We start from the raw sequence: 56,302 nt of genomic DNA, 5'->3' as shown, positions 1-56,302 counted from the left end.
ATGAAACCGGCCGATGCTGCTGCGTTATTCCAAGAAATGGACGCTGAATTTGCATCCGGTTTTGTGGGTCGTATGAACCCAGAAGCAGCCGCTAACATCATGGCCGATCTCGAACCACAGACTGCTTATTTGATCAGTATTATTTTGGCCGGGCGCAACGCCTTAGCTCCGACAGAATAAATCGAAACGTCGGCAGTTTATTAACTCTCTTCTGCAATTGTGAGTCACAAGAAACTTACTTTATGGAGCAGCACCAATGATTGGAATCGTCGGAATCGTCATTATCTTTGTGATGGTATTTGGTGGCTATCTAGCTGCGGGCGGCAAAATGGGAATCATTCTCAAGGCCCTCCCCTTCGAAGCAACCATGATCTGCGGCGCTGCCGTTGGCGCATTTATCGTTTCTAACGATATGGCCGCAATCAAACACACCGTCAAAGATCTGGGGAAGATATTTAAAGGCCGCAAATGGATGGCTGAAGACTACAAAGATCTTCTTTGTCTATTATTTGAGTTAGTACGATTGGCCAAACAAAACCCCGTCGCTCTTGAAGAACATATTGAAGCCCCAGAAGAATCTTCGATCTTCAGTAAGTATGAAAAAATTCTTACCGATAAAGAAGCCATAAATCTGATCTGCGACACCCTACGATCCGCATCTATGAATTATGATGACCCACATCAGGTCGAAGAGGTCCTTGAAAAGCGTATGGACGCCAACCTGCATCATGCTCTTCATTCAAGTCACGCGTTACAAACCATTGCAGACGGCCTACCGGCGCTTGGAATTGTTGCGGCTGTTTTGGGTATTATTAAAACTATGGGATCTATTGATCAGCCACCAGAGGTGCTTGGTAAATTGATTGGTGGTGCGCTTGTGGGTACTTTCCTTGGGGTGTTCTTGGCTTACGGTCTCGTTGGTCCATTCTCTGTTAAGGTTAAATCAGTGATTGAGGAAGACGCACATTTTTACCAGCTAATTCGCGAAGTCCTCGTCGCAAACCTACATAATCACGCCACAAATATCTGCATAGAGGTGGGACGCCAAAACACACCTGGCCACAATCGTCCCAGCTATACCGAACTCGAAGAAGCCCTAAAAGAACTCAAACAGAGCGCAGCATGAAATATCTTCGTATCCTTCTTTTTTGCACAGTTCCACTTTCTGCTCAGGCGGAGGATCTCGTTGTACAAGCAGGAGAGCATGCCTCGTTTACGAGGCTCGCGCTCAATTTCAACTCTGTTCCTACGTGGGAAATGGGCCGTTCAAACGGTGGGTACGAATTCCGATTAACCAGTGGCGCGCACGACCTCGACCTCACCAACGTATTTGAACGCGTGCCCCGGGAACGGATTTCGGGCCTCGACTTTGATCCAGAGACCAATACTCTCAATATAGCGAGTAGCTGCGATTGCTTTGCGAATGCCTTTGAAATGAGCGGCGGCCTGATCGTCATTGATATTCGAGATGGCACCCCACCTCAAACGGCTCTTTTTGAACAATCGTTACCCCCCTTGCCTGCGCCACGCCCTGCGAGAGCCCCTATGCAGGCAACTTTAAACTCTATTCTACCACTCTTTCCCGATGACGCTGACCTCATTCCACAGTATCAGCACATACAATCAGAACTGAGCGCCGAGCCTGCAGAACTTCTAGCTAACTCTATAGACTTGTCAGAAACGCGCACAGCTTTACTTCATGAACTGTCCGAAGCCGCAGCAAGTAACCTGTTAACGCCAAATATTGACTTGCCCGAGCTTCCCGCCAGCCAGCCCGAGCTTCTAACGCCCACTCCCGAAATTGAGGAAGTTCTAATTACTGAACCTCCTGTTGCAATGGCGCACATCAATTTTCAGGCATTAAATAGCATCGAGCGTGAAGTATTATCTTCAATGCCTGGGGTGCCTGCTGAAATGGAAGGTGTTGTCAGCTGCATCAGTGATAACTTCCTCAGTTACGAAACCTGGGGGGATCCGGGTGCGCTAATGGACAATATCACCTTAGCGCGTACGTCGTTAACAAATGAAATTGATGAAACGAATGAAAGCTCCGTGCAAAATTTGGCCAAAGCATATCTTTTGGCCGGTTTTGGCGCCGAAGCTCGTGCGGTTTTAGATAGTTTTGAAAACACCTCATGGGAGGCCAACCTGTTGCGAACGTTGGCTGATATCATGGAAACCGGATATGCCGAAGATCACTCTATTTTTGAAGCGCAGCACAATTGCCCAGGCGCTGTTTCCATGTGGTCCGTTTTGGCGCAGCCCACGTTGGACTCATCTCAAGCTGTTGATGTTTCCGCTTTAACAAATACGTTTTCGGGGCTTCCGTTGCATTTACGTCGCCTACTAGGGCCACCATTGTCCCTTCGGTTTATCGGCGCTGGCGACACCGACACGGCCTATGCCATTCAAACGGCAGTCTCACGTGCCGATGGCGAACATGGAGATCTTTTCCGTTTGGCCGAAGCTGAGTTAGATCTCACGGAAGATTTATCCGACGCTTCAATGGTCGAAGCTGAGCAAGAATTATCAGACATTGCAAGCAACGGCAGCGATTATGCGCCAGAAGCACTCATCTCATTAATGAACCTCAAGAACAGTCAGGGCCTCGCGGTTGAAGAAGATGTCTTAGAGATTGCCCAAGCTTTCGCATTTGAACTGCAGGGTGATGAACTTGGCCATGCAATGAATCAGGCACTCGTTGAAACGCTTACCAATTCTCTGCGATTTGAGGATGCTTTCGAACTTCTATCAGCGATAGAACCCGAAATATCTGACGACACGCAAACAGCTTTGCTCTGGGCCCACGTCTTTGACAAACTGACCGCTTCCGCTGTTGATATTGCCTTCTTGGATTTTGTATTCCAACGCTCTTCGGACATTGACAATCTCGACCTAGCGCAAGAAACTCGCAGAGCTATGTCTAGCCGTTTAGTACATTTGGGATTCCCACAAAAGGCCCGTGATGTATTAAAACCAAGCTCTCCTCCTACAGAGGTAGAATTGCTCATCCTAGCGCGAGCGGCTTTATCCGAACATAATCCGACTCAAGCCTTGGCCGAAATAGCCTCACTGGTTTCAGCTGAAGCCACCGTTTTACGCGCCGAAGCGTACCTTCGGTTGGGAGAATTCGACAGAGCCAGCGCATTAAATCAGGACGCACTACCAGATACGGTACAAAATCACATTGCTTGGATATCAAACGATCTAGAGCAAATTACAAATGTCGGGACACCCCAACAAATATGGGCAGCAACACAGCTGTCAGAAGCACCTTCGACACCTCTTCCGGTAACCCAGAGCCCAACTGAAGATGGCCTAAGACAGGCCCAAACTTTAATAGCAGGAAGCCAAGAGGTTCGTTCGGGGATACAAGCCCTTTTGCAAGAAAATACAATCGACTAATGGCAATCGGTCACACTTTGTAAACCTTAACTTTATAGGGTTTCTAAGAACACTATTGCTAGAAGAGCGATCAATGACGAGAATCGTCCCCAAATTCATGACCCGCTATGGCAAACAGCTAATATTTGTTTGCTGTGTTTTCATCCATACGACCGTCAGCGCCGCAGTCATAAACCCATCAGTTTCAGCCATATGCAATCAAGCAGCCATACAAGTCTCTCGAGAATCTGGTGTGCCCCTATCGGTCTTGCGCGCCATATCGCTGACGGAAACAGGCCGCCGTTCCCAAGGAGAAATGCACCCATGGCCCTGGACGGTGAACATGGAAGGCACCGGACGATGGTTCCAATCACCCGATGAGGCGCTATCATATGTCATGGAAAACTACGGGCGGGGCGCGCGCAGTTTTGATGTCGGGTGTTTTCAGATCAACTACCGCTGGCATGGCGAAAATTTTGCCTCAATAGAAGAAATGTTCGACCCCATTGCGAACACGCGCTACGCCGCACAGTTTCTAACCAGCCTATACAATGAAATGGGTGATTGGAGTATTGCTGCTGGTGCCTACCACTCGCGAACACCTCAATATGCGCAACGGTATCGTGCACGCTTTGATCAGCTTCGGGCCCAGCTAACCGAAGATGCTCCCGAAATTCCGGACATAGTTACATCAAGTTATAACGCAACCACACCCCAAACGCCGCCCCCAAACATCCCACAACCAGTTAGGCAAAACGGGTTTCGTCTATTGCAGGGCGAAGCAAATTCCGGGCGCGGCTCTCTTGTCCCAACAACAGCGATGCGTACCGTGACCCCATTTATTGGAAATTGACCCATGAAATTTTCCCTCTCCGTTTCTGATCTTTTCCAACCAACCATCCTGCTTGCGTTAGCGCTGATGGCTGTGATCGTAATGATGATTTTGCCTGTTCCCGCTTGGATGTTGGATATTGGCCTCGCAACATCCTTTGCTCTGGCAATTTTGATGTTCACCGTAACCCTGTTTATCCAAAGACCTTTGGATTTCTCTGCTTTTCCAACAGTGTTGCTGGCATCACTCATGCTGCGCCTGTCGTTAAACGTTTCCTCGACTAAACTTATCATAGGCGAGGGTCATACCGGCACGTCTGCCGCAGGTAACGTGATTGAAGGTTTTGCCAATTTCATCATGGGCGGCAGCGTGTTCATGGGTCTTGTCGTATTTGGCGTGCTGATGATCGTGAATTTTATTGTGATCACCAAGGGCGCAGGCCGCATGGCAGAGGTTGGTGCGCGATTTGCACTTGATGCAATGCCCGGCAAACAGCTCGCCATTGATGCAGATATGTCAGCCGGAGCGATTGATCATGACGAGGCCAAAAAGCGACGCGAAACAGAGCAAGCCGAAACAACCTTTTTCGGTTCTTTAGACGGTGCCTCCAAGTTTGTAAAAGGGGACGCCACCGCGGGTCTTTTGATCACACTGCTCAATCTAGTGATGGGTCTGATAATGGGCGTCGTCATTCACGACATGCCGATATCCCAGGCATTTGAAACCTACGCCATTTTGACAATCGGCGACGGGCTAGTCACACAAATTCCAGCAGTTATCATTTCTATCGCTGCTGCTCTATTGCTTGCTCGTGGTGGCTCAACTGGGGCCACAGATACGGCCATTTTAGAACAAATTGGCCGTTACCCGAGCGCCATTGCTACGGTCGCCGTCCTCATGGCACTCTTTGCATTGGTGCCCGGGCTTCCCTTCCTCCCATTCATGCTAGGGGCCCTGACCCTAGGGGCCGCCGCTTGGTATTTAGGAGAAAAGAAAATCGCAGCTGAGGCGTTAGCCCAAAATGCGTTACATGAAACTCCGGTTGAGACCAAAGAACCCTCAATTGGTGATATGTTAGATTTGGATGATATTCACGTCGAATTCGCGCCAGACTTAGTAAGCATGATTTTAGATCCAGCAACCGGGCTAGATTCTCGTATCTCCAATATGCGTAATCATGTTGCGACTTCGTTCGGGTTGATCCTCCCTGAAATCCGCCTGACGGACGATGCCTCGCTGCGGCCCGGTAGCTACGTAATTCGTATCCAAGGCGTTGAACAGGTGCGCGATGTTCTATTCCCTGAAAAAGTGCTCGCGCTTGTTGCTGAATCAGCTGATTTGCTACCTCCGGGCCAAGACGTCAGAGAGCCCGTATATGGTGCACCTGCCCGTTGGATCGACCAACATCGTCAAGAAGACGCGGCACTAACCGGCACAACAATCGTCTCTTCGGCTGAGGTCATGGCGACCCATCTGCTAGAGGTAATAAAACGCAACTTTCCACGCTTACTTACGCTCAAAGCACTGCGTAGATTGCTCGATGAATTTACCAATCTCAGCGACCCAGTTCGTGCCGATGCAAATCAAAAAATGCTTGATGAATTGGTTCCGGATAAAGTTCCAGTTGATTTATTGCTCAGCGTCATGCGCCTATTGCTGGAGGAACGTGTTTCAATTCGAAACCTTTCTCTCATTTTAGAAGCAACGGCCGAGGCCCGCATCGGCGGAGCCCCCCCAGAGGCCATCTGTGAACATGTTCGCCAACGCCTCGGCTTTCAATTGGTTGCGGAAATGAAACGCGATGACGGGACAATCCCGCTCGTCCAGTTGGCCCAAGAATGGGAAGACACATTCGCAGCCTATCAAGTCGAAGGCCCGCTGGGGCAATCTGACGTTGCTTTGCCACCGGATGACTTTAATAAACTTGCCAACGGTGTCGCAGAACGTGTCGCGAAATCAGGTGAAATGGGGGTGTATCCTGCCATTATCACGTCGCGCCGACGTCGACGTTTTCTAAAAACGCTTTTGGCCGCAAAAGGCATCCACAATCCTGTTTTATCCTACGAAGAAATCGGAACCGAAGCGCGTCCCTCTCTCGTTGGTCTGGTCCCCGCATGATGGACGCGGCGGCAGAAATGCTCTCGCTGACCCATGCCTCTATGTTGGCTGGGTTTGCAGTGTTTCTACGTGTCAGCGCTGCGATGGCTTTCCTGCCTGTATTTGGGGAACAAAGCATCCCAAATCGCGTAAAACTGGGGCTTTCCCTGTGCTTTACCATCATCGTAGCCCCAGCGATCATTCCTGTATTACCCGCTGGTTTTGACCAATCGGACGTGATTTCAATAGCCCTGGCAACCGAAGTTCTGGCAGGGCTAGCCCTTGGTTTTGGCCTGCGATTGTTTGTCATGGCACTGCAAGTTGCGGGGGCTATTGCGGCTCAGGTCACCTCACTTTCGCAAATCTTTGGCGGTGGATCGATCGAAGCTGCGCCGGCTATGGGACATATCCTATTGTTTAGTGGCTTAGCGCTTGCAACCTTGCTCGGGTTACATGTGCGTATTGCTGAGGCCATCATTTATTCTTATTCTGTCCTGCCCTATGGAGTTTTTCCACATCCCGGTGTCATTTCTGAATGGGGTATTCAGCAAGTATCCAAAAGCTTTGCCATGGCTTTTAGCTTGGCCGCGCCCTTTGTTGTTGCTTCCGTTATTTACAATATTGCTTTGGGCGTCATCAATAAAGCCATGCCCCAGCTCATGGTCGCGATGGTTGGTGCGCCCGCAATTACCGCCGGAGGATTGTTGCTTCTGTTCATGATCTCCCCAATTTTACTTACAATCTGGGTCGAAGCGTTTTCTGAGTATTTGGCCAATCCGTTCGGAGTACGTTAATGTCAGAAAACTCCGAAGACGAAGACAAGCAATACGAACCCACCCAAAAAAAACTGGATGACGCCCGTAAAAAAGGCGAATTCGCCAAGTCGGCCGATTTAAATACTGCCGCGGTCTACGCTGGTTTTTTGCTCGCCCTGTCTGTCGTTGGTTTTTATGTTTTACAAAGCGTTGGAACAGCCATGGCGATTTTGATCGGCCAACCTGATCAACTTGCACCTATGTTTTTTGAAGGAAATGCAACCCCTGTCACCGCACGATTGCTTGGCACGCTAGCCCCTTCGCTATCCGCACTGTTTGGCATCCCGATCGCGGCCCTAGTTCTCATGCTAATTTTGCAGAAGAACTATGTCTTTGCACCAGATAAGCTAATACCCAAGCTGTCCCGTATCTCTCTGATCTCAAATGCAAAAAACAAGTTCGGGCGCAGTGGGTTATTCGAATTTGCGAAAAGCGCTTCAAAGCTCATTATTTATGCGATCGTTTTGTGGGTGTTTTTATTTGGGAAAATCGATCTTTTGATGGGGGTCGTCCACCTTCCGCCGACTTTAATTGGCGCTGCCATTGGCGATCTGATCATTCAATTTTTGTCCATCGTACTCTTCATTGCCCTGGGCATCGGGGGCATTGATTATCTCTTTCAACAAAATGAACATGAGCGAAAAAATAGAATGTCGCGAAAGGAAATAACGGACGAAACCAAACAGCAAGATGGCGATCCCCACATGAAACAGCAACGCAGGCAGCGTGGGTACGATATCGCAATGAACCAGATGTTGGCTGATGTTCCAAATGCGGATGTCATCATAGTTAACCCCACTCATTACGCCGTTGCACTAAAGTGGAATCGCGCTGAAGGCCGCGCTCCAACTTGCGTCGCCAAAGGCGTTGACGAAGTGGCTGCCCGCATCCGCGAAACGGCTCACGAAGCGGGCGTACCAATTCACAGTGACCCCCCTACGGCGCGCGCGATTTACGCGACTGTGGACATTGGGAATGACATTCCACCAGACAACTACGCCGCAGTCGCCGCAGCTATTCGCTTTGCAGAAGCGATGCGTGAAAAAGCCAAATCGATCCGGAGCAAAGCCAATGCCAAATAAACTGAATGCGCTGGAAGAGTTAACACAACTCGCGTTAGATACGGACCTACAGGCCGTCAAAGCACTAAACAGCAAAGAGAGCGCCCTCAACGCGGATATCGCAGCTCTGCGTGAAAAATCCCGCACCGGCCTAAAATTTCCTACGGAACACACTATGGAGGATTTAGGGTTTGCAGCCACACAAGGGGACGCAGTCGCCCGTTGGTGCAACATGCGTATTCGAGAGAAGCTTGCAGAGCTCGCCAAGATTCGAGTCGAAAAAGAAACCTTAACCGCAAAGGCTAAGATTTCTTTTGGTCGAAATATGGCTATTCAAAAACTAGCGGAAGCCGCGCAATTAGAAATGCTGCGCAAAGACCGAAACAAAACGCTCTGAGTTAAGCATCTTGCCGGTTAATATCATGGATCAAAACACTCAACGCCATTGGCCCTAATTCTCTGCGTGCGACTTCGGATAGCGCATTTCTAAGCAACAACATCTTTGATGCGCCTGTAAATGCACCTTCGAAACCGCCTGCATTTGCGTGGTCAAACAAAACCTGTAAAAACGCGTCTCTCAATTTTGGTTCGTGAGAAAACACCGTTTCGCTGTTGCCCGGCTCAATTTCCAAGCTAAGAGCCATAACGACCAACGCCGCAACATGCCCTTCTTCGATAACCGGCACAACAAACTGATTGCTCAAGCGAATATATTCGACTGTTGCGTTGTCCACATTTTCGGATTCGGGTTCTTCGTGAGCCACCACGTGACCTTCGTCGCCTGGACCACATGGATTGATTTGCACAACCTCTTCAGATTCAGGTTTCAAAAAAATACCGGCACCGACACCTGCCCCAGTTCCGATAAGGGCCAATAGTATTGGAAATATTTTACCCAAAACAGCTTCCTTTCTTAGAACGGCACCACAATGTCCAGAATTTGCTGGCCATAGCGTGGTTGCTGAACATCTGTAATTTGTCCGCGCCCACCATAAGAAATGCGTGCAGATGCGATCTTGTCGTACGTGATTTCATTTTGCCGCGAGATATCTTCTGGCCGCACAAAACCTGTTACCAAGAGTTCCCGCAGCTCAAAATTCACCCGGACTTCTTGACTGCCCTGAAGCGACAAAACACCATTCGGTAAAACATCGACGATGGTAGCTGCAACGCGAAGCTCCAGCTTTTCATTCCGTCTAACGTTACCTGTTCCAGCCGACGCACTGGTAGACGTGGTATTAATAGCATCGGCCATACTGGCCCCCGCAGGCAGACGTTCATCCAATCGCTGTGGGATTCCAAACAACCCATTTATGCCTAGATTTTCCGACCCGCTTCTATTGCGCGCCGTCGAGTTTGAAATTTCAGCGCTATCATCAATTTCGATAACAACCGTTAGAATATCCCCACGCTGCATTGCACGACGATCCCCCAACAAAGAACCACGAGATCCGGTCCAAAGGGACGCCTGATCCGCAGGGCGCGTAGGAGTAATTTCCGCAGGTAATCCGGGAACCAGCATCGCGTGTTGTTCCTGATTTCCTTCCAAAGGTGTAAAGCTCGGCGCGCGTCCGACCTCTTCTAGTCGTCCGCAAGCCGTTGCAGCGATCAATAATGTCAAAGTTGCTACTTTTTTCATCCGATATTCCATCATTGGCCTACGTAAACCGTTCCGTCCTCTGCGACTTGCCCAGTAACAGTGCTGCGTGAAGACAAGTTCATGACGCGCAACCGTTCGCCTGGTGCCGCACGTCCCATCGCACGACCTTCGGTAGCGATCATCAGGCCACCGCCATTATAGACAAGCGTAATAATTTGATTTCTTTCGATAATTGCTGCCGGCCCAACTTCACCTGATCGTATAGGTCGCCCCGCATACAAAACCACACGGGATTCTTGCCCAATCAATTGTTCTATCGCAGTGTAAGTACCGGGAACCTCACCAACGTTAAGCAGCAAATCCTGCTCTGTTAACATCGTATGGCTGCGTATGGTTCGCGATGCTACGACCACTTCGGCACACACACTGGTTGCCATCATAGCAAAACATATACTGGCAAGAACTCGTTTCATCAGCGCACCTGTGCCGCAGCTGCCATCATTTGATCTGCCGCAGTAATAACTTTGGCATTCAATTCATATCCGCGCTGTGCTTCAATCAGCTCTGTAATTTCTCGCACGGCATCTACGGATGAGTTTTCCAAGTAACCTTGGCGCAACGTCCCCAACCCATCTTCGCCTGGAGCACCGGAAATTGCAGGACCGGACGCCGAGGTTTCAACGAATAGATTTCCACCAATAGCCTCAAGCCCTTTGGCGTTGGTAAAGTTAGACAATGTAAATTGCCCCAATAATTGCGGTGCGACTTGATCGGTAAAGTGAGCGTAAACTTCGCCATTTCCGTTGATCGAAACGCTTCGTGTATCGGACGGAATCGTAATATCTGGGGCTACGGGATACCCATCAGAGTTCACCAACTGCCCGTCAGCAGAACGTTTCAATCCGCCATCACGGGTGTAGGCTGCACTTCCAGATGGAAGCGTAATTTCAATAAAACCGCTGCCTTCAATAGCAACATCCAAATCACCGCCAGTTTGGCTCAGCGATCCTTGAGCAAGTTCCATCGTAACCGAAGCCGGGCGCACCCCCAAACCAAGCTGAACGCCCGTGGGCATCACTGTGCCATCAGCAGAACTGATGGAACCAGCTCTTGAATGTTGTTGATAGTGCAAATCCGCAAATTCAGCCCGTCGCGCATTATACCCAGTGGTGTTCATATTCGCGAGATTGTTGGAAATGGTTTCCACCCGCATCTGTTGGGCGCTCATACCCGTGGCTGCAATTGTTAAAGCACGCATTGTGAAATCCTTTCTCTAACGACCTAAAGTTTGGAGGACGCCACGAATACGTTCATCCTCTTTGTCCATAAGGCCCTTCCCTTGTTCATAGGCGCGTTGCACTTCGATCATCCGTGCGATTTCCATCACCGGGTTCACATTTGAATCTTCTAAAAAGCCCTGAAGTATCGGTGAGCCTTCAATTGGCTCCACGCCATTTTCGACAGCAAACCGTACGCCGTTTCGTCGGCTGAGTTCAGACATATCAATCGGGTTGAATAGGCCGATTTGCGCTAATGGCTGACCGCCAGCAGACAATGTTCCATCAGATGCACTCGCAATTGGGCCAGCATCTGGTGGGATAAAAATCGGCGCACCACCAAGATCTAAAACACGGTACCCGTCATGCGTGACAAGTTCACCATTAGCATCCGGGGTAAAAGACCCGTTGCGGGTCAATTGCTCCCCTTCTGGGGTTTCAATCAGGAAAAACCCTTCGCCTTCGACTGCGAAATCAAATGTACCACCGGTATGTGACAGCGGTCCCTGCGCATGTTCATTGAATTGAACATTTGCAGTCGCCATCGAGATAGATCGGCTTTGGCCTTCAATTTCGCTGATGTATTCAGAAAACACCAATCCTTCGCGCCGAAAACCGGTGGTCGAAATATTGGCTATGTTATTTGCCACGACTTGCATCTCACGGCGTAAACCGGATTGACGGGTGAGCGTGGTATAGGTTGCTGCTTCCATGAATTAAGTTCCTGCAATGAGAGGTATAAGCCGTTCAGTAAAGAAGCTTACGAGAGTCTGTGTCATAAACCCCATTGAGGCCCAAAACACAGCCACGATCGCAATCAACTTTGGCACGAAGGTCAGGGTCATCTCTTGGATTGAGGTCAACGCCTGAAAAAGGCCAATCGCCAAACCGGCAAGCAAAGCGACCACCAAAATTGGCACCGAGATTGTTACCGCGATCCAGAGCGCCTGACGCATCGTGTCAAAGAAAATTGCCTCGTCCATGGATCACACAGGCATCCGCAGGATTTCTTGATAGGCTTCGACAACTTTGTCGCGAACCGTCACTGCGACCTCAACGGCGAGTTCGGTTTGCGCCAAAGCCTGAACCAAAGCGGCAGGGTCAGCCTGCCCGGCCATAGTCGCCATTGCCGTTTCTTCGCCCTGTTGCAAAACTTGGGCAAATTCGGAAGCGGCCTGACCCAGTACATTACTGCCTTCGGCCTCGGGGTCAGGTGCTGTTAGGGGTCGTGTTGCCGCGTAATTCTGCGCGGCCATTGAGGAACGGATGTCCATTCTGTACTCCATTATTTTCTAAGTAGTTCGAGCAACCCTTGCGACATTTGCCGCGCTTGATCGAACATTTTGAGGTTCGCCTCATAGCTGCGTTGCGCTTCGCGCGAGTCAGCAATTTCGACCACCAGATCGACATTCGATCCATCAAAGTAGCCGTTCTCATTCGCAAGCGGATGACCCGGTTCGTAAATTTGGGTTAATTCGCTGCGATCCAGTTGCACAGGTCCAGCCTGCACCTCGCCGTTGCGGTTCCCACCTTCCATAACCTGTTCAAAGGCTATGGTTTTTCTGTGGTAACCCGGCGTGTCCACGTTTGCGATATTTTCAGACAAATGACGCAAACGAATGGCCTGAGCGCGCATTCCGCTCGCGGAAAGTGCAAGTGTGTCAGAAAGAACTGTCATAAATTTATCCTCCGCTTAGCGACGCCCAAGGCTGCTGCGTAAAATTCCCAGTGATGTTTTGTAGATCGACAACGCCATGTCGTGTTGAAACCGGTTTTCAGTGCTGCGCATCATTTCGGTTTCAAGAGAAACGGTATTGCCGTTCGGGTTTGAATCCTCATGGGTCAAATAGGTGCCATATTCAGCACCAACGCCGCCGCCAACGAAATCCATATGCCCTGACCGCGTAGAACGTAATGCCGCCCCGCCCGTATCACTGCGTTCATAGGTGTCAGAAAAAGAAACAAGATCGCGCGCCTGATACCCTGGGGTATCAGCATTTGCGATATTACGAGCGATCATCTGATGACGTTCGCTCGAATGTTCGGTCATGGCTCCAGCCATGCGGAAGAGTTCTATCTTATTAAGCATCGGGGCTTCTCCCTCGATTGGTTTCAACCAATGCTTAACTGTGATTCCTTTAGAAAAGGTTGTCAGCTCACGCAGGAGAATCCCGATGACACATTTAAAGCTAGAATCCTTACTTGCAGAAATTTCGACAATCGACACTGTACAATCCATAGGCCGTGTCGCCGAAATTTCTCATGGTACGCTAGTCGTTAAAGGGCTTTCAGATATTGCCAGCATTGGTGATCGCATTTCTATACATGCAAAATCAGGCGCGCTCATCGGTGGCGAAATTCTTCAGATTACCGAAGACAGGGCCATTGCACTGCTTGATGGGCAAGTCAGCGGAATCGTTATCGGTGACCGTGTTTTTCACGAAGGGCCAATGACCATATCCCCTGACCCGAGTTGGATCGGTCGTGTCATAGATGCCGCTGGCCAACCGATGGATGGTCGTCCACTGCGCCGTGGCCCCGATGCCCGTTCACTCCACAATGCGCCCCCCAAGGCAACAATTCGCAAAACACTAGGAGCACGTTTAGAAACCGGGCTTTCTGCCTTCAACACACTGCTTCCTTTGGTTCGAGGTCAACGTATCGGGCTTTTCGCGGGTTCAGGTGTTGGAAAATCTACCCTTCTGTCAAAGTTTGCCCAAGGCGTCGAAGCTGACGTTGTGGTCATTGCGCTTGTCGGCGAACGAGGGCGCGAAGTACGCGAATTTATCGAGAATACTTTGGGCCCTGAAGGCATGGCCCGCGCGATTGTTGTCGCTGCCACCTCGGACCAATCCCCCATTCAGCGCCGACAATGTCCTTTAACAGCCATGACCATTGCCGAGTATTTCCGTGATCTCGGCGCGCACGTATTGTTGTTGACGGATTCTGTCACCCGTCTTGCCGAAGCACACCGTGAAATCGCATTGGTTACCGGTGAACCACCGTCGCTTCGCGGGTTCCCCCCGTCAACCACACATTTAATCACCTCCCTTTGTGAACGATCCGGCCCTGGATTGGATGATAGCGGTGACATTACGGCTGTGTTTAGCGTTCTTGTTGCAGGCTCAGATATGGATGAACCCGTAGCCGACATTTTGCGGGGTGTTTTAGACGGGCATATTGTTATGGATCGCAAAATCGCAGAACGAGGCCGTTTCCCCGCAATCGATTTGTTGCGCTCTGTTTCCAGAAGCCTGCCCCACGCGGCGAGTGACGATGAAAACATATTGATCAAAGAAGCCCGCCGACTGTTAGGGGCCTATGATCAGGCAGAGTTGATGATCCAGGCGGGCCTTTATACCACCGGGTCAGATCGCGCGGTTGATGATGCCGTAAAGGTTTGGCCACGACTGGATGCCTTTTTGGCTGAAGAAGTCCAAGACGGCACAAGCGAAAGTTTCGAAAACCTACGGCGCATTTTATCCGTTGTCCCCAACCCACATGCGAAAACAACTTCTGTCACGAGCAATGCTTTGGTCAAATAGGGCTGTGTTCAGCGTTGGCGCATTTAAGGTTCTATTGGTTCAAAAACGGATAGCAGATATAATGAACCCGAATGAACGTAGGTGATAGTTTCATGAACAGGCGGCGATTGATAAAAGGCGGGGCAGCATTGGCTGCGGTTGGATTTCATAGCAAACTCAGTGCGCAAGAGGCCGGTTCTTATCGTGTTCCCGCTGAGGAAGCGCCGCATCAGTTTACATTCATGCAATGGCCTGCCAGCCGTCAGGTTTATTCTGATTCAGAATTTCTGGATCTGACGCAACAAACAATAGCAGACATCGCCAATACCATTTCGGAATTTGAGCCCGTGAAAATGCTTGCTGATGCAAGCCTTCATAGGTCGGCGCGGCAGAAACTTTCTGCGTCGGTTGAACTATGGGACATACCAACCGAGGATTTGTGGTGCCGAGATGCAGGTCCAATTTTCGCGATCAACAATGATCGACAACTGGCCATCAAACATATCCAATTTAATGGATGGGGTGAAAAGCAAACACATCAACACGATTCACAAATTGCCCGCAGAGTTGCCGATCATCTAGAATTACCCCTCATCCCAACCGAGCTATTCGGAGAAGCGGGCGGTGTGGAACAAGATGGTCATGGCCTCCTCATCGCGCATGAAAGTTCTTGGGTGAATAGAAACCGTAATCCGGGAATGTCGCGCGCAGACATCGAACGTCACTTACTGCAAGCCTACGGAGCTGAGCGCCTCATTTGGTCAAATGGTGTTTGGGGGGAAGATATAACCGATTACCATATTGATAGCCTTGCGCGCTTTACCGGGCCCGGTCGCGTATTAGTCAATCTTCCAGAACAGATCGACGATGAGGACCCATTTCACCGAGCGGCGCTTGAAACGCACGAACGGCTTATCACCGCAGGTTTGGATGTTGAAACAATTCCAGAACCCAATATCCGCCGTATCACGGGTCCCGAATTTGTCGCCTCTTACGCCAATTATTATGCCTGCAACAGCGCAATAATAGCTGCACAATTCGGAGATGCTGAGACAGATCAAATCGCAGAAACCAAACTTAAACAGCATTACCCAGACAGAGAGATCGTGATGCTAAACGTAGATCCACTTGGTGAACTTGGAGGTGGCATTCACTGCGCGACACAGCAAATGCCAGCTGTTTAACGAAGAGCGCCGTTCCTTACATCAGCAACCCGTCGGAAAGCGTATCGAGGAATGTATCCCCTAGATTGAGGTGATCATTCAAAATGATAGCGCCATTCCCGATATCGATTGTAAAAGTTCCATCATTATTATTGGTGATATTTTCTGCAATCCACTCGCTCTGAGATAGACCACCATCTAGCAAATCAAGCCCCCGCAGATCAATCCGGTCCGATTGACCACCTCCACGGGTAAAGTCTGTGATTTGATCTGTACTGCCGTCTAAATCACCACTGCGAAATACGAAAGTATCGCTATCGTCACCGCCTGTAATAACATCAGCTCCACTACCACCGTAAATTTTGTCTTTGCCTGCGCCACCGTCGATGACGTCATCGCCTGTATGCCCGTTGATGTAATCATTGCCGTCTCCTCCTGAAACTGTATCGTTGCCGCTGCCTGACTTAATACGATCATTGCCATATCCACCTTGCACGTCGTCATCGCCAGCGCCGGAATCGATTACATCGTTGCCTTTACCTCCGAGAACGTCGTCGTCACCTGACCCTCCGTAGAGTGAGTCATTCCCATTCCCCCCATCCAGAGAGTCAGCACCCGATCCACCTTTTAAGACATCATTTCCTTCGCCGCCCAATATGACATCATCACCAGATCCCGAGGACATACTATCGTCGCCGCTGCCGCCGCTCAGATTGTCTGAACCTGACCCCCCGGTTAGTGTATCGTCGCCGCTGCCGCCGTTCAGCGTATCATGCCCGGCTGAGCCGCTCATAAGATCATTTCCCGCGCCGCCATATAAAACGTCATCGTCTTCGGGCAAGGGATTCCCAAACTGATCAAACCGATTGCCGTCATCGTCATAAACTGAGATCAATCCGTTGGGCGGGCTGTCTGGGCCTGCACCTCCGTAAATCGCATCGTCATCGTCATCACCAGACAGTGTGTCCCCCAAAGATGCCCCAATCACAATGTCTTCGCCCAGACCGCCAGCAATGGTATCTTGGCCTCCATTCCCATTTACGGTGTCGTCATAGGTCTGATCTGCTCCCGTCGTTGGAACCATTTCAGGTGATCGGATCAAAACACCTGCAGATACGTCAACTTCGGTAAATGGATCCATTGAACGCGGATCAATAGCACCGTCATTAGAATAAGCTTTGGGCGCATCTGCGACCAATGTTAAAAAATACGCACCTGTATTTGGGTCTAAATCGATACGATAAATGCCGCCAGAGGTACCTGTGCTATCGTCCATATCATGGTCGCCACCATTGCCGCCGGCATATAGGTTGCCATCCCCATCAATAATCAATGCCCCAAATGTGATTGCGGGCATTCCAGAATGCATCACGCCATCAATCATCGTCCCGTCAATTGTAATAGAGGAAAAAATCGGCTCCCCCCCATTGGCGACCTCAGAAATATCGATGGAGTATAGTTTGCCCGGCCCCCCCTCAGAATTGGGCCGGACTAGCCCGTAAAAAGTTTGTGTTGCCGCATCAAAAGCCACATCCCACATTTTGTCGGTAATCATGTCCTTTGGAAATTTAAAGGTGGTCGCAACCGGGTTGCCATCTGCATCAAACTGGTCAACGTCAATCATCGTGACGCGGTCCATGCTCGATTGGAAAGCCCATAGATTGCCAGAATCATCAAAATCCGCAGTCCACGACGCATATGGCGAAGGTCCTATGCGATAGGCATCTCCTGTCGCATCGATCATGACTAAGTCACTGCGCGACACCGCATTGCCAAGCGCATCTACCCCGTTGCCCACAGCAATACCATAAATCAAATCATCCTCTTGGTTAAACCCAATGGCATTTATACCGACAGTCGCGCTTGCGCCCGCTGGTGAATAGGTTTCGGTTTCAACATCAAAGACATTTAGCTGACCATTCATCACCTGATAAATATTGGTTTGTCCCTCGGCAAAAGCCTGAACGGTCACCGCTTCGCCATCTATCATGATAGATTTTTCGTAGTAGAATACTGGCCCGTCCGTATTGATCACAGGGGCTGAGCTGTCATCATCGCTTTCGACCGAACGAAATGTCAGCTCACCTGCGCCGCCAGTACCGGAAAAGTTAATTTCATGCGCCTCAAAGACCGCACTATTGGTATCGAAACTATCAATAACAACGCCGTTCCATAACACTTCGACAGCACCGCTGACTGTCCCCGCACCATAGTTTGCCGCCAAATCAAAGCTCACTGAATAAGTGGCATCTTGAATGGTTTCGACAGTTTGGGACATAGAACTATGCCCATCAGCGTCGGTTGTAACGGTCCACGCAGCATCCTCACTGTATTGCGCAAAGCTCGTTGCACCTTCCGTGCCATTTAGCAAATTTTCAGAAACAAAATCCCCGTAAATTGTATCAGCACCTGAAGAACCCGTAATCTGATCATCGCCCGCCAAACCTACAATTTGATCTTCGTCCGTCGTCCCCATCAGGGTTTCTGTTTGGTTGGTTCCAATGACAGCTGGCATTTTGTAGACCCCTTGTAAAAGCATTCTATCCTGAGATAGCGACGCCGAATCTGGCGACTCTCGAGGAAATTGAGATATCTATTCAGGGACTCACAGTAGGAAATTCGTTTAGAATAATCCTGTGCCAAAGGGGATAGAACAACGTGCAATAGGTTCTGGAGATCTATCTTTTGGATAGTATTCTTGCTTGGGAAAATAACGCCCAAGCAAGGAAGTTTATTCAAAGCAATGCGCCTATTATGCTATCGCTCTATCAAGGTAATCTTGAATGAGATCGCCAAAACTTTGCTCAACAGCAAATTCAAAGCCGCCCTCCTGTCGCAATACCAGTGCCTTTAGACCGAACACCTCAGTGTACGTCACAGCGTCTGCCCCAAAGACAGACGAATGCAAATCCAAAGGGCAGGCAATTGACATCACTTGTGCAGCATCGGCCCCTACAACCGAAAAGAACGTAAGGGTATCGGATACCTGCACAATACTCACATCTGACGGCGCTTGATCAGGTTTTAGTGTCGAAATCAGGGTGTCTTCAGCGGAAATATCCCCGCGCAAGATCCAATGGTTCCGACCGATGTGAAACAGGGTGCTTCCGGCAGACTGCGTGTAGGTATTATGCTGGTCAGGAAATACAGGCAGTATGCCACCTGCATGGTCGCTCATTGCGCCCTTTTTCCCCTTAAGGTCAAAAAGCGCTGACAGGCCTTGGCGATTTATTGTTACATTATACCCCATGATTAAGACCTCAACAGTTCGCCAGCCGGGTCATGAAACACCGGGGCAGTAATTTTTGCAGGAATTGTCCCGTCTTTTAATCGCACATGTGCAATTTCGCCGTGTCGTGCATGACCATTTTCCAATAACGCAAGACCAACCCACCGGTTTTGAACAACACTCCAAACACAAGCCGTTGTTAGACCTTCAGTGGCTTCTTTGCGTCCTCCTGGGGTAAGTGGCGCCCCCTCTGGAATTGCACGGTTTGGATCCTCTGGCAGCAACCCAACCAATTCACGGCGGGTTTTTCCTGAAGAACGACGCAAAGCCACAGACCGTTTCCCAAGGTAGTCTGGTTTCTTCTTAGACATGACCCAACCCATATTCAGATCATAAGCGTCTGCTGTTCCGTCAACTTCGTGCCCTAACGAAAGGAATCCTTTTTCGACACGCAGAACATGGTTGGCCTCTGATCCAATCGCTTCAATTCCAAACTGCGCCCCGGCTTCCATCACCTTTTGCCACAGTTCGCGCATGTGCCGCGGCGCGACATTCACCTCAAATGACAATTCTCCAGTAAAGCTAACCCGCACGACGCGTGCAGGAATTCCACCAACCGTACCGTCACGCAACGACATGAATTTGAAATTCTCTGGTGACAGATCAATATCCGTACCAAGTGCTTCCATCACATCCCGGGCTTTGGGTCCACAAATCGTGGCGTTGTTCCATTGCGATGTCACCGTAGTGATCATGACTTCCCAATCTGGAAACTCAGTCTGAAGCAATTCTTCCATATGCATATTCATCGCATCCGCATGGCCGGTAGACGTCGAAACCATCCACCGATTTTCATCCAAACGGAACGTCACCCCATCATCCAGAATAAGCCCATCTTCCGAAAGCATCAGCCCGTACCGGCCGTTCCCCGGTTTTAAGTTGGACATTACATTCGTATAAATGAAATCAAGAAACTTCCCGACGTCACGCCCCTTAAGCTCAAATGTGCCCAAAGGTGATCCGTCATAAACCCCCACTTTTTCACGAACAGTGCTGGCTTCGCGATTTACCGTTTCTTGAAAGCTTTCACCTTTGCGGGGGAAATAACCTGGACGACGCCACCGCGCACCCGCTTCGTACATGAATGCGCCATTGGCATGGTTCCATTCAGTGATAGGTGTATGGCGATAGGGAAATAGAACGCTTTCTTCGCGCAGACCGCCTATCGCACCAAATGACACAGGCGTATATGGGGACCTAAAAGTAGTGGTTCCAACATCCTGAAGATCGACACCTTTTTGTAATGCCACCGTGCCAATAATATTGATATTGCCAGTTTTCCCCTGATCAATTCCCATGCCACCCGTTGTATAGCGTTTCACATGTTCAACGTTTGTATATCCTTCGCGCAGGGCAAGGTGTACGTCGTCAACAGATACATCGTTTTGAATATCTAGAAACGCTTTGCCCTTGGGGCCTTTGGCTTCTACGCGCCACAACGGTTCAATCGCATAGGGTGCATCATTGGTTTTTGGCGTTTCAGTCGACGCCCCCCCAGAAACCTGCGCCCCGGCTTCAGCACCTGATGACAACGCTTGCGCTAATGTCATCTCGCCATTTGCAGCCCCAACACTTAGAGTAGGCTGCGCCGGAACATCCGGAACAAAACTCGCAATGTCTTCATCAAATTTCAACGTACCACGCGACTGAGAAAACAAGTGCACCGCTGGGTTCCAGCCGCCAGATTGCGCAATAAGATCGCATTTTATCGTCTGTGATCCGTTGCCCGAGATCGAAGAAACAACCACGGATTTGACCCGTTTATGCCCCTTGGCCGCAGTAACAACGTGGCCTTTCAGAACTTTCATGCCCGTAACCAAGCCTGTAACATCGCTGGGAACATTTTTTCGACTGTCAACGATTGCTTCAATGCTGATGCCAGCCGCTGCCATATCTGCCGCAACCGCATATGCGCTATTGTTGTTGGTAAAAATCACAGCCTTTTTGCCCGGCAAAGCGGCGTAACGATTTACATAGGATTGCACCGCAGATGCCATCATCGAACCCGGGCGATCATTGTTGGTAAACACCATAGCGCGCTCAATAGCACCTGTTGCGCAGATGACCTGATCAGCACGAACACGCCAACTACGTTCAAGCACAGATTTACCGTTAGGTTGACGTTCATTGACGATCATCAGGTTATGTTCGCGATAGGCCCAAACTGTGGCATTCTGAATGTGCGTGACATTTTCCATAGCCGTCAACTCTGCAACAGTGTCAGCGACCCACCTCATCGCAGGCAACCCATCTATCGTCAGATTACGACTGAGCAGACTACCACCTGCTTCAGTTCCCTCATCCGCAAGAAACACGCGTTTTCCAGACCGACCAGCGATCAACGCAGCCATCAGACCCGCCGGGCCTGCCCCCGCAATAAGAACCTCCGCGTGAGCATGCCGCGCCTCGAAATGGCCTTCTGCCGGAGGCATGGCAGGTGCGCCAGCCAATCCAGCCGCCCGCCGAATTGAAGGCTCAAACATATGCCAGTTCGGCCATTTGAATGTTTTGTAGTAAAATCCAGCCGGCAGAAACTTGGTAAACAGTTGATTTATACCACCCAGATCAAACTCTGGAGACGGCCAGCAATTGACCGATTTGGCCCCTAAACCCTCATGAATTTTAACGGTTGTTATAGGGCAGTTTCCTGAAGCATCGGAACCTTCCAACTCAACAAGTGACGCAGGCTCTTCGACCCCCTGACCAACAATCCCCCGCGGACGGTGGTATTTGAAACTGCGCGCAGTCACACTAACACCGTTGGCAATCAAGGCAGAGGCCAGCGTATCGCCCTCAAAACCTTTGTAAGGTTTACCATTGAAGCGAAAATTAACTGTTCGATTACGGTTGATGCGCCCACCGGATGTGAGGCGATTATTCTGTGTCATTTGGAGCCTCTACAATATCGTGTGTCCGTGTATCCCGCCAGATTGTCAGCCATTCGCCGCACCCGCGTGCGTGCCACCAACGTTCCTGAACCGGTCCCAACGGATTTGGTTTCACGGTGAGGTATTCAATCCAATCTGCATCGGATGTTGTATTGGGGTCTGGGCGCTCTGTGCCAACAGGACCACCAAATAAAAATTCGCTTTCGTTACGGCTGCCGCAATATGGGCAGGTTATTCTAAGCATGTTTCCTGTCCTTTTATCGGGCTGTCGTAGTGCCGGCTTCCATAATGAAATCCAGATGTTTGAAACGATCGAGCGTAAATGATGACATTAAGGGATGCGGTGTTCCCTTCGCTACGAGATGCGCAAGCGCAAGCCCGCCAGCAGGAATAGCCTTATAGCCCCCCCACCAACCTGCCGTTACAAACAAGCCGCCCACTTCCGTTTTCGACATGATTGGAGACGCATCATGGGCAATGTCCAAATGCCCGCCCCACTGACGCATGAGCTTTAGCTTTTTGAACGCCGGGAACAGTGACAACATTGATGTCACTGTATCCTCAAATACATTTTGCTTAATATCACGCCTGAAACTTTGCCCCATGTCAGGGGCGCCGCCAATGACCATTTCGCCTTTGTCAGATTGACTGAAGTAGAACCCGCTATCTGGGCAATTCACAATCACATCCACCAGTGGCTTTACTGGTTCGGATACAAATGCAGTGAGGTTCATCGTGCGCAACGGCAATTTCAACCCGGCCGTTTCCGTGATGGTTGTGGTATGGCCAGAAACAGCAACAACAACTTTTTTGGCGCGAACCGTTCCCCGGTTGGTTTCCACACCTGTAATGGCTCCATCGGAACCTCTGATCAGGGATTGAACTGCGGTTTGTTGGTGGATTTCAACCCCAAGCTCATCAGCCCCCCGGGCATATCCCCAAGCCACAGCATCATGGCGATTTACGCCTGCGTCGGTATGAACCATTCCACCGATAATTGGCAGTCTCGCGTCAGGACCACCACCTGTCAGCGCCGGTATCCTGCGGCGCACTTCATCAGTGCTAATCTGCTCATAGGTTGAACCATAAATGTCCATCGTCAATTGACGGCGGCGCAGTTCGCGCATTTTTGGGTAGGTTTGAACCACATCAACCATGGTGCGCTTTGAATGCATCATGTTGAAGTTCAGCTCCTTGGTCAGCCCCTCGTACATGGCAACTGACTTTACATAAAATGGGATAGATTCATCCCGCATGTAATTTGAGCGTATAGTGATGGTGTTCCGGGCGATATTTCCGCCCCCCAACCATCCACGTTCCAACACCGCCACATTGGCGGTGCCGAATTCTTTGGCCAAGTAATAAGCAGTGGCCAATCCATGACCACCTGCCCCAATGACAATGACATCGTACTGATCCCGTAGCGGCGGGCTGCGCCAGGCTTGCTGCCAATTACGGTGACCAGAAAGTGCGTTTTTCGCGAGTGAGAATAAAGAATATTTTTGCATGACAAGGTCAAGTTTCATCAAACAAGATGATAAGTCAAGATAAATAAGTTGCACAGCAGTAAACAAAATTAAATCACGCACATTGCCGACACACACGGTATCAGCGAACACATCACAGGCTCTATGTTACGCTAAGCTACTAAAATCATGTGAAAAATCTGGAAATTTTAAATTCGCACTAAACAGGCTGGCGCGCCTTTGTATCGTAGGCTAGCCTGTGCTAACTCTTTTCTTCACGCCACAAACACGACGGATATAAACCTTGGACGATTCCATCTCATCAGACTCGACGGGCGACCAATCAGATTTATCAACCGTTGTTGGGCGCGCTGTGAAACGTCAAAGGCAAATCGCGGATATCACAGTGCGCAAGCTCGCAGATATGTCTGGTATTTCCTCAGCCATGGTTTCGCGTATTGAAAACGGTCAGGTGTCGCCATCCCTCACAACGCTGGAAGCCTTAGCCGATGCACTTTCGCTTTCGGTCATTGCTTTTTTTGCGGACAGCGTACGTACGGCTGACGTGAATTACGTCAAAGCCGGGCAAGGCATACCTGCAACCCGAACCTTTGCCGATCACCAACACGAATTTCGCATACTAAGCCGCCACCGAAAAAACCCTTTGGAATTTGAGGCCTCGTCAGTCACCATCGGCCAACATCGCGATGTCGCCCACCCCAAATACATCAATCGTGGATATGTTTTCATCACGATCACAGAGGGGGAATGTACCTATCAGTGTGGTGATAAAATATACCAAATGAAGCTCGGAGATTCCTTAAGCTTCGATGCTGAATTGCTGCATGGAGTGAATGAGGTGGTTTCAAAATCCGTTACATTTACCACCATCGAAGCAAAGATCACATAACCTGCCCTGCGCATGCGAACACGCCGGGCGACCTTTTAAGCGCGCTGATTGATCGCCATTTGATCTAACTGCTTTTCGAAGGCTCGTTGATCCATTCCTTCATTCAAGGCCCGAATGAACAAAGCTTGTTGCGTTTCGGGGGCAAGCCCACCTTTTGGTGGATCGCGATCAAGGTTCGTTGGGAAAGAATAGCCTTCTGCAGCTGCTGCAATTGATGACAGTAACTCCGATTGTGTCAGTTTCGTTTGGCTCAGGGCCTTCGTTGCCGCGGGATACAAAAGCTTACACATTTTGACTCGGTCTATCGTTTCCATCGCTCGACCAAATGCCGACGAAACCTGCAACAAATTTGCCATGCGGTGAATATCTTCACTCGTGTTGGCACCGGCAGCGTGAAACAATGCAGGGTTAAAGAATACGGCGTCTCCTTTGGCCAATGGCAATTGAATATAGCGATCTTCAAAAAGACCACGAAAATCATCACGACGCCAGGCAGCATATCCCGGACGATAAGCTTGTGAAAATGGCAGGAGTTTTGTTGGCCCGCTTTCAACAGGCATATCACAATGGGCCACCGCGCCCTGCAACGTCAGCGCAGGTGAAAGGTCGTGCACATGCGCCGGATAGGACCCGCTGATTTCGGCTGTTTGAAACCCTAAATGATAGTCGCGATGCGCCTGTTGCGCGGCCCCACCCGGATGCACCAAATTGATCTGGGCCGTCATTTGGTAATTAGGACCGAGCCAAGCCTCGCATACAGCCGCAATTGAGGTATTCGCAAAGTAATTCAGAAACACCTCAGGAGAGGCCTCACATAGCTTTTGCAATGAATTCCAGATACGGTCATTTGCGCCGGATGCTGCAAAATGGTCTTCACTGGCACCATTTTCAGCCTTCTCTGATGTGATTATATCCTCATATAGCGCTGTTGCACGATCAAGCACCTCAGTGTTCGCATACGCCCCCTTTAATACAACAACGCCAGCCCCCGCCATCAACACCTGCGCCCATTCCTGCAGTAGGCTTCGACGGGTTTCGGCCTCTTCTAATGTACCACGCAACCGGGCCATGTCATAAATTGGGACATTTAATTGAACATCGTCAGCCAAAGGAACCGTAGCCCCGTCAGTGGTTTGGTTTATCAGTGTAGTGAATTCTTCCAAGTCACATGCCGTAGCCTCAAAATATCCGAGTTTTCTTTGCATCTTTGCCTCCTGTTGTCGCGCCCTTAGTTTGGCCAATTCCTGCCTTGCCGGCGACCAAAAACACATCAATAATACATCAAATGACACATCGTTTTCCTCTAAAAGAAATTGCACGGCAATCGGGCCTCAGTACCGCAACCATTGATCGCGCCCTGAACAACCGGCTTCATGTGAGTCCACAGACCAAATCACGTGTTGCTGCAGCCATTAAAGAACTCGAAAATCAAGAGGTACATTTCGCCGCCAAAGGCCGCAGGTTGTTCTTTGACTTCGTCATAGAAGCACCAAAGCGTTTCAGTCGCGAAGTGCAACGCGCCGCTGAGGATACAATCGGTCAGCTCGCAGGCGCTGTCTGTCGACCACGATTTACCTGCCAAGACATTATGAGTGAAGAAGATGTAATTCAGATTTTGGAAAGAATTGCCAAACGTGGAAGTCACGGAGTTTGCCTGAAAGTCCGAGATGTTTCATCTATTCGAAATGCCGTCGAAAAACTGGCCGCTACCGGCATTCCGGTCGTAACCTTGGTAACAGATATTCAATCCCCAAGCCGCCTCGCCTATGTTGGGCTAGACAATTTCAGTGCAGGACGCACAGCCGCCTATCTGATCGCTAAAAGCCTAGGTGACACTGGTGGAACCATTTTGGCCACACGCAGCAGTGACCTATTCTTAGGGGAAGAAGAACGCGAAGCGGCATTCGTGCAATCGATGCAGCACCTGTGCCCAAACCTAAACATTGTCCCCATGAGCGGCGGCGCAGGTGTCCATTATGAAACCACATATGTCATGGAACGCGTTGTCCCACAGCTTTCGAAATTGCGCGCAGTCTATTCAATGGGCGGCGGGAACAGAACGATATTAGACATATTGCAGCACAACAGATTGCAACCTGATTTGTTCATTGCTCACGACCTAGACCAAGACAATCGGGCATTGATACAATCCGGAAAAATCGATTTTGTTTTACACCATGATCTTAGTGTAGATTTGAAAAACATCTTTCAGGTCTTTCTGCACCACCACAAATTAGCCCAACAGATCCCGCCTAACTGTATTTCTAACATTCAAATTATCTCACCTGAAAACATTCCGCATTTAATTTAGGTTGTCGAACGGCATTCAGGCCCGCACTGATGTCGTAAGTTGCAACGATCCTTCGGATGCGTGCATGTGCACCACACACCACGTTGCCATCATATTTGAAACTGATGGAGATACGTAGATGACTGATACAGACACACCTGCTCGCTCTCGTACTGGTGGTCGGTCCGCCCGTCGCGCTTTGCGCTCGGCCCCAAATTTTGAAATGTTGCCCGGTCTGAAGCGCAACATCCCTGAATGCGAAGTTATGAACGGCTCGCAAGTCGAACGGATCGACGCGGCCTCAATGGATATTCTCGAAAACGTCGGCGTAGTTTTTAGAGATGACATCGCCCTTGCAGATTGGAAAAAAGCCGGGGCGAAAGTCGTAGGAGACACAGTTTTTCTGGACCGAGGATTGGTCCGTGGCTTGATAGCAACAATACCTTCAGATTTCACCTATCACGCGCGAAACCCAAAAAACAACGTGCGTTTAGGCGGGAAAAACTCTGTTTTTGTTCCTATGACAGGTGCGCCATTTTTACGGGACCTCAACGATGTGCGTCGCAACCCGTTGCTCGAAGATTTGGCAATGTTTCACAAACTCAGCCATATGATGCCAGCATTGCATAGCTCTGCACACCACATCGTTGAACCCTATGATCACCCCATCAGCCAACGCCATTTACGCATCACATATTCTTCGATGAAGTATTCCGACAAAATGTTCATGGGGATGACCACCAGCCCAAAAAATGCCGAAGACGTAATGGATATGTGCGCCATTCTTTTCGGGGATGAGTTCATCGACAACAACCCAGTGACCACAGGAAATTGTAACGGCAATTCGCCTTTGGTCTGGGATGAAACCATGCTTGGGGCAATGCGGTCATTTTGCAAACGTAATCAACCGGTGCTGTGTTCGCCGTTTGTATTGGGCGGAGCAAATACACCAGCATCGGTCGCAGCCTCTGTCGCGCAACTAAATGCCGAAGCGCTGTCAGCGCTTGCGTATACTCAAGTCATTCGCAAAGGCGCGCCCGCGATTTACGGTCACTATCTGTCAACCGTTTCCATGAAATCAGGCGCACCGATGGCAGGCACACCCGAAATTAGCTTGATGAACTTCATGATTGGTCAGATGGCCCGATTTTATGACATCCCTTGGCGCACATCCAATACATTAGGTGGCGCAAAAACCTTCGATGCGCAGGCCGGATACGAAAGCGCCACGACTTTATCCAGTGTGGTGCACGCCGGGGCAAATTACATTTGGCATTCTGCTGGTTGGAACGAAGCAGGCATGCACTGTTCGGTGGCGAAATTTGTTGTTGATGCAGAGCAATGCGCGATGGCCTACCGCATGGCCCAAGGGCCAAATTGGGACGGCTTTGATGATGCTGTTTCGGCGGTTAGTGATATTGGCCCCGGTGGTCACTACCTAGGGCATCCACACACTTTGGAAAACTTCCAAACCGCGTTCTTCATGCCAGAGCTTTTTGACAACAACTCAATCGAGCAATGGGTTGCTGAAGGCAGCGTAGAAGTTACAGAGCGCGCCCTGAGCTACGCCAAAAAACTCCTGAGTGAGTACCAGGAGCCACATCTGGACCCAGCCAAAAACGAAGAACTTCTTGACTACATCGCTCGCCGCGAACGCGAAATCCCCGCATCAGATGAACTGAACCAATCATACTAATACCTCCCCCGACCTGCCCCGCCGTTCTTTGGCGGGGCTTTTTTACGACAGAAAACTTCGCTACGCGTCGCAGATAAACTTTCACATGTACAACGATCGTTCTACCATTAGAAAAATGGATGACACAAAAACACGCATCGCCCGAAACCTAGACACGCAGTTTGCCTCTATGGGGTTTGCTGCGCCTGGCGTGGATTCATTACGTGACGGTGCCGATGTATCCTTGCGAACGTTATACAAATACTACCCGTCCAGAGACGCGATGGTCGTTGGGGCGCTGGAACACAGAAACACCGCGTACCTCGACTGGATTTCAGGTGGGCCGGAAACCGGAATTGAACATGTATTGCACATTTTCAATCAGCTTGGTGCATGGCTCGAAAATGTGGCAAACACCGGATGTCTATTCATCAATGCTCTTGCGGCTTATCCAAACGATCCAGAAATCCGTGCAGTAGCTGAACGCCATAAAGACGCGGTGCGTCAAGTTTTTGCTGATCGAGTGGAAAAAATTTCTCCCGCATCTGACATCACTATGCTCGCCGAGGCCCTTTTGTCCATTCACGAAGGCCAAACCAACATGGCTATGATCCGTGGCGCAGAAGCCGCCCAAATAACCGCGCTACATTTAGCCCAGACATTACTACAAAATGAGGGAATTCAATGAATACACCCAAAACAATGCACGCCGTATTGCTCACCGGACACGGGGGAATAGACAAACTTACCTATAGTAGCGAAGTCACCGTTCCCTCCCCCAAAGCAGGTGAAGTTCTCATTCAGGTAAGGGCGGCGGGTGTAAATAACACCGATATCAATACGCGTATTGGCTGGTATTCCAAAGCTGTCGAAGCCGACACCGACACGGGCGGTGCGAAGGGTTTTGAAACGGTAGACGACGACGATGCCAGCTGGTCTGGCACACCTCTAACCTTTCCGCGCATTCAGGGTGCCGACGTGTGCGGACACATCGTTGCAATTGGGGCTGGCGTTTCGAAGGAGCGGATTGGCGAACGCGCACTCGTTCGGAATATGTTGCGAACATATGTCGATTACCGCCCCTATGAATGCTGGACAATAGGCAGTGAATGCGACGGTGGCTTTGCGCAATTTACGGTGGCGCCAGCGGCTGAAACACATGCCGTTTCTTGCGATTGGTCAGATGCAGAGCTGGCTTCAATTCCATGTGCGTATTCCACCGCTGAAAACATGCTACATCGCGCGGGTGTTGGCGCAGAGCGCGTTTTGATTTCTGGTGCCTCAGGTGGAGTTGGTTCAGCGGCGGTCCAACTGGCAAAACGGCGCGGTGCCTATGTCATCGCACTGTCTTCACCGTCCAAATTTGACGAAGTCCGCGCAGTCGGAGCCGATCAAGTTATTGATCGCAATGCTGACCTCGTCAAAGAGTTGGGCGAAGGCAGTATAGATGTCCTGATTGATCTGGTCGCAGGCGATCAATGGCCTGACTTTCTAAATGTTCTACGTCGGGGTGGTCGTTACGCCGTAGCAGGGGCAATCGCAGGTCCAATGTCAGAAATCGACGTACGAACGTTGTACCTCAAAGACCTCACCCTATTTGGATGCACCTTCCAAGAAGATATCGTTTTCGAAAATCTGATTGCATATATCGAGGCCGGTGAAATTCGCCCTCTTGTGGCAAAGACCTACCCGCTAAGCGACATTCATTCCGCCCAAGAAGATTTCTTGGCGAAAAAACACACTGGTAAACTGGTTCTTGTTCCACCGCAGGCTGCATCATGAAAATCGCAAAAATCGACCTTTACCAAGTTGATCTCCCCTATTCTGGTGGCACGTATCTGTTGTCAGGTGGTCGAGAGTTCACCTCTTTTGACGCTTCCATCGTCTGCATAACCACAGATGATGGAACAGAGGGATGGGGCGAAAGCACGCCATTCGGTTCTACCTATATTGCATCCCACGCCACAGGCGCCCGAGCTGGCATTGCAGAAATTGCACCGCATTTGTTGGGACGCGATCCTCGCCAATTGGACCGGATTAACGATGCGATGGATCAGGTACTCTTGGGGCACAATCACGCAAAATCGGCAATTGACCTAGCGTGTTGGGACGTATTTGGAAAATCTGTTGGTTTACCAGTTTGTGAATTACTTGGCGGAAGCACAAATATCCCAATGCCAACAATTTCCTCTATCTATGCTGGCGATCCAGATGACATGCGCAAACGTGTAGCGGACCATCGGGCTATGGGATACCGGGGGCATTCTGTCAAAATTGGCGCACTCGATAGCGAAGGCGGCCCCGCCCTTGACGCAGAACGTATCACCGCAGCGTTAGCCGATCGCAAACCTGGAGAATACTTCATCGTCGACGCAAACGGTGGCATGTTGCCAGAAACAGCTTTGAGAATGCTCAACATGCTTCCGCCCAGACTTGACTTTGTACTGGAGGCCCCCTGTGCAACCTGGCGTGAAACCTTATCCCTCAGGCAGCATTGCAGCGTTCCTATCATTATGGATGAATTGGCACAGCAAGACAGCGACATCGCACAAATTTTGGCTCAAGATATCGCAGACGGCATCGGCTTAAAAATATCCAAGGCAGGTGGCCTGACCCATGGCCGCCGTCATCGCGACATAAGCCGCGCGGCTGGGTTAACCATGTCTGTTCAGGATACTGTTGGATCGACAATTGCCTTCGCGGCCATCGCGCATTTAGGTGCGACAGTGCCAGAACAATATCTGCGCTGCATTCTCGATTGCCGCGACATGGTGACTTTGCAAACAGCCGAATTTGACGCACCCGTGCGTGATGGTGGGGTACTGGTCCCCAATGCACCCGGCTTGGGCATAAACGTAAATCGCGAAACACTTGGGAACCCTGTAGGGCACTGGAGCCTGTGATGAAAATCAAAGAAATCCATATTTACCAGCACGATCTGCCCGTAAAGAATGGCCCCTACACCATGGCAAATTCCAAGGTCTGGGCATTAGATACGACTTTGGTAAAAATTGTAACGGATACCGGCGTTGTTGGATGGGGCGAAACGTGCCCACTTGGCCCAACGTATGCTGAAGCTCACGCTGCTGGTGCACGTGCTGCGTTATTCGAAATGGCGCCGGGTCTAATTGGAACTGACGTTCTACCGCTCACAGTACAGCGTACCATGTCCACCCTTCTAAATGGGCACAATTACGCCAAAGCTGCGATCGACATTGCAGTTCATGATGCGCTTGGCAAAGCCATCGGCCTTAGCGTCAGCACTCTACTGGGCGGCGCTGTTACCGATCGGGTGCCGTCGTACTATGCCACGGGGGTTGGTGCGCCGGATGACATTGCCCGGCTCGCCGCAACCAAACAGGCCGAAGGCTATCCAAGATTGCAGATCAAAGTCGGCGGGCGCCCCGTCGAAATCGACATCGAAACCATACGCAAGGTATGGGAACAAATCGGCCATACCGGCATGCGACTGGCAATTGATTGCAACAGAGGTTGGACCACACGCGACGCCCTTAGGGTAAGCCGCGAATTGCCAGATATCCCTTTCATTATGGAACAGCCCTGCAACACTCTTGATGATCTTCGTAAAATTCGCCCGCTGCTTCAGCACGCACTTTACATGGATGAAAACTCTGTTGATCTACCCACAGTCATAAACGCAGTTGGTACGGAACTCGTTGATGGATTTGGGATGAAACTTACCCGAATTGGCGGACTGCAACCGATGCAAACTGTCCGTGATATTTGCGAAGCTCGCTCTCTTCACCATACCTGCGATGACAGTTGGGGCGGTGATATTATCGCCGCTGCCTGCACGCATTTAGGCGCAACGGCTCACCCTAGATTGCTCGAAGGGGTTTGGCTCGCTCAGCCCTATATTGACGGGCACTATGACCAGAAGAATCCGGTAAAAATTGAAAACGGCCATATCGCAGTTCCCACAGGTCCTGGTCTGGGCGTTACGCCTGACGAAGCATTATTTGGCACATCAGTCGCATCATTTTAGGGAGAGAGAAAGATGAACTTTGAAGGCAAATGTGCTTTGGTCACAGGCGCTGCTGGCGGCATCGGGGGGGCAATTGTCAAAATGCTGCGTACAGCTGGCGCGCGTGTTGCTGTTGCAGACCGTGATACATCTGGGCTTGAGGCAGACGCACACCTGCCCGGTGATTTGATCGATACAACATATGCCGATGGCCTGCCCGCTGCAGCGATGCAGTCTTTGGGTGGCTTGGACATCCTAATCAATAACGCAGGCATCATGCGACGTGGCCCTGTCACAAGCAGCACCGATGAAGATTTTGATATCTCTATTGCCGTGAATGTCAAAGCCCCCTTTCAGCTGTGCCGTGCAGCTATACCCATCATGGCGCAAAATGGCGGCGGGGCAATCGTGAACACCGCATCCTGTTGGGGCGTACATCCCGGCCCGGATCACGCTGTTTATTGTATGACCAAAGCTGCGATTGCTTCGCTCACGCAATGCATGGGGCGCGACCATGCCCATCAGGGCATTCGCATTAACGCCGTTTGCCCCAACGAAGTGGACACTCCGATGTTGCGCACCGGTTTTGAACTGCGCGGCTATGACCCTTCGACAGCGATTTCTGAACTCGACAAAACCGTCCCAATTGGCCGAATTGCTCAGCCTGAAGACATTGCAGAGGTGGTTCTGTTTCTTGCATCAAACCACGCACGCTACATGTGCGGCGAACTGGTTGAAATTAATGGGGGGAAACCCGTCGGATGAAACGTTTTGAAGGTAAAGTTGCCCTCGTTACTGGCGGGCGGAGTGGTATTGGACAAGCGATTGCACGTAGACTGCGCGACGAAGGCGCGCGGGTATTAACGGCTCAACGTGGTCACGACACTGAATTTGAAAGTATCTCGGTTGATTTTTCTGACCCGCAAAGCCCGCGTGCTTGTATCGAAGAAGTCATCGCAAAAACCGGACAGTTGGATGTGCTGATCAATAATGCTGGCATGATGCAAGAGGCCCGCATTGAGGAGATGTCATATGAGGATTGGCACAAAAACCTGACAGTAAATTTAACAGCACCTTTCTTAATGATACAGGCAGCCTTACCACATTTACGTTTGCAACGGGGTAATATCGTCAATATCGGATCAATCGAAGGACTAGGCGCAAATCCAGGTCACGCTGCCTATTGCGCATCTAAGGCAGGGCTACATGGGTTGACCCGAGCCGTGGCAATTGATCACGGAAACGAAGGTATTCGTTGTAACGCCATTGCCCCTGGCTGGATTGACACTGATCTTAATTTAGATTTCATCGAAGGTATGGAAGACCCCGATGCGTTCAGGCGCGATATAGGCGGTATCCACCCCGTCGGGCGCACCGGCAAGCCTGATGAGGTTGCAGCCCTTGCAGCGTTCCTTGCTGCATCCGAAAGCGGATTTATAACAGGGCAGATTTATACGGTAGACGGCGGGCGCATGGCAAAGCTTAGCCTTCCCTAGTTTTTGGACTTTACTCGTTTCCGGCGCGCCATTCTTTCCAGCGCAATACGGCATTTGCGCCGATTTCAGCAATCGGCGCAGACGGGAGTCTCTTGGGTCGCGCTTCTTGAGTGAAATAATCTGTTATGTCTGATTGTTCACCACAAGCAAGTTCCGCTGCACCTATCCCTGTAAGCGTACCTCTGGCAGTGCCAAGACCGTTTTGCACACATCCCGCAAAAACACCGTCTTCAACTTCGCGCAATACGGACACGCCGTTCAAAGCCAAACACAAATGCCCGGCCCATTTATACTCCATCTCCATGCCCGCCAACTGAGGAAAGCGCTGATTGAATTTTCGCTGCTGGACTTTGGCTGCGCGCGCGACTCCTGCTTGCGTCGGTTTCATGTTGAGCTTCATCGTTGCGCAGGTGCGCGTGATGATCCGGTTACCCCCTTGCCCCACATCTATTCGTCGCATGGTGGTCCCCATTGGATCGCTCGGCGTCACCCCCCACCGAGGCTGCCCTCCGAGCTTTCTCAATGTATCGCTGTCTAGCTCTGACGTCATTGACGCATAGAGAAACAGCTGCATCAACCGCCCCTTCTCAAACCCAAAGCTTTCAAGGTGGCCATTGTTTGTCAGCAATATACGACCTGTCGTGATGGAACCCTTTGGTGTAATGACCTGCCAATCTGGCCCAATGCGTCGGAACTCTGTTGCTGGAGTGTTTTCGTACAGAGACACACGATCAGAAAGCCCCGATACAAGACCCCGAATATACCCTGCGGGCTGCAACATCACAGTGCCTGGCGTATACAACCCAGAATGATAGTGTCGGCTCCCGGTCAATTCGTGCATTTGCTGCCCGTCGAGCATCTCAGATTGCTCACCCAAACTTCTGAGGTGCTTAGCGTAACTGAGATTATGATTGTGACCCGTTTGGGATGCCGCGCCGTTCACCTTACCCACTTCGTCAAAGTAGTTTGGGTCAATCTCGTATTCGTCCACGGCCTGTCGTGCAAATGCGATTGCATTGCGGTTTAATTCAATCAGAACGCGATCACTATTTGGCCCCTGCCCAGCATAATCATCCGATGCCAGGTCATGGGGCAGGTCAATCATAAACCCAGAGTTTCGCCCAGATGCGGCTTCGGCAAAACGGCCAGCTTCTAATACCGCGATCTTTGCCTTTGGTTGAAGTTGGAGCAACCGGCGCGCTGCTGACAACCCTGCGAATCCTCCGCCAACAATGACAAAGTCTGCAGTTTCATCCCTGTCTAAGCTCTGGGCGGGAGGCTGAGCGCCTAGAATGGCATTCCATGCAGCCGGACCGGCATGGGTCGGCAAACGATGAGCTTTCAGTGATTGCGTCATGGCGGGACTCGGTTAAGAAATGTGAGCGTTGAGGCATACGTTGCACACCCCAACAGAGAGATTAGTCAATCGCCTCATCTTCATCATCAGACAAATCAATCCAGATTGTTTTCAACTGGGTATACTGATCATGTGCGTGAACTGAATTATCCCGCCCACCAAAGCCAGACTGTTTATACCCACCAAATGGGGTAGATATATCCCCCTCACCAAAGCTGTTTATGGTTACCGTCCCGACGCGCAATGCACGTGCCCCGCGAATGGCCCGTTTAGCATTGGATGTGAATATCGATGCACATAGGCCATAATCGGTATCATTGGCGATACTGATGGCTTCGTCAAAACCGGATACAGGAATAACCGTCAGGACCGGGCCAAAAATCTCTTCTCGGGCGAGTGGGTGCGTGTTGTCAGCGACTTCGACAATCGTTGCCTCAACAAATGCCCCATCATGGGAATTGCCACCCAAGCGAATATTTTCCGCACCTTTGATATAGCCACACACTTTGTCAAAATGCGTTTTCGACACCAGCGCACCAATCCGCGTTTCAGGATGTAAGGGCGCTCCGACGTTCCAATGACGTGCATGCACTTCGATCCGATTCAAAAGCTCATCTTTGATGTCTTTGTGAACAATTAATCGAGAACTCGCTGAACAGTTTTCACCCATGTTCCAGAACGCGCCATTCACGACATGCTGTGCAACCATATCCAAGTTCTCAGCGTCATTCAGAACGATACAAGGGTTTTTACCACCCATTTCCAAAACGACTTCTTTGGCGTTACTTTCGGCCGAATAGGACAAAAAACGCTTTCCTGTAGCGGTCGATCCGGTGAAAGACACCATATCGATGTCCATATGGCGGCCAATCGGTTCGCCGACATCCGCACCGCCGCCCGGAACAACATTCAATACACCTTTTGGTAGCCCCGCTTCCTGAGCGAGCTCGGCAACCCGTATGGTGGTAAGCGATGTTTCAGCAGCCGGTTTCACAATCACTGAACAGCCCGCGGCCAAAGCCGGGCCTATTTTCCATGCAAGCATTAACAATGGAAAATTCCACGGCAATACGAGGCCAACAACCCCGATAGGTTCTCGCACGACCATTGCAATATGATCGTCAGATGCTGGGGCGACTTGATCGTAAATTTTATCGATTGCTTCGGCATGCCACTTTAGGCAATGGATGGTTTCAGGAATATCAACCGTTTCACAATCGAAAATGGTTTTACCACTATCAATGCTTTCCATTACGGCCAGTTCGCAGGCATTACGTGTTAGCAACTTGCAAAAACGAATTAAAACATCTTTGCGTTCTGACGGATGCATTTTGCTCCAACGTCCATCTTCAAACGCTTCACGCGCTTTTTGCACTGCAAAATCAACATCTGAGCTATCGCAGGCCGCAATTTCAGCGATCTTTTCCCCCGTCGCCGGGTTTGTCGTTGCAAATGTCTTCCCTGACATTGCAGGGCGGTATGCCCCATCGATAAACGCAGTGGTTGGCAAAGTCAGATTGTCGGCAATGGCTTGGTATTCTTCTTGTGTCAACAGGTCCATGGATCAGCCCTTTGCCTTTGGTTGTTCATTTTGGATCTCGGCAATCGTCGTTTTCACGACACGGACCACCTGCTCCAACGCGCGTTTATCATCTTTGTTTAGTCCCTTCAGCGGTGGTCGCATTGGGCCAGTATTGATCCCATTCATTGTCACGCCATGCTTTACGCATTGAATGAATTTTCCGCCCTGTTCCAAAATACGCATCAAGGGCATCATGGCTGACATAATCCGTCGCCCTTTGTCAAAGTCACCTTCAACCGCGCAAGCCTGATAGAGAGCGATGTGCTCTTCGGGTAAAAAGTTTGATCCCGCACAGACCCAACTGCGCGCGCCCCAAGCAAAGAACTCCAAGGCCTGATCGTCCATGCCGCACGACATCTGAATATGCGGGTAATCGCGCGCCAGCAAATGCACACGATTGATATCACCTGAGCTTTCCTTGATCCCGCAGATGTTCCGGCTACGACCAACGCGATCCAGAAACTCTTCGCCCATATGGACGCCCATGCGTCCCGGATAATTATAAAGCATAACTGGCAAGTCAGCAGCCTTGTCGATCGCCAAGGCATTCAGCGCATTTTCACGTTCTGTCGGCACTGAATATGGCGGAGTGGCGAGCAGAATAGCATCCGCACCCAATGCCCGTGCCCCTGTCGCAAGCGCGATACTATCAGGTGTCATCATCGCCCCTGTGCCAACAATCAAAGCAGTGCGCCCGTTCACGACATCTTTGGTAAACTGCGCAACAGCGAGGCGTTCCTCAACAGTTTGGGCGTAGTTTTCACCTGTCGAACCACCAGAAACGAGACCATGAATACCCTTATCAACAAGGTTTTCGATCACTTCAGCGAGCGCATCCCAATTCACGCCATAATCGGCAGTCATAGGGGTCACCACAGGGGTATAAATCCCCTCAAAACGAAAAAGCGGTGTCATTCATATCCTCATGCTGATGTTGAAAACCCGAATTGGCCAAATGGTATATCCAGCCCTTGCGGCATTACAAAATTTTCAATTTGCCCACGGGACAAATTCCAATGATCCGTAGCCAATTGTGCTGCGGTGACTTCATCGCCCTCTTCGATGCATTGAATAATCGCATCATGCTGATCAGCAGCCGTTTCTAAGTTGTCGGCCATATCCTGACAGTTAGGGCGATAAAATGTCATCCCAATGCGCGCATGATCAATCAGCAACCTGTTAAAGCTGGGCAATAGGTAGGCGTTATGTGCCATCTGACCGGTAATTTGATGAAAGCTGTTATTCAACAGTGCGCGATCCTTAGCCGTGCCAGAGCGCAAGGCCTTACGAAACTCGGATTGCACAGCCTTAAGTGCAACTATCTGATCAGGCAGTGCATTTTGAGCAGCCAACTGCATGATTGCTCCATAAATCATAGGCGCCGCCAGAAAAAATTCCCGCATGTTCGTATGGGTCATCTCACTGACACGTGCACCGCGATTGCGGCGCAGGGTTAGATATCCCTCTCCAGCCAACTGCCGCAGAACCTCACGCAATGGCGTGCGCGACATGCCTGAGCTGTCGCTGAGCTGAGCTTCATCAATGTCCGCACCCGGGCGCAATTCAAGCGTTAGAATTGCTTCCTTTAGAACCTCATAAAGTTCAATTTTCTTTTGATTTGCAGCTTCGCTCATAGGAATCCCGACACTATCATTGCTTTTTTGTATACATAAAAAATAATCTATGTATACAAAAATACGTCAAATATGAGCACTACACATAGCCTCAGCAACGGATTGCCCCTAATGGACAAGACCAAGCATTTCGTCTTTATTTTAGTGGATGAGTTTTCTCACATCGCCTTTTCGTGCGCTGTGGAACCTTTGCGCATAGCCAATTTGGTTAGCGGCAAAGACCTTTATCAATGGTCTTATATTTCGGACGATGGCATCTCAGCGACCTGTTCAAACGGGTCTGTTACGCTTGTGCATCATGGGTATAATGACATTCCCAAGAACGAGCAATTGTTTGTCTTATCGGGCATTCACGTCAAAGAAAAAGTTACCTCAAATCTCTTGAATACTCTGAGAAGGGAACGCGCTCAGGGCGCCAAGATCGGCGCTCTGTGTTCTGGCGCATATATACTTGCGAAAGCTGGATTTCTTAACGAAAAGCAGGCTGCGATCCATTGGGAATTTCATGATAGTTTTATGGAAGAGTTTCCTGAGGTTAACTTGGTGCGCAATGTGTTTGTCGCAGATGAAAAAGTTATAACCGCATCAGGTGGTACAGCGACCGCCGACCTCATGCTACATTTGATCGAGAATGCGCATGGCCAAGACCTTGCCATCGCTGTGTCAGACCAAATGGTTTATAATGCCGTCCGCGATGCAACGGCTGAACAACGCGTGTCCCTTCAATCACGCCATGGCATGCGCAACCCTCATATGGCTAAGGCGATTCAAGAAATGAATGATACGCTCGAAACACCTGTCTCTTCGACAGTGATTGCAAACAACATTGGGATTTCAGTACGACAACTTGAACGCCTTTTTGGGAAATACCTGAATTGCTCCCCCAAAAAATACTACGTGGAAATGCGATTAGAAAAAGCACGCCATTTACTCATTCAAACTGACAATTCAATCACCGAAATTGCCCATGCCTGTGGGTTTGAAAGCTCCGGCCACTTTACACGTGTTTACCGGGCTACTTTTGGTGTTACACCATCGTTGCAACGTGGAAAGATGACCTGAGAAACGTATAGATCAACGTTATAAATTGAAAATTCCTCCCTCATTAGGACCGCAATAATCCACAAACTTAGCGGCCTTTTTCCCCCTTTGAGAGGGCCTTATGTATGAAGGGTAGGGATAGGATGTATATGATATCTAAGACGACGAGGCATGGCCATGTAAAGACCGTTAGGCAGACCAGTAGACCGGCGATTCCGACCAATGCGAAAGGCAAATGGATAGGGCTCACTGAAAAGGTCTGTATAGATGGCGTGCGCAATCGGCTCACACCAAGTAATCCGACACCCAAAATGTAAACGGACGCCAAAACATGGTGATCCGTCGCCACGTTGCTTCCCATCAATGTTAGGATTGCTGGAAGTAAGACAAGGCAACACATTGCAGGTGCAGGCACCCCGGTGAACCACACTGATCCGTTTGACTTTTGTTTGTCATCCGCAGCTGTGAAACGGGCCAATCTTAAGACGCAGCATAAACAATAGAACGCAAGGGCGCTCCAGGCAAAACTCTCATACGCGGAGTTAAGGAAAAGGCTATGATACAGCAATATTATAGGCACCACGCCAAAATTAAAAAAATCGCTCAGCGTATCAAGAGCCGCCCCAAAAGGGCTGGCGGATTTTAGAAAGCGTGCGGCTTTTCCATCCGCTGCGTCAGCCAATGATGCAAACAAAAGCAACATTATTGCAGCCTCTATCTGCCCAAGCATGGCCAACCGAACAGAGGCCAACCCCAAACATAACCCAAATAATGTGATTAAATTTGGAATATAACACCTCAGCGGCACCCGCTTGCCTGTGGTCAAATTCTTGCTCCTGACCAAACTGTGGCTGGGTCTTCTAGATTGGCCAATATCGTTTCACCGGCCACCGTTGTCTGGCCCAAAACCACCTGCGGCTCGACGCCTGGCGGCAAATAGATGTCCAAACGGCTCCCAAAACGGATCAGACCAAAACGTTCGCCGCGTTCAAGGTTTTCACCTTCTTGCGTAAAACAAACGATCCGGCGCGCAACCAGCCCCGCAATCTGCACAACACCAATTTCAGTTCCATTGTCTGAACGAATGGTCAGCGCATTCCGCTCATTGTGTTCGCTGGCTTTGTCCAAAGACGCATTCAAGAATTTACCGTGATGGTAGCTTATCTTTTTAATTGTGCCTTGCATCGGCATACGATTCACATGACAATTAAAGACATTCATAAAAACCGAAACGCGCACACGCTCTTCGGCATCCAAGGCAAGCTCTGCAGGCGGCACCATCCGTGTGATCAATGACACAACGCCGTCAGCAGGTGACACAAGCCTTCCTTCGACTTGCGGAACGGACCGGACCGGGTCGCGAAAGAAATAATAACACCAAACGGTAAGCCCTGCCCCAATCCAGAACAGCGGCATCCAAAGCGACCCCAAAACAATTGAAACAGCCGCGAAAATGGCCACAAATTTTCGCCCTTCGGGATGCATGGGAACGGCGATGATTTTTAATGGGTTGGACATGTCGACCTCAGATCAAAAGCTGCCAGAAGGCATATGTGTAAAACCCGCCATTGGCCACAAAAAGACAAAAGACTGCAAATGACCCCAAATCCTTTGCGTCCCGTGCGAATTCACTAAAGCCAGGCGAAATACGGTAAACTATACATTCAACCGCCGCGTTAAGCGCTTCAATCGTTAAAACAATTAAAACAACAGTAAGGAGGCCAGTAGATACAGCGGAGATACGCCCCTGACAAGTTACGAATCCTTCTTTCTCATGTGAGACATATTTCGGGGCGCTATGAGATACCACTCTAGTCACCAGAACCCGCATACCAGCCTGATATCTCATCCAAAATTCACAATTCACAAAACATGGGCAACGCAGTTCTACACCATCTCTCCGTTCCTGTAGGATGACAAAACACTTTTCCAGCCTTCTTATGACAAACAATTTAGGGTAGCGTAAAAGATATGGCGCGTGTATCGGCAGTGGTCGATATGAATACGGCGGCGCTGTGTATAATGATATGAACGGTTCAGCATGAAGATTACTTTTCGTCAACTTGACGCGTTTCGCACGGTCGTCTCAACTGGCACAGTAACCGAAGCAGCAAATGTGTTGGGCATTTCTCAGCCCGCAGCCAGCAGATTGATCGCCGATTTCGAAAGCGAAGTTGGTTTTCCCTTATTCCGTCGCTCAGGTCGTATGCTTGAACCCACGGAAGAAGCACGATTGCTCGTCGGAGAGATACGGCAAGCGATCAGCGGGATGGAGCATATCAAAGATGCTGCAAATGCGATTAGCCAATATAGTCATGCGCGCCTTCGCCTCATCACGACCCCAACGTATTCAACATTGATCGCCCCAAAATTAATCAGAGATTTTGCACATCATCACGCGAATGCCCAAATCCAACTAGAAGTTGAAACCGCTGACGATACGGTCGAGTGGATGGTTTCTAATGGATATGATTTTGGCATTATTTCCGGAAAAACAACGAACCCCAGCCTTAATAGCCTAAAAATCTGGGACGAAGCAGCAGTCTGCATCATGAAACCTGATCATCCGCTCGCGTCGTCCAAAGAAATATCCGCGCAGGATTTAGCGAACGAAGCCTATGTTTCTTATCGCTCCAGTTCTCGGTTTCGGATGGCCATTGACGCAGTATTTAAAACCGAAGGCATTCATCGCAAAACCCAATACGAAGCACGCACAACAGATGCCATCTGTCAAATGGTTGCCAACGGCTTAGGCGTCGCCATTGTGGGATCTACACAAGTGGAACCAAATTCTATGCAACAATGTGCTGCCGTTCCGTTTACACCTACTATTCCATTTACCGCATCTCTAATTTGGTCCCAGCGAAAACCTCTCTCGGCTGTCGCTGAGACTTTTCTCAAAATTGCACAAAACGCTGTTAGCGATTAAGAGCATCTGCAAATGTTTTTCGCGCCTCGGCGCTATGGATATATGCGTAATCTCGCGGATAAGCCTCTCCTGCTACGATTTCCAAGGCTGCCATTTGTGGCCCGTCACCAGATAGAAACGCAGGCAAATCTTCGGTAAAACTGTCCAAATCTGAATACCGGAACGCATCTTTATACCCTGCGGCCAACGCCATCCAACTGAAATCCACTCGTTCAGCCGAAGGAAGCGGATGTGAGCCATTCACCTCATACACCCGGTTCGCAAAAACAAAGTGGTAAAGGTTGGTCACTTGTGCCCCTGCAATCGTAACCATCGATCCAAGGTTCATCAGCAAACTACCATCACCGTCTAGAACAATCACACGACGGTCAGGGTTCGCTATTGCAAGCCCAAGCCCGTGCGATGAGGCTTGCCCCATAGCGCCCACAGCAACATAATTTAGATCTCGAGGGTTTAGAGCCATCCAGTCAAAGTTTGTTTGATACACCGCGACAACAATGTCGTCCTCACGGATATGTGGAATAAGCGCGCGCAGCGCATCATCTCGGCGAAGTGTCATGGGGCCTCCGGTTCGCGACCAATTAATACGATATGAGGACGCGACAGCGCATAAGCGCGCTCTATCGCATCCGTGATATGTGCTTCATCTCCCGGTTCCTCAATCAGACTGTGCGATAGCTCCATCGCATCCAAAACCGGCTGCATAATCCGCACACCATACGACTGAGATTCCTGCGGTCTCAGATGTGGTTCTTTCCCCTGAAGGCCAACCAAAATAACAATCGGTCGTTCATAATCAACACCAATTGCACGCAATGCATTCAGCGAATCCATCAACCCCGTTTGCTGCATCATCAGGACAGCGCGGGTTCCATTGTAGGACATTGCTCCGCAAATCGAGACGCCTTCATCTTCTTTGCAAATGCGCGTTAGACGAAAATCCGGATCTTTGGACATTGGCCATAGCAGGCCATCGCTGGTGACAATATCAGGCAACGCAACGATGTGCTGAACATTTGCAGCCTTGATTGCATTGATAATCTTTGCGCCGCTTGGATACAGAACATCAGGAGAAGCGTCATTTAAAGCAGGTGCTGCTACCATCACTCCGCTCCCTTCAGAATACTGTTCATCGCGTCCATCAGTTTTCTAAGCTCATGGGGAAAACCCAGCGTGATACGGATATAATCTCGGTAAGCTGGAGCAGCAAAGCGACGAATCGCGATGCCATGCGCCTGAAGCGCAAGATCAACTGATTCTGCTGTGTGTTCTGCATGCTCAACCCGCACCAAAAGAAAGTTTGTCTGACTTGGCACCACTTCTAGCCCAAGTTTTTCAAGCTCCTCAGTCAACCATTTCCGGTTCTTTAGGTTTTCGGTGTACACGTTACGGATATGTTCTTGGTCGAGCAGCGCCGACCGAACAGCAGCAGCAGACGTCGAGGCAATCGGAAACGTAAGCGCGATGCGTTTAACCGTATCGATCACATCGAGTGGCCCATACGCCCAACCGACACGTGCCCCCGCCAAGCCATAAATTTTTGAAAACGTGCGGCACATCACAACATTATCGGCTTCGCCAACCAAAATTTCACCAGGCTCATAATCTAGTGCATCGACATATTCTTCATAGGCGCAATCAAGAACCAACAACGCATTTTCCGGGGTTGCAGCATGAATTCTGCGCACCTCTTCACCGGTCAAATAAGTGCCTGCCGGATTTTCGGGATTTGCCAAATACACGATACGCGTCTTTTCACTGATCGCCGCGATAATACCATCCACCGAAGGTTTGAAACCTTCGTCTGGGACAGAAATAACCTCTGCATCGTTGGCATACGCGTAATTGGGCACCTTCAAGTATCCATTCGCAGTTCGAACCAACTCTGTGCCGGGCCCAAGATATCCACGGGCCAAGCGCGCCAACAAATCGTCTGATCCCTGACCAATGGTAATTTGTGCGGGGTTCAGTCCAAATTGCTGCCCAATCAAAGGCGCTAAATGATCATCAGCGAATTCAAAATATCGCTCTAATCCGCTTGCGGCGGAACGAACCGCCTCTAATGCAGATGGGCTGGCCCCGTATGCGCTTTCGTTAGAATTCAAGAAAACTCCAACTGGTTTTCCCGCCTTCGCACTCCCCCCGACCATATGGGGTTTTATACGCTGAATGCCGCTCTTTGCTGGTGTTATGGACATGCGTGCTCCTTTTGCGTCTCGCCTCATTCAAAACATAAAAACATAATTTAAGCAATTCACATTCTTTTTTATTATGATATACAAATATCGAGCCTTGATGAATTTGGAAGGGGAATACCATGCACCTCACACTTGATCTGGATGCCATCGGCACGCATCACGGCGATGCAATGCTGCGTTGGTCAGACAATTCGAACCCTTTGGGGTATCACCCAATTCCGGTGATAAGCATCAAAGGCCGGGCTGGCCCAACACTCCTAATCACAGCGGGAACTCATGGCGATGAATTTGAAGGCCCCTCAGCAGCAATGCGCATTGCGCGTTCAATTGATCCAGAACACCTGAACGGCCAACTCATCATACTACCCGCCCTCAACGCCCCAGCGGTGCGCGCGTCCTCCCGAGTCACCCCCCTTGATGGGGCGAACTTAAACCGTGCGTTCCCGGGACATCCCCAGGGTGGCCCGACGGCGATGATCGCAGATTTCATCGAAGCACAAATTATGCCACGTGTAGATGCAGCAATCGATTTACACTCCGGGGGCAAAGCATCGTTTTTCCAACCGTGCACACTTCCCACGCGCACGAAAGATCCTGAGCTTTATGAAAAGAATCTCGATTTAGCAGTCGCATTTGGACTGCCTTTGATCTGGCGGTTGGGTGCCAACAACGATGCCCGTTCTGTCAATTCGGCTGCAGAGCGCACCGGCGTGCCAATGGTCGCGACAGAATTGGGCGGAGGCGGCGGCGTTGATCCAGAAATCACCAATCAAACCGAAACTGGATTGCGGCGCTTGATGGTTCACCTCGGGATGATTGATGGTGAAGCCCCTTCAAAACAAACCAAAAAAATGGTTGAGGTTACCGACCCACTCAATTCCCTTTATGCCCCAGCCGAAGGTCTCTTTGATCGCGCAGTAAAAGCCGGTCAAACCGTGAAAGCAGGGGATTTCGCAGGTTGGTTTCACTTTCCGCTTGAATCGGAACGTCCGCCCCTCCGTCTTACTTGCCCTACTGACGGCTTCATCTTAGCCCACACTAATCGGGGCTATGTACAACGCGGCGAAATGCTTGCGTTGGTAACCTCAGATATAAGTGATGACCTCAATTGAAACACTACGGACATTTTATCGGCGGCGAATGGATTTCTTCGACGGACACAATCGATAGTATAAATCCCGCATCCGCGAAAACTTGGGCCACTTTCGCCGCAGGTGACGCGCAAACTGCAGACCATGCGATCAAAACCGCGCACGCCGCATTCACAAACGAATGGCGTGAATTCAACCCGGAGCAGCGCGCTGATGTAATAGACAGGCTTGCTACAGCACTGGAAACCCATTGGGAAAGTCTCGTCGCTGCCGAAGTTAGCGACAACGGGAAACGCATTGCAGAAGTACGCGGTCAATTCGCGGGCCTACACACGTGGTTCCGCCATTTTGCCAACGAAGCAAGAAACATGACCCCCGAGGCCCAGACCAACGGCGTTCCCGGCGTAGAAAGCACACTTCATCACCTGCCTTACGGAGTTGTTGTTGCAATCACGCCTTGGAACTCTCCGTTAATGATCCTCGCTTGGAAACTGGCACCAGCCTTGGCAGCAGGAAACACCGTTGTCGTCAAACCTTCAGAGATGGCCTCTGCCTCAACCTTAGAATTCGCAAAACTTGCGTTTGAAGCTGGGGTGCCTGCAGGGGTTTTGAATGTCGTCACGGGATATGGGCATACTGTAGGTGAGGCGCTTGTTCGCCACCCTTTAACGCGCAAAGTTACATTTACGGGTTCCGATTTTGGTGGCCGAAAAGTTGCAGAAGCCGCGGCAAATGGGGTGGTGCCCTGCGTCTTAGAACTAGGCGGGAAATCTGCTCAGGTGGTTTTTGCCGACGCCGATTTAGATAACACTGTAAATGGCATTTTATCGGGCATCTTTTTATCCAACGGACAGACTTGCGTTGCCGGCTCACGCCTGATTGTCGAGAAGACGATAAAAAATGCGCTCACGCAGCGTCTTCTTGATGTTGCCGGTGGCTTACGCCTTGGCGACCCCATGGATGCTGAAACACAGATTGGCCCGCTCGCAAACGAAGCCCATTTGCGCAAAGTCACTGAAATGGTCGCCACCGCCCAATCAGAAGGGGCGCGCTGCCTTCTGGATGGCCGTGAGACCGCTCAGGGGCATGAAGGTTATTACTTTGGTCCCACCATCTTTGACGGTGTCACCCAGAATATGCAGCTTTGGCGCGAAGAGGTTTTTGGCCCTGTTCTCGCAATAACTAGCTTTGAGACAGAAGCTGAAGCCGTTTCTCTTGCCAATGACAGCGACTACGGGCTTGCAGGTGGTGTCTGGACCCAAGACCCGCGAAAAGGCGCACGTGTAGCTGCACAAATTGATGCAGGCACTGTCTATGTCAATCACTACCGCAGCGTTGATCCGAATGTTCCGATAGGCGGTATTAAATTATCGGGATATGGGCGCGAACTAGGCCCCAACGCCATCAAAGATTTTCTACAAACCAAATCGATCTGGATAGGGTCGGCTCCTGTAGCCGTTCCGTTTCCCTAGCACCCAACCGGAGGATAAAATGACAACCCCTTTTGACATCCCCGCAGGCAACTTCCGTGGCCATGATCAGCAATCCGTATGGTCCAAGCAACCCGACCCAGAGTTGACCGAAGTCGGACCCGGTACGGCATGTGGCGAATACATGCGGCGTTTTTGGATGCCCGTCGCAATGACCGATCAAATCGGTGATCTGCCCTATCGTCTTCGTATTCTTGGCGAAGATCTAGTAATGTTCCGTGAACCGGGCGAAGGCAAACTCGGCCTCACACACTTGCACTGCGCGCACCGCAACATGAGCCTTGAATTTGGGATCATTGAACCGGGCGGCATTCGTTGTTCTTATCACGGTTGGAAATACGGCCTTGATGGCACCGTCAAAGAAACACCATGCGAACCCCCAGCATCACAGGTAAAGAAGAAAGCCTGCCTTGGGGCCTATCCTGTCATCGAATACAAAGGCCTTGCTTTTGCTTATATGGGCCCAAAAGATACGATGCCTCCTTTCCCGGTGATGGATACATTTGACGAAGACGGCGATGAAATGCTGCCTTCTCTCATTAAATCCCCGTGCAACTGGCTTCAGGTGATGGAAAACGCATGGGACCCTTTCCATGTTGTGTATCTGCACACATTGGCCGCGCGCGTGCAGTTCCACGAAGGTTTTGCTGAAATGCCGATGATCGAATTCCACGAGGCAAAGTTTGGTGAATTCTACACCAACGTCCGCCGCGTCGAAGACATCGTTTGGCTGCGTATCCACGACCACATGATGCCAAGCTTTACCCAAAACGGCGCTCATTTCCCGGTGCCTGACACAACGCGGTATTTTGGCCGTTGTGGCCTGACTCGCTGGGTGGTGCCAATTGATGATACGCACACACAAGTCGTTACATGGCGACACTTCCGTGATGGAGATGACCCACGCGGCATGACCGACAAAAGCCAAGTGGGTTTTGGCACCACTGATTTCTATGGCCAAGGCCCTGATCGCGATTACGAAACCCGCCAACGTGACCCCGGTGACTACGATGCATGGGTTTCTCAAGGTCCGAAAAACATTCACGCCCGCGAAAACCTGAGCTTCACCGATCGCGGCGTTGCCAAAGTGCGTCGCTTGTTGCGCAATGAAATCAGGTCTGTTGCTGCTGGCAATCCGGTTAAACACCCCACCGACGGGTATGATGGTGTTCTCCCCACTTACGCGGGTGACACGATGCTACGCATCCCTGTTCAAGACGGTCGCGACGACGGTGCCGTGCTTAAGGAAATTTCATTTAAAGTCGCTGAAATATTCCGCGCTGCTGATGAAATCGAAGGGCCAGCACGCAAAACATATATCATCGACGAACTCAAAGCATATGAGGCCAGCTGGGCATGACACGTACTTCTATTAGCACTGGCCGGGTTGACTGGTCAGGCGAAAATCCGGGTATTTACCTTAAGACAGACCCAAACGGCGACTACACCACATTGGCGTTGTTTTTTCGCGTAGCACTATCCCCTTATGGTCGCGGCCATGCCGCTATCGTTCTAGGTGCCCCCGACAGCGACAAAGGTTGGCCAGATGTTCCGAACTTTATCATGACCGACAATCAGCGCATGATGCGTTGGATTATCGACGGCTGGGTCAGAAAAATGCCAACCTTTATTGGCAAAGCTGGGTTGGACGCCATGACGTGGCTCGATTGTGATTCAGTTAGCAAAACTCCCGGCGACCTAAAAACACGATACAGCGAAACTCTGCGAGGCTCTGGTGTGACGTTGGATATGGTGTGGCGCGACATGGGTGCGCCGATCCCGGTTGAGGTCACCAAAGAAAACTCGGCCACCAAAGAACATGAAATGTATTCAGTGTTTCTTGAGGCCGCCGAAGCAGATATTTTTGTCAACGGCACTGCCCTTCCAGGGGCTGTAGCAGAACGCCAATTCTTTGGACGCACCATGAGCACCGCCTTTTTGGCCTTTTCCGAAACTTGGGTCACACCAGAGGGGGACGCGTAATGCCACTTTCAGAACCTATCACCCCCGGCGTTGTTGACTGGACCGGCGAAAACCCCGGTATCTTGCTAAAGAATGCTGATGGCAGCTTTGCTGCAATGGCGCTGTTTTTCCGTGTGGCATGGTCGCCCGTTGGTCAAGGCCAAGTGTTTTTACTGTACGGTACACCAGATGCTGTTGAGGGCACCAAAACCGCGCCAAACGTCATGATGACTGACAATGTTGCTCTGGCGGAATATCTCAAGGTGAATTTCATCGGCAAACTGGGCGCATTTGCCAATGCCCCTGCTTTTGCTGATCTCCCGATTAAATCTGTTCAAACTGTGCGTACAAGCGGTGATCCGATGTCGCATCGCTACACTGAAACAATCACCGGCGAAGGTCTGTGTATTGAATTGGTGTGGGAAGATTTAGAGCCGCCCAAGGCTTTGGAACTCACCCCCGATCAGGTTGGAACGGGCGAACATACAATGTTTACCCTATTAGTGCCTGCCAAATCTGCGCAGATTGTCGTGAACGGTCATAGCTTACCCGGTGAAGTTGGCGAACGCGTGCAAGCAGGCTTTGAAACCACTACTGCTTTCTTATACTTCTCTGAAACATGGGTTATTCCACCGGAGGTATCATGACACTGCACCCTGCTGATCAACTGGCCTTTGACAAAGCGATGGTCACACAACCGGTCTGGAACCGGTTCAACACCGCCAATGATGCCTTTGGGTTGGAGCGGAATGTATTGCTACATGCTGGCCCGGCCTTTGGCAGTCCTGATTTGGTTACAAAACCAATCTTAAACTCGGCCTGTGTTGCAGCGGTTTATGAAGGCATTGCTAAAGATTTTGACCAAGCAGAAGCAATGATCATGGCAGGCGAAATCATTCTCAAGCCCGCCCAAGACCATGATGTTGTTACCCCACTGGCCGCTGTGGTTAGTGCGTCTATGCCTCTGCACACGGTCTATGATGCATGGCGCGGAGCACAACGGGTTTACGCCCCTGTGAACGGTGGCAACCGTCCGGCAATGCGTCTTGGCTTGCGTTCCGAAGCGGTGCTTGAACACATCCGCTGGCTGAACACGCGGTTTGTTGACGTTTTGCAATCGGGCATCGCCGAAGGCATTGCGCTTGTGCCTTTGGCAGCGGTTGGTTTGGCGGGTGGCGATGATTGTCACGGTCGCACTCCCGTTGCTGGCGCAGCGCTTGCGGCGGAACTCATTGATCGTACACCCGGCGGGATCACCGACGAAGATGCATTGCAGTTCATGCATGGTTCTCCCAGTTTGTTTTTGAACCTTTGGATGGCTGCCACCAAATGCATGATGAAACTGGCCGAAGGGATCAACGGATCAAGCTTTATCACCGCAGCAGGGGGTAATGGCGCTGAAACAGCGATCCAAGTCTCTGGCCTTCCTGGTCAATGGTTCACAGTAACTGCGGACGCTCCCAAAGGGGATTTTGATGTTGATTTACCAACTGATCGTGCCCTCGGGGCCATCGGGGATAGCGCCGTCGTAGATGCCTTTGGCCTTGGGGCTATGTCGATTGAGTTGAACCCTGAGCAAAAGGCAATGATCGCAGGCAACCTTCCCGATGATGCGACGGCAAGGGCTTCTGGTCTGTCAGTGGGTGCGCATCCCTACTTCCGCGCACTTGATCTGAAATTGGGCTCCACCGCACGTGCGGCGGTGACGCTTGGCAACGGGCCGATGATCAGTCTGGGTATTTTGGATCGATTGGGCGAGGCTGGCCGATTGGGCGGCGGTATTTATGATATGCCCGTTAGCCCCTTTAGAGAAGCGCTCGGAGCGTTAGAGAATGGCTGAACTAAACACGCTGTCAGCGGTTGAAATAGTAGCGCAAATCCGAAAAGGCATCGTAACGCCGTCAGAGGTAATGGCGGCGTGCCTGAACCGTATTAAAACACGGGAACCGGAAATCGGGGCATTTATCCATCTAGAAGCTGATCGCGCAATGGAACGCGCGAAAGCATTGGATGACCTTCCTCCAAAGGGCGCGCTGTTTGGCGTGCCCTTTGCCGTTAAGGACATTATTGATACCGACGACATGCCGACACGCTGGGGCAGCCCAATTTACGAAAACCGCAAGCCAGAACGCAATGCATCCTGCGTTGAAGCCTTTATTGCTGCGGGGGCCATCCCCATTGGAAAAACAGTCACTACAGAGTTCGCTTATTTCCAGCCGGGGAAGACCGCCAATCCTCATAACACCGGGCACACTCCCGGCGGCTCATCCAGTGGCTCTGCTGCGGCAGTTGCTGATCATATGGTACCACTGGCCTTTGGGTCGCAAACAGCCGCCTCTCTGATCCGCCCAGCTGCGTATTGCGGCATATCAGCATTCCGCCCAACAACGGGTGGGTTTAACCTTCAAGGTGTGATGGGCCTGTCGCACAGCCTAGATACCCTAGGCGTTTTGGCTCGCACCGTGCCTGACCTTAGCCTGTGCCGAGAGGTGTTAATGGGAGATTTAGCTACTTCTCTCCCTGAAATCGACGAAGACTCCTTACCATGTGTCGGCTTAATGCGCGGCCCAAATTGGTGGGATGGCAGTATCGAAATGCGCAACGTTTGCACAACGGCAATGGGGGCCATAACGGCGACAGGCGCCAACACGGGCGACGTAAGCACGCCACCCAGTTTCACAAATCTCACCCAAGCACAGATCACGGTCATGGCATATGAAACTGCGCGCACACGCATATGCGAGTACAGCGCCCAGCAGGATCAGCTGAGCCCCCAATTTGCCGCACTGATCGAAGACGGACGAAACGTCAGTGATACCGAATACCAAAGAGCGCTTAGTCAACGCGAACGCAGCTATGCAATGCTTGAGGCTGTTATGGGGGACTGTGATGTGCTCCTCGCACCCTCGGCCCCAGGCGAAGCACCTGCGGGGTTAGGCGCAACAGGTGATCCGCTATACAGCCGAATGTGGAATTTATTACAGGTTCCAACTGTTGCTCTCCCCTTTTTAACCGGCCCAAACGGGCTACCGACAGGTATCCAACTTATCGCCAAGCGCGGGCATGATGCCAAACTATTGGCAGTTGCCGAGTGGCTCCAAAATATTTTTCAATCTCAGAATAAAAGGAAACTCACATGAGCCGTACACACATCCATAAATACCAAACGCGCTATCATGCGCAGGCAACCTACTCCAAAGCCATCCGCGCAAAAGGCGATTTCGTCTTTATGCAAGGTCAGGTCGGGACATTGTTAGATGGGACGCTCATTGGTGAAGGCGATCCCGGCGCGCAAGCTGATCAAGCCTGCAAAAACATCAAGCGCTGGATGGAAGAAGCCGGTGGAAGCTTGCAAGATGTCTGTAAATTGACGGTGTACGTCACGGATATGTCCTATCGCGGTCCGGTATACGAAGCGATTAACCAATGGTTTGAAGGCGTCAATCACTGCTCCACTGGGGTCGTCGTCCAAGGTCTTGCTGATCCAAGTTTGCTGGTCGAAATTGACGCAATGGCGATCATCGATACCGAATAAGAACAAACAGGGTGATACGTCTAGTGTTACCCTGTTTTCCGCCGCAAAACGAATATATTTCGCAGCCACATTCAACACGTGCAAACCCTGCACCTCATATAAACGGATCATATGACCATTGTAGAAGCGCCTGCCTTTGGCGTGGGCGACAGAATACATCGCCCGGATCGCAATTCGCGCGAATTTGCCCCGCATGGCGTGCAAAAGCCCGCCATCGTTTTATCTGTATTGCATCGATATCGGGTATCCGGCGGCCTAAAAAATACCTGCAATACCATTGAAACCAGCCACGCGGATCAGGGCCGAATATCCAACCTTTTTCGCACCAAGTTTGTAACGGCTGCCTGCTTTTTACACCAAAATAATTGGCGGAAGCATCGGCTTCATCGCTCATCTTTGCAGTGTCAAACCAGTTGTCGGGAAACTCATCTCTGCAATCGTTACAGTATTTTCCTTCAAACACGCCAAGCTCTAGCATTTTTGCCGGAGGATAAAACGGTGTAAAACCCTCTGCAAAGTCGGCGCCCTCAGGCGCCTCCAGATGATATTGATACTCCGTCTGCATTTTGTCATTAACAACGATGATCTGATCAGATGCCATGAATACGGATCTTTCTTAAAGGGGGTTATACATTTGCTAGACTTACTCCGTCAGTTTACCTGGAGAGGCAAATTTAGGAATCTCAACATACCCGCCCTGATCAGCACAGCATTCGTCCTGCAAAAAGCCTATGACGTCCCATAATCTTTGATATTGAGGGACACAGCGTAAAACGCGCCCTTCTCTCTCTTGCACAATAAGCCCCGCCTTCAACAAGCTTGCAACGTGATGGGTCATTGACGAGTTTGGAATATCCAAATCTTCCCGCAGGACCCCGACTGGCAACCCGTCAAACCCAGATCGCACCAATCTTTTAAAAATTTGCAAACGGTGCACGTGGCCCAACTCCTTCAGGACTTTTGCAGCATCTTCTATTTCCATGAAAAACCTCCCGTGAATTGAGGGTATCCTTTCAACAAAGCTCTGCACAAGCACGATCGAAACCACTGTGCGGGATATGTTCAAAGCTCAAACACCGTTCCAGAAAAAGTCCACGTTATTTTAATAAAAGCGCGCCATTTCAGAATAACACCACAGATTGGAGCCAGAATGGAACCTCAAGTTAGAATAGGCCTAGCAAACTTAACAAAAATGGCATTCGAGGGGACTGATTTAAATCCCTTGCGATCCCAACTTCTTAGTCAATGCAATCAGAACAAAGATATTGAAGGTGCATTTATGGACCTTTCCGTTATCGATCAACTAAGTGGCCATGGCGAAAGGGGATTAGCCTGGCAAGCCAAAGCCCTTGAAAAGCGCCGTGCATTTAGCACCAATCGCCGAAAGGTCGCTCAGCCTAAATTGCTCGTGTTTGCCGACGCTGGCCCGATGGGCGATAACACACCAATAGAGTTTCTCCTTCAAAACTCTGACTTCGAAATCATTACGTACTATCCTAACTTTCAAGTCAAAGACCCTTATCCGCTCCCACCTCATGATATCGCATTTTGCGCGGCATCGTTGGATTCATCGAACGCGGATGTGTTTTTTGAAAATCTCAGAAACCTTACAGAAACAACTGGGACCAAGACAGTTAACTTTCCCGATACACCTGTTGCGCTGGAGCGAGACAAGCTACCTGTCGCTTTTTCCAATATTGGTGGATTACGCTTCCCCCAAACATGTCGCGTACCCCGACTGCAGCTAGAAGAGACCTTGGATGTCAGCACAGATATCGACAGCATAGACACTATAGGTGGCTATCCTTGCCTTATTCGGCCCTGCGGATCGCACGCAGGCAGGGGCCTTAAGAAACTCAACACACGCGATTGTCTAAAGTCCTACCTTCTTGAGCGAGAAGAAAGCGAATTCTTTATTTCTGAATTCATAAATTATGCCTCTCCCCAAGACGGAAATTTTAGAAAATACCGGATCATTTTCATCGATGGGCACGCGTTCCCATGCCATATGGCAATCTCGGACCAATGGGATCTTTGGTACTTAAACGCAAATATGCATGCCTCCGAGTCAAAACGAAAAAACGAAGCTGACTTTATGGATACCTTTGACCTGCATTTTGCGAAACGCCACCATCATGCATTTGACGCCCTCTCAACAAAAATCGGATTGGACTATTTTGGCATCGACTGCGCTGAAGATGCCGAAGGAAACCTAATCATCTTTGAAGCAGATAATGCGTTAATTGTTCACGACATGGATTGTGAGATACTATTCCCGTACAAAAAGCGCCACATGCAAAACATCTTTGAAGCTTTCGAAAACATGCTGCTTGGGCATTGTCCCCGGCCTGTCAGGCAACCACAGCTATCAACAGATGGCGGCCTAAATGTTCGCCTCCATCGGTCACATGCTTAAGTTTAGCTAGACAACTTGTGAATGGGCCAGGAACCGCAATATCTATGGCCCATTTGCCTCTCATAGTGGCGGGTGAACGAATCCAGTTTAATACAAAACACCGCCAGATAAACCGTATGAGCCCGGATGCCGCTCTGGACACTCGAAAAAAACACGCTCACGGATCGAACACAATTTATTCATAAGGCATACTATTTTCAAACTTTGCAATCTTCACCATTATCACGAACTATTTTACTTCTTGCGCTAGCAAATCCGTGATCCACACCCTCCCACTTAATCTTTTAAATTCAGCACCTTGAAATGAAATATTTCAGGGTCATTCAGTGCATTTCACAGACAGATCACAGGTCGGCGGTGTCAACTGACGTATAGGTGAAAATCTGTGAGATTTTTCGTGTTTTTACCTAGGTCAATCAGCACGCCAAGGTGTCGGTGTTGGATCAAAATCCAGCATCCGAAAGTTTAAACTTTAAAAAGGAAAAACTATGAAACGCACTTTGACCGCTATCGCAACTGTTGCAACTTTGTCTCTTGGCGTAACTGCGCCTGCTGCTTCAGCAATGCAAATGGAACACAACATGCTGACCGGTGCTATCTTTAATGCGCTCCACCAGATGAACCTGCCAACAGATCACATCCAAGACCTTTCTCTTGGCGAAATCGCGCAAATTCACTTCATCCTGTCAGGTGACGGCGAAGACGGCGGCATGAAGCAAGCGATCCAAGTTATCCTTGATCGCCACATGTAAGTTATCGCTGTACTACGCTTAGAAAAGCTGCGCCTGGTGCGCAGCTTTTTTCGTTAACATAAACAATTTGTCGAAGTCTTTGCATTTGGGTTTCAAAACTCCATATTTATCTTAACGTACTCGATAGGAGAAACTTAATGAAACAGCTTATACTTACCTTAGGTCTATCCCTTACCCTAAGCGCCCACACGGCAGGTGCTACAACAGCAACACAGCTAGACGCTAACGTAACCCACGCTCTGCGGGCTTTTAACGTCGACGCCAACGTCAACGACCTCACCACTGCACAAAAAGTTGAAATCACCCTGATCGCTCATCTTTCAGGCCCAGACGGGGGAAAACGTCAACAGATAAGAGCAGTTCTCGGACATACTGTTTGGCAGCTATTCGAATAACACAGCACCTTTACACTTTGAAGGTAAGCATCATTTTCCCACGCAAAAGGCCCGCTTTTATGAGCGGGCCTTTGTTTAGGTCGTTGTATTGGGCGTTACCGCCCAAGGGAACGATCTTATTCTACGATTTTGGAAACAACGCCAGAACCGACTGTGCGGCCACCTTCG

Annotated in this window: 59 protein-coding genes (1 of these 59 cut by a window edge); 32 read left to right on the top strand and 27 right to left on the bottom strand. The window is 50.3% G+C overall.

All coding sequences use genetic code 11. From position 1 onward, the window contains the following. The 8 genes from G9C99_RS09095 to G9C99_RS09060 all read left to right on the top strand — a co-directional run. Positions 1-180, top strand: the 3' end of a protein-coding gene (locus G9C99_RS09095) for a MotE family protein (RefSeq protein ID WP_166417188.1). 429 nt of this gene lie to the left of the window's left edge; 180 of the gene's 609 nt are visible here — the last part of the coding sequence; its start codon lies beyond the left edge, outside the window; the stop codon is at positions 178-180. Between the two features lie 76 nt (positions 181-256). Then, positions 257-1,126, top strand: coding sequence for a flagellar motor stator protein MotA (gene motA, locus G9C99_RS09090; protein WP_166417187.1), 870 nt, complete (start codon positions 257-259; stop codon positions 1,124-1,126). Further along, on the top strand, positions 1,123-3,405 hold the full coding sequence (locus G9C99_RS09085; RefSeq protein WP_166417186.1) for a hypothetical protein: 2,283 nt from the start codon (positions 1,123-1,125) through the stop codon (positions 3,403-3,405). Before motA ends, G9C99_RS09085 begins: the two co-directional genes overlap by 4 nt. A 73-nt stretch (positions 3,406-3,478) precedes the next feature. Then, entirely contained in the window at positions 3,479-4,237 is a 759-nt protein-coding gene (locus G9C99_RS09080) for a transglycosylase SLT domain-containing protein (protein WP_231704033.1), read from the top strand. 3 nt (positions 4,238-4,240) lie between these two features. Then, positions 4,241-6,334, top strand: coding sequence for a flagellar biosynthesis protein FlhA (gene flhA, locus G9C99_RS09075; protein WP_166417185.1), 2,094 nt, complete (start codon positions 4,241-4,243; stop codon positions 6,332-6,334). Next, positions 6,331-7,107 (top strand): flagellar biosynthetic protein FliR, encoded by a 777-nt coding sequence (locus G9C99_RS09070; RefSeq protein WP_166417184.1) that lies wholly within the window; start codon positions 6,331-6,333, stop codon positions 7,105-7,107. The genes flhA and G9C99_RS09070 overlap by 4 nt, the downstream gene beginning before the upstream one ends. Further along, positions 7,107-8,210 carry an EscU/YscU/HrcU family type III secretion system export apparatus switch protein gene (locus G9C99_RS09065; RefSeq protein WP_166417183.1) on the top strand — a complete coding sequence of 368 codons (1,104 nt, stop codon included), beginning with the start codon at positions 7,107-7,109 and terminating at the stop codon, positions 8,208-8,210. The genes G9C99_RS09070 and G9C99_RS09065 overlap by 1 nt, the downstream gene beginning before the upstream one ends. Then, complete coding sequence (locus G9C99_RS09060; protein WP_166417182.1) at positions 8,200-8,586, top strand: hypothetical protein; 387 nt, start codon at positions 8,200-8,202, stop codon at positions 8,584-8,586. Before G9C99_RS09065 ends, G9C99_RS09060 begins: the two co-directional genes overlap by 11 nt. Before the next feature lies 1 nt (position 8,587). On the opposite strand, the gene G9C99_RS09055 is transcribed toward G9C99_RS09060, so the two are convergent. The 9 genes from G9C99_RS09055 to G9C99_RS09015 are packed head-to-tail and all read right to left on the bottom strand — an operon-like array spanning position 8,588 to position 13,155. After that, a complete protein-coding gene (locus tag G9C99_RS09055) occupies positions 8,588-9,088 on the bottom strand; it encodes a flagellar basal body-associated protein FliL (protein ID WP_166417181.1) in 501 nt (166 codons plus the stop codon). A gap of 14 nt (positions 9,089-9,102) precedes the next feature. After that, positions 9,103-9,828 carry a flagellar basal body L-ring protein FlgH gene (flgH, locus tag G9C99_RS09050; protein WP_166417180.1) on the bottom strand — a complete coding sequence of 242 codons (726 nt, stop codon included), beginning with the start codon at positions 9,826-9,828 and terminating at the stop codon, positions 9,103-9,105. A gap of 11 nt (positions 9,829-9,839) precedes the next feature. Then, on the bottom strand, positions 9,840-10,262 hold the full coding sequence (gene flgA, locus G9C99_RS09045) for a flagellar basal body P-ring formation chaperone FlgA (protein WP_166417179.1): 423 nt from the start codon (positions 10,260-10,262) through the stop codon (positions 9,840-9,842). Continuing rightward, positions 10,262-11,047, bottom strand: coding sequence for a flagellar basal-body rod protein FlgG (flgG, locus tag G9C99_RS09040; RefSeq protein WP_166417178.1), 786 nt, complete (start codon positions 11,045-11,047; stop codon positions 10,262-10,264). Before flgG ends, flgA begins: the two co-directional genes overlap by 1 nt. A gap of 15 nt (positions 11,048-11,062) precedes the next feature. Then, positions 11,063-11,779, bottom strand: a complete 717-nt coding sequence (locus G9C99_RS09035) for a flagellar hook-basal body complex protein (protein ID WP_166417177.1) — start codon at positions 11,777-11,779, stop codon at positions 11,063-11,065. 3 nt (positions 11,780-11,782) lie between these two features. After that, a complete protein-coding gene (locus tag G9C99_RS09030) occupies positions 11,783-12,049 on the bottom strand; it encodes a flagellar biosynthetic protein FliQ (protein ID WP_166417176.1) in 267 nt (88 codons plus the stop codon). Positions 12,050-12,052: 3 nt separating this feature from the next. After that, complete coding sequence (gene fliE / locus G9C99_RS09025) at positions 12,053-12,340, bottom strand: flagellar hook-basal body complex protein FliE (RefSeq protein WP_166417175.1); 288 nt, start codon at positions 12,338-12,340, stop codon at positions 12,053-12,055. Between the two features lie 11 nt (positions 12,341-12,351). Further along, positions 12,352-12,744: a flagellar basal body rod protein FlgC gene (gene flgC / locus G9C99_RS09020; RefSeq protein ID WP_166417174.1), complete on the bottom strand. Its 393-nt coding sequence runs from the start codon at positions 12,742-12,744 to the stop codon at positions 12,352-12,354. A 15-nt stretch (positions 12,745-12,759) separates the two neighbouring features. Further along, entirely contained in the window at positions 12,760-13,155 is a 396-nt protein-coding gene (locus G9C99_RS09015) for a FlgB family protein (RefSeq protein WP_166417173.1), read from the bottom strand. 85 nt (positions 13,156-13,240) lie between these two features. On the opposite strand from G9C99_RS09015, the gene G9C99_RS09010 reads away from it, so the two are divergent. Both G9C99_RS09010 and G9C99_RS09005 read left to right on the top strand, forming a co-directional pair. After that, the gene (locus tag G9C99_RS09010) at positions 13,241-14,611 is read left to right on the top strand and encodes a FliI/YscN family ATPase (RefSeq protein ID WP_166417172.1); all 1,371 of its coding nucleotides are present in this window, start codon (positions 13,241-13,243) and stop codon (positions 14,609-14,611) included. Positions 14,612-14,703: 92 nt separating this feature from the next. Beyond that, on the top strand, positions 14,704-15,774 hold the full coding sequence (locus G9C99_RS09005; protein WP_231704032.1) for an agmatine deiminase family protein: 1,071 nt from the start codon (positions 14,704-14,706) through the stop codon (positions 15,772-15,774). A gap of 16 nt (positions 15,775-15,790) precedes the next feature. Here the strand turns inward: G9C99_RS09005 and G9C99_RS09000 are convergent, their stop codons facing one another. The 5 genes from G9C99_RS09000 to G9C99_RS08980 all read right to left on the bottom strand — a co-directional run bounded on the left by G9C99_RS09000 (position 15,791) and on the right by G9C99_RS08980 (position 23,438). Next, complete coding sequence (locus G9C99_RS09000) at positions 15,791-18,268, bottom strand: DUF6923 family protein (protein ID WP_166417170.1); 2,478 nt, start codon at positions 18,266-18,268, stop codon at positions 15,791-15,793. A 237-nt stretch (positions 18,269-18,505) separates the two neighbouring features. Then, the gene (locus G9C99_RS08995; protein ID WP_166417169.1) at positions 18,506-19,003 is read right to left on the bottom strand and encodes an aminomethyltransferase family protein; all 498 of its coding nucleotides are present in this window, start codon (positions 19,001-19,003) and stop codon (positions 18,506-18,508) included. 2 nt (positions 19,004-19,005) lie between these two features. Further along, complete coding sequence (locus tag G9C99_RS08990) at positions 19,006-21,930, bottom strand: sarcosine oxidase subunit alpha family protein (protein ID WP_166417168.1); 2,925 nt, start codon at positions 21,928-21,930, stop codon at positions 19,006-19,008. Continuing rightward, positions 21,917-22,174, bottom strand: coding sequence for a sarcosine oxidase subunit delta (locus tag G9C99_RS08985; RefSeq protein WP_166417167.1), 258 nt, complete (start codon positions 22,172-22,174; stop codon positions 21,917-21,919). Before G9C99_RS08985 ends, G9C99_RS08990 begins: the two co-directional genes overlap by 14 nt. A gap of 13 nt (positions 22,175-22,187) precedes the next feature. Continuing rightward, positions 22,188-23,438: an FAD-dependent oxidoreductase gene (locus G9C99_RS08980; protein WP_166417166.1), complete on the bottom strand. Its 1,251-nt coding sequence runs from the start codon at positions 23,436-23,438 to the stop codon at positions 22,188-22,190. Between the two features lie 262 nt (positions 23,439-23,700). On the opposite strand from G9C99_RS08980, the gene G9C99_RS08975 reads away from it, so the two are divergent. Further along, positions 23,701-24,306, top strand: a complete 606-nt coding sequence (locus tag G9C99_RS08975; RefSeq protein ID WP_166417165.1) for an XRE family transcriptional regulator — start codon at positions 23,701-23,703, stop codon at positions 24,304-24,306. A 35-nt stretch (positions 24,307-24,341) separates the two neighbouring features. Here G9C99_RS08975 and G9C99_RS08970 read toward each other — a convergent pair whose 3' ends face one another. Further along, a complete protein-coding gene (locus tag G9C99_RS08970) occupies positions 24,342-25,511 on the bottom strand; it encodes a phytanoyl-CoA dioxygenase family protein (protein WP_166417164.1) in 1,170 nt (389 codons plus the stop codon). Positions 25,512-25,591: 80 nt separating this feature from the next. On the opposite strand from G9C99_RS08970, the gene G9C99_RS08965 reads away from it, so the two are divergent. The 8 genes from G9C99_RS08965 to G9C99_RS08930 all read left to right on the top strand — a co-directional run bounded on the left by G9C99_RS08965 (position 25,592) and on the right by G9C99_RS08930 (position 33,752). Next, the gene (locus tag G9C99_RS08965; protein WP_166417163.1) at positions 25,592-26,617 is read left to right on the top strand and encodes a LacI family DNA-binding transcriptional regulator; all 1,026 of its coding nucleotides are present in this window, start codon (positions 25,592-25,594) and stop codon (positions 26,615-26,617) included. Positions 26,618-26,735: 118 nt separating this feature from the next. Continuing rightward, a complete protein-coding gene (locus G9C99_RS08960) occupies positions 26,736-28,292 on the top strand; it encodes a trimethylamine methyltransferase family protein (protein ID WP_166417162.1) in 1,557 nt (518 codons plus the stop codon). Between the two features lie 115 nt (positions 28,293-28,407). Further along, complete coding sequence (locus G9C99_RS08955) at positions 28,408-28,959, top strand: TetR/AcrR family transcriptional regulator (RefSeq protein WP_166417161.1); 552 nt, start codon at positions 28,408-28,410, stop codon at positions 28,957-28,959. Then, the gene (locus G9C99_RS08950; protein WP_231704031.1) at positions 28,956-30,053 is read left to right on the top strand and encodes an alcohol dehydrogenase family protein; all 1,098 of its coding nucleotides are present in this window, start codon (positions 28,956-28,958) and stop codon (positions 30,051-30,053) included. Before G9C99_RS08955 ends, G9C99_RS08950 begins: the two co-directional genes overlap by 4 nt. Beyond that, the gene (locus G9C99_RS08945) at positions 30,050-31,174 is read left to right on the top strand and encodes a mandelate racemase/muconate lactonizing enzyme family protein (RefSeq protein WP_166417160.1); all 1,125 of its coding nucleotides are present in this window, start codon (positions 30,050-30,052) and stop codon (positions 31,172-31,174) included. Before G9C99_RS08950 ends, G9C99_RS08945 begins: the two co-directional genes overlap by 4 nt. Further along, positions 31,174-32,277 (top strand): mandelate racemase/muconate lactonizing enzyme family protein, encoded by a 1,104-nt coding sequence (locus G9C99_RS08940; protein WP_166417159.1) that lies wholly within the window; start codon positions 31,174-31,176, stop codon positions 32,275-32,277. Before G9C99_RS08945 ends, G9C99_RS08940 begins: the two co-directional genes overlap by 1 nt. A 12-nt stretch (positions 32,278-32,289) precedes the next feature. Then, positions 32,290-33,021 carry an SDR family NAD(P)-dependent oxidoreductase gene (locus G9C99_RS08935; protein WP_166417158.1) on the top strand — a complete coding sequence of 244 codons (732 nt, stop codon included), beginning with the start codon at positions 32,290-32,292 and terminating at the stop codon, positions 33,019-33,021. Then, complete coding sequence (locus tag G9C99_RS08930) at positions 33,018-33,752, top strand: SDR family NAD(P)-dependent oxidoreductase (RefSeq protein WP_166417157.1); 735 nt, start codon at positions 33,018-33,020, stop codon at positions 33,750-33,752. Before G9C99_RS08935 ends, G9C99_RS08930 begins: the two co-directional genes overlap by 4 nt. 10 nt (positions 33,753-33,762) lie before the next feature. Here the strand turns inward: G9C99_RS08930 and G9C99_RS08925 are convergent, their stop codons facing one another. The 4 genes from G9C99_RS08925 to G9C99_RS08910 all read right to left on the bottom strand — a co-directional run bounded on the left by G9C99_RS08925 (position 33,763) and on the right by G9C99_RS08910 (position 38,325). Further along, positions 33,763-35,109, bottom strand: coding sequence for an NAD(P)/FAD-dependent oxidoreductase (locus G9C99_RS08925; protein ID WP_166417156.1), 1,347 nt, complete (start codon positions 35,107-35,109; stop codon positions 33,763-33,765). Between the two features lie 61 nt (positions 35,110-35,170). Next, positions 35,171-36,670, bottom strand: coding sequence for an aldehyde dehydrogenase (locus tag G9C99_RS08920; RefSeq protein ID WP_166417155.1), 1,500 nt, complete (start codon positions 36,668-36,670; stop codon positions 35,171-35,173). 3 nt (positions 36,671-36,673) lie between these two features. Next, a complete protein-coding gene (locus tag G9C99_RS08915; RefSeq protein WP_166417154.1) occupies positions 36,674-37,606 on the bottom strand; it encodes a dihydrodipicolinate synthase family protein in 933 nt (310 codons plus the stop codon). Positions 37,607-37,614: 8 nt separating this feature from the next. Then, the gene (locus tag G9C99_RS08910) at positions 37,615-38,325 is read right to left on the bottom strand and encodes a GntR family transcriptional regulator (protein ID WP_166417153.1); all 711 of its coding nucleotides are present in this window, start codon (positions 38,323-38,325) and stop codon (positions 37,615-37,617) included. 111 nt (positions 38,326-38,436) lie between these two features. On the opposite strand from G9C99_RS08910, the gene G9C99_RS08905 reads away from it, so the two are divergent. Next, complete coding sequence (locus tag G9C99_RS08905; protein WP_166417152.1) at positions 38,437-39,387, top strand: GlxA family transcriptional regulator; 951 nt, start codon at positions 38,437-38,439, stop codon at positions 39,385-39,387. Positions 39,388-39,454: 67 nt separating this feature from the next. On the opposite strand, the gene G9C99_RS08900 is transcribed toward G9C99_RS08905, so the two are convergent. Genes G9C99_RS08900 through G9C99_RS18705 form a run of 3 tightly spaced genes read right to left on the bottom strand, consistent with a single transcriptional unit; the run spans position 39,455 to position 41,197 of the window. Further along, positions 39,455-40,192, bottom strand: coding sequence for a CDP-alcohol phosphatidyltransferase family protein (locus tag G9C99_RS08900; protein ID WP_166417151.1), 738 nt, complete (start codon positions 40,190-40,192; stop codon positions 39,455-39,457). Further along, a complete protein-coding gene (locus tag G9C99_RS08895) occupies positions 40,189-40,884 on the bottom strand; it encodes a phosphatidylserine decarboxylase (protein WP_166417150.1) in 696 nt (231 codons plus the stop codon). Before G9C99_RS08895 ends, G9C99_RS08900 begins: the two co-directional genes overlap by 4 nt. A gap of 7 nt (positions 40,885-40,891) precedes the next feature. Continuing rightward, positions 40,892-41,197, bottom strand: a complete 306-nt coding sequence (locus tag G9C99_RS18705; RefSeq protein WP_407926015.1) for a diacylglycerol kinase — start codon at positions 41,195-41,197, stop codon at positions 40,892-40,894. Between the two features lie 210 nt (positions 41,198-41,407). Between G9C99_RS18705 and G9C99_RS08885 the strand changes: the two genes are divergently transcribed. Beyond that, a complete protein-coding gene (locus G9C99_RS08885) occupies positions 41,408-42,295 on the top strand; it encodes a LysR family transcriptional regulator (RefSeq protein ID WP_166417148.1) in 888 nt (295 codons plus the stop codon). Here G9C99_RS08885 and G9C99_RS08880 read toward each other — a convergent pair. The 3 genes from G9C99_RS08880 to G9C99_RS08870 are packed head-to-tail and all read right to left on the bottom strand — an operon-like array spanning position 42,285 to position 44,493. After that, on the bottom strand, positions 42,285-42,854 hold the full coding sequence (locus G9C99_RS08880; RefSeq protein WP_166417147.1) for a thiamine pyrophosphate-dependent enzyme: 570 nt from the start codon (positions 42,852-42,854) through the stop codon (positions 42,285-42,287). The two genes, G9C99_RS08885 and G9C99_RS08880, sit on opposite strands and share 11 nt — an antisense overlap. Then, positions 42,851-43,399 (bottom strand): decarboxylase, encoded by a 549-nt coding sequence (locus tag G9C99_RS08875; protein WP_166417146.1) that lies wholly within the window; start codon positions 43,397-43,399, stop codon positions 42,851-42,853. The genes G9C99_RS08880 and G9C99_RS08875 overlap by 4 nt, the downstream gene beginning before the upstream one ends. Next, positions 43,399-44,493 carry a pyridoxal phosphate-dependent aminotransferase gene (locus tag G9C99_RS08870; RefSeq protein ID WP_166417145.1) on the bottom strand — a complete coding sequence of 365 codons (1,095 nt, stop codon included), beginning with the start codon at positions 44,491-44,493 and terminating at the stop codon, positions 43,399-43,401. The genes G9C99_RS08875 and G9C99_RS08870 overlap by 1 nt, the downstream gene beginning before the upstream one ends. A gap of 119 nt (positions 44,494-44,612) precedes the next feature. Here G9C99_RS08870 and G9C99_RS08865 point away from each other — a divergent pair, with 119 nt between their 5' ends. From G9C99_RS08865 to G9C99_RS08830, 8 genes are read left to right on the top strand one after another with little or no spacing between them, the layout of a single operon-like run. Continuing rightward, entirely contained in the window at positions 44,613-45,605 is a 993-nt protein-coding gene (locus tag G9C99_RS08865) for a succinylglutamate desuccinylase/aspartoacylase family protein (protein WP_166417144.1), read from the top strand. Beyond that, positions 45,602-47,056, top strand: a complete 1,455-nt coding sequence (locus G9C99_RS08860) for an aldehyde dehydrogenase (protein ID WP_166417143.1) — start codon at positions 45,602-45,604, stop codon at positions 47,054-47,056. The genes G9C99_RS08865 and G9C99_RS08860 overlap by 4 nt, the downstream gene beginning before the upstream one ends. Before the next feature lie 19 nt (positions 47,057-47,075). After that, the gene (locus tag G9C99_RS08855; protein WP_166417142.1) at positions 47,076-48,434 is read left to right on the top strand and encodes a Rieske 2Fe-2S domain-containing protein; all 1,359 of its coding nucleotides are present in this window, start codon (positions 47,076-47,078) and stop codon (positions 48,432-48,434) included. Continuing rightward, positions 48,431-49,057, top strand: a complete 627-nt coding sequence (locus G9C99_RS08850; protein ID WP_166417141.1) for a hypothetical protein — start codon at positions 48,431-48,433, stop codon at positions 49,055-49,057. The genes G9C99_RS08855 and G9C99_RS08850 overlap by 4 nt, the downstream gene beginning before the upstream one ends. Beyond that, the gene (locus G9C99_RS08845; protein WP_166417140.1) at positions 49,057-49,683 is read left to right on the top strand and encodes a hypothetical protein; all 627 of its coding nucleotides are present in this window, start codon (positions 49,057-49,059) and stop codon (positions 49,681-49,683) included. The genes G9C99_RS08850 and G9C99_RS08845 overlap by 1 nt, the downstream gene beginning before the upstream one ends. After that, on the top strand, positions 49,680-50,876 hold the full coding sequence (locus tag G9C99_RS08840) for a YlbE family protein (RefSeq protein WP_166417139.1): 1,197 nt from the start codon (positions 49,680-49,682) through the stop codon (positions 50,874-50,876). The genes G9C99_RS08845 and G9C99_RS08840 overlap by 4 nt, the downstream gene beginning before the upstream one ends. Beyond that, positions 50,869-52,176: an amidase gene (locus tag G9C99_RS08835; protein ID WP_166417138.1), complete on the top strand. Its 1,308-nt coding sequence runs from the start codon at positions 50,869-50,871 to the stop codon at positions 52,174-52,176. The genes G9C99_RS08840 and G9C99_RS08835 overlap by 8 nt, the downstream gene beginning before the upstream one ends. After that, positions 52,173-52,571, top strand: a complete 399-nt coding sequence (locus G9C99_RS08830) for a RidA family protein (protein ID WP_166417137.1) — start codon at positions 52,173-52,175, stop codon at positions 52,569-52,571. The genes G9C99_RS08835 and G9C99_RS08830 overlap by 4 nt, the downstream gene beginning before the upstream one ends. 94 nt (positions 52,572-52,665) lie before the next feature. On the opposite strand, the gene G9C99_RS08825 is transcribed toward G9C99_RS08830, so the two are convergent. Next, positions 52,666-53,172: a hypothetical protein gene (locus G9C99_RS08825; RefSeq protein WP_166417136.1), complete on the bottom strand. Its 507-nt coding sequence runs from the start codon at positions 53,170-53,172 to the stop codon at positions 52,666-52,668. Between the two features lie 42 nt (positions 53,173-53,214). Beyond that, a complete protein-coding gene (locus G9C99_RS08820) occupies positions 53,215-53,553 on the bottom strand; it encodes an ArsR/SmtB family transcription factor (RefSeq protein WP_166417135.1) in 339 nt (112 codons plus the stop codon). Between the two features lie 297 nt (positions 53,554-53,850). Between G9C99_RS08820 and G9C99_RS08815 the strand changes: the two genes are divergently transcribed. The 3 genes from G9C99_RS08815 (at position 53,851) to G9C99_RS08805 (ending at position 56,134) form a co-directional block, all read left to right on the top strand. Next, entirely contained in the window at positions 53,851-54,987 is a 1,137-nt protein-coding gene (locus tag G9C99_RS08815; RefSeq protein WP_166417134.1) for an ATP-grasp domain-containing protein, read from the top strand. Between the two features lie 488 nt (positions 54,988-55,475). Next, on the top strand, positions 55,476-55,739 hold the full coding sequence (locus G9C99_RS08810; RefSeq protein WP_166417133.1) for a hypothetical protein: 264 nt from the start codon (positions 55,476-55,478) through the stop codon (positions 55,737-55,739). A gap of 137 nt (positions 55,740-55,876) precedes the next feature. Beyond that, complete coding sequence (locus tag G9C99_RS08805; protein WP_166417132.1) at positions 55,877-56,134, top strand: hypothetical protein; 258 nt, start codon at positions 55,877-55,879, stop codon at positions 56,132-56,134. Positions 56,135-56,302 lie beyond the last annotated feature (168 nt).

This window comes from Cochlodiniinecator piscidefendens, assembly GCF_011326755.1.
Taxonomy (GTDB): domain Bacteria; phylum Pseudomonadota; class Alphaproteobacteria; order Rhodobacterales; family Rhodobacteraceae; genus Cochlodiniinecator; species Cochlodiniinecator piscidefendens.
Note: the sequence above shows the minus strand (reverse complement) of the source record. Positions and strands in the feature narration are given on the sequence as shown.

Excerpts from the sequence above, each read along its gene's own strand:
- motA (WP_166417187.1), top strand. The coding sequence starts at position 257 with ATGATTGGAATCGTCGGAATCGTCATTATCTTTGTGATGGTATTTGGT.
- G9C99_RS09085 (WP_166417186.1), top strand. The coding sequence starts at position 1,123 with ATGAAATATCTTCGTATCCTTCTTTTTTGCACAGTTCCACTTTCTGCT.
- G9C99_RS09080 (WP_231704033.1), top strand. The coding sequence starts at position 3,479 with ATGACGAGAATCGTCCCCAAATTCATGACCCGCTATGGCAAACAGCTA.
- flhA (WP_166417185.1), top strand. The coding sequence starts at position 4,241 with ATGAAATTTTCCCTCTCCGTTTCTGATCTTTTCCAACCAACCATCCTG.
- G9C99_RS09070 (WP_166417184.1), top strand. The coding sequence starts at position 6,331 with ATGATGGACGCGGCGGCAGAAATGCTCTCGCTGACCCATGCCTCTATG.
- G9C99_RS09065 (WP_166417183.1), top strand. The coding sequence starts at position 7,107 with ATGTCAGAAAACTCCGAAGACGAAGACAAGCAATACGAACCCACCCAA.
- G9C99_RS09060 (WP_166417182.1), top strand. The coding sequence starts at position 8,200 with ATGCCAAATAAACTGAATGCGCTGGAAGAGTTAACACAACTCGCGTTA.
- flgH (WP_166417180.1), bottom strand. The coding sequence starts at position 9,828 with ATGAAAAAAGTAGCAACTTTGACATTATTGATCGCTGCAACGGCTTGC.
- flgA (WP_166417179.1), bottom strand. The coding sequence starts at position 10,262 with ATGAAACGAGTTCTTGCCAGTATATGTTTTGCTATGATGGCAACCAGT.
- flgG (WP_166417178.1), bottom strand. The coding sequence starts at position 11,047 with ATGCGTGCTTTAACAATTGCAGCCACGGGTATGAGCGCCCAACAGATG.
- G9C99_RS09035 (WP_166417177.1), bottom strand. The coding sequence starts at position 11,779 with ATGGAAGCAGCAACCTATACCACGCTCACCCGTCAATCCGGTTTACGC.
- G9C99_RS09030 (WP_166417176.1), bottom strand. The coding sequence starts at position 12,049 with ATGGACGAGGCAATTTTCTTTGACACGATGCGTCAGGCGCTCTGGATC.
- fliE (WP_166417175.1), bottom strand. The coding sequence starts at position 12,340 with ATGGACATCCGTTCCTCAATGGCCGCGCAGAATTACGCGGCAACACGA.
- flgC (WP_166417174.1), bottom strand. The coding sequence starts at position 12,744 with ATGACAGTTCTTTCTGACACACTTGCACTTTCCGCGAGCGGAATGCGC.
- G9C99_RS09015 (WP_166417173.1), bottom strand. The coding sequence starts at position 13,155 with ATGCTTAATAAGATAGAACTCTTCCGCATGGCTGGAGCCATGACCGAA.
- G9C99_RS09010 (WP_166417172.1), top strand. The coding sequence starts at position 13,241 with ATGACACATTTAAAGCTAGAATCCTTACTTGCAGAAATTTCGACAATC.
- G9C99_RS09005 (WP_231704032.1), top strand. The coding sequence starts at position 14,704 with ATGAACAGGCGGCGATTGATAAAAGGCGGGGCAGCATTGGCTGCGGTT.
- G9C99_RS09000 (WP_166417170.1), bottom strand. The coding sequence starts at position 18,268 with ATGCCAGCTGTCATTGGAACCAACCAAACAGAAACCCTGATGGGGACG.
- G9C99_RS08995 (WP_166417169.1), bottom strand. The coding sequence starts at position 19,003 with ATGGGGTATAATGTAACAATAAATCGCCAAGGCCTGTCAGCGCTTTTT.
- G9C99_RS08990 (WP_166417168.1), bottom strand. The coding sequence starts at position 21,930 with ATGACACAGAATAATCGCCTCACATCCGGTGGGCGCATCAACCGTAAT.
- G9C99_RS08985 (WP_166417167.1), bottom strand. The coding sequence starts at position 22,174 with ATGCTTAGAATAACCTGCCCATATTGCGGCAGCCGTAACGAAAGCGAA.
- G9C99_RS08980 (WP_166417166.1), bottom strand. The coding sequence starts at position 23,438 with ATGCAAAAATATTCTTTATTCTCACTCGCGAAAAACGCACTTTCTGGT.
- G9C99_RS08970 (WP_166417164.1), bottom strand. The coding sequence starts at position 25,511 with ATGCAAAGAAAACTCGGATATTTTGAGGCTACGGCATGTGACTTGGAA.
- G9C99_RS08965 (WP_166417163.1), top strand. The coding sequence starts at position 25,592 with ATGACACATCGTTTTCCTCTAAAAGAAATTGCACGGCAATCGGGCCTC.
- G9C99_RS08960 (WP_166417162.1), top strand. The coding sequence starts at position 26,736 with ATGACTGATACAGACACACCTGCTCGCTCTCGTACTGGTGGTCGGTCC.
- G9C99_RS08955 (WP_166417161.1), top strand. The coding sequence starts at position 28,408 with ATGGATGACACAAAAACACGCATCGCCCGAAACCTAGACACGCAGTTT.
- G9C99_RS08950 (WP_231704031.1), top strand. The coding sequence starts at position 28,956 with ATGAATACACCCAAAACAATGCACGCCGTATTGCTCACCGGACACGGG.
- G9C99_RS08945 (WP_166417160.1), top strand. The coding sequence starts at position 30,050 with ATGAAAATCGCAAAAATCGACCTTTACCAAGTTGATCTCCCCTATTCT.
- G9C99_RS08940 (WP_166417159.1), top strand. The coding sequence starts at position 31,174 with ATGAAAATCAAAGAAATCCATATTTACCAGCACGATCTGCCCGTAAAG.
- G9C99_RS08935 (WP_166417158.1), top strand. The coding sequence starts at position 32,290 with ATGAACTTTGAAGGCAAATGTGCTTTGGTCACAGGCGCTGCTGGCGGC.
- G9C99_RS08930 (WP_166417157.1), top strand. The coding sequence starts at position 33,018 with ATGAAACGTTTTGAAGGTAAAGTTGCCCTCGTTACTGGCGGGCGGAGT.
- G9C99_RS08925 (WP_166417156.1), bottom strand. The coding sequence starts at position 35,109 with ATGACGCAATCACTGAAAGCTCATCGTTTGCCGACCCATGCCGGTCCG.
- G9C99_RS08920 (WP_166417155.1), bottom strand. The coding sequence starts at position 36,670 with ATGGACCTGTTGACACAAGAAGAATACCAAGCCATTGCCGACAATCTG.
- G9C99_RS08915 (WP_166417154.1), bottom strand. The coding sequence starts at position 37,606 with ATGACACCGCTTTTTCGTTTTGAGGGGATTTATACCCCTGTGGTGACC.
- G9C99_RS08910 (WP_166417153.1), bottom strand. The coding sequence starts at position 38,325 with ATGAGCGAAGCTGCAAATCAAAAGAAAATTGAACTTTATGAGGTTCTA.
- G9C99_RS08905 (WP_166417152.1), top strand. The coding sequence starts at position 38,437 with ATGGACAAGACCAAGCATTTCGTCTTTATTTTAGTGGATGAGTTTTCT.
- G9C99_RS08895 (WP_166417150.1), bottom strand. The coding sequence starts at position 40,884 with ATGTCCAACCCATTAAAAATCATCGCCGTTCCCATGCATCCCGAAGGG.
- G9C99_RS18705 (WP_407926015.1), bottom strand. The coding sequence starts at position 41,197 with ATGCGGGTTCTGGTGACTAGAGTGGTATCTCATAGCGCCCCGAAATAT.
- G9C99_RS08885 (WP_166417148.1), top strand. The coding sequence starts at position 41,408 with ATGAAGATTACTTTTCGTCAACTTGACGCGTTTCGCACGGTCGTCTCA.
- G9C99_RS08880 (WP_166417147.1), bottom strand. The coding sequence starts at position 42,854 with ATGACACTTCGCCGAGATGATGCGCTGCGCGCGCTTATTCCACATATC.
- G9C99_RS08875 (WP_166417146.1), bottom strand. The coding sequence starts at position 43,399 with ATGGTAGCAGCACCTGCTTTAAATGACGCTTCTCCTGATGTTCTGTAT.
- G9C99_RS08870 (WP_166417145.1), bottom strand. The coding sequence starts at position 44,493 with ATGTCCATAACACCAGCAAAGAGCGGCATTCAGCGTATAAAACCCCAT.
- G9C99_RS08865 (WP_166417144.1), top strand. The coding sequence starts at position 44,613 with ATGCACCTCACACTTGATCTGGATGCCATCGGCACGCATCACGGCGAT.
- G9C99_RS08855 (WP_166417142.1), top strand. The coding sequence starts at position 47,076 with ATGACAACCCCTTTTGACATCCCCGCAGGCAACTTCCGTGGCCATGAT.
- G9C99_RS08850 (WP_166417141.1), top strand. The coding sequence starts at position 48,431 with ATGACACGTACTTCTATTAGCACTGGCCGGGTTGACTGGTCAGGCGAA.
- G9C99_RS08845 (WP_166417140.1), top strand. The coding sequence starts at position 49,057 with ATGCCACTTTCAGAACCTATCACCCCCGGCGTTGTTGACTGGACCGGC.
- G9C99_RS08840 (WP_166417139.1), top strand. The coding sequence starts at position 49,680 with ATGACACTGCACCCTGCTGATCAACTGGCCTTTGACAAAGCGATGGTC.
- G9C99_RS08835 (WP_166417138.1), top strand. The coding sequence starts at position 50,869 with ATGGCTGAACTAAACACGCTGTCAGCGGTTGAAATAGTAGCGCAAATC.
- G9C99_RS08830 (WP_166417137.1), top strand. The coding sequence starts at position 52,173 with ATGAGCCGTACACACATCCATAAATACCAAACGCGCTATCATGCGCAG.
- G9C99_RS08825 (WP_166417136.1), bottom strand. The coding sequence starts at position 53,172 with ATGGCATCTGATCAGATCATCGTTGTTAATGACAAAATGCAGACGGAG.
- G9C99_RS08820 (WP_166417135.1), bottom strand. The coding sequence starts at position 53,553 with ATGGAAATAGAAGATGCTGCAAAAGTCCTGAAGGAGTTGGGCCACGTG.
- G9C99_RS08815 (WP_166417134.1), top strand. The coding sequence starts at position 53,851 with ATGGACCTTTCCGTTATCGATCAACTAAGTGGCCATGGCGAAAGGGGA.
- G9C99_RS08810 (WP_166417133.1), top strand. The coding sequence starts at position 55,476 with ATGAAACGCACTTTGACCGCTATCGCAACTGTTGCAACTTTGTCTCTT.
- G9C99_RS08805 (WP_166417132.1), top strand. The coding sequence starts at position 55,877 with ATGAAACAGCTTATACTTACCTTAGGTCTATCCCTTACCCTAAGCGCC.